36 protein-coding genes are annotated in these 45,600 nt (G+C 60.3%); 13 read left to right on the forward strand and 23 right to left on the reverse strand.

What is annotated here, in order from left to right:
* Positions 1-142, forward strand: a 142-nt coding sequence (locus D6877_RS29540) for an ATP-binding protein (protein WP_347233396.1), incomplete at its 5' end; no start/stop codon positions are given.
* A 97-nt stretch (positions 143-239) separates the two neighbouring features.
* Here the strand turns inward: D6877_RS29540 and D6877_RS03615 are convergent.
* The 3 genes from D6877_RS03615 to D6877_RS03625 form a co-directional block, all read right to left on the reverse strand.
* A complete protein-coding gene (locus D6877_RS03615; RefSeq protein ID WP_024013627.1) occupies positions 240-1,484 on the reverse strand; it encodes a lipoprotein-releasing ABC transporter permease subunit in 1,245 nt (414 codons plus the stop codon).
* 63 nt (positions 1,485-1,547) lie between these two features.
* Positions 1,548-2,231 (reverse strand): lipoprotein-releasing ABC transporter ATP-binding protein LolD, encoded by a 684-nt coding sequence (lolD, locus tag D6877_RS03620; RefSeq protein WP_016775477.1) that lies wholly within the window; start codon positions 2,229-2,231, stop codon positions 1,548-1,550.
* 7 nt (positions 2,232-2,238) lie between these two features.
* Positions 2,239-3,489, reverse strand: a complete 1,251-nt coding sequence (locus D6877_RS03625; protein WP_130909886.1) for a lipoprotein-releasing ABC transporter permease subunit — start codon at positions 3,487-3,489, stop codon at positions 2,239-2,241.
* Positions 3,490-3,583: 94 nt separating this feature from the next.
* Here D6877_RS03625 and D6877_RS03630 point away from each other — a divergent pair, with 94 nt between their 5' ends.
* On the forward strand, positions 3,584-4,165 hold the full coding sequence (locus tag D6877_RS03630; RefSeq protein WP_130909887.1) for a PilZ domain-containing protein: 582 nt from the start codon (positions 3,584-3,586) through the stop codon (positions 4,163-4,165).
* A gap of 14 nt (positions 4,166-4,179) precedes the next feature.
* Positions 4,180-4,902 (forward strand): glycerophosphodiester phosphodiesterase family protein, encoded by a 723-nt coding sequence (locus D6877_RS03635; protein WP_008087738.1) that lies wholly within the window; start codon positions 4,180-4,182, stop codon positions 4,900-4,902.
* 42 nt (positions 4,903-4,944) lie between these two features.
* On the opposite strand, the gene sthA is transcribed toward D6877_RS03635, so the two are convergent.
* Positions 4,945-6,339: a Si-specific NAD(P)(+) transhydrogenase gene (gene sthA / locus D6877_RS03640; RefSeq protein ID WP_039760770.1), complete on the reverse strand. Its 1,395-nt coding sequence runs from the start codon at positions 6,337-6,339 to the stop codon at positions 4,945-4,947.
* A gap of 201 nt (positions 6,340-6,540) precedes the next feature.
* The gene (locus tag D6877_RS03645) at positions 6,541-7,602 is read right to left on the reverse strand and encodes an FAD:protein FMN transferase (protein WP_130909888.1); all 1,062 of its coding nucleotides are present in this window, start codon (positions 7,600-7,602) and stop codon (positions 6,541-6,543) included.
* 75 nt (positions 7,603-7,677) lie between these two features.
* Between D6877_RS03645 and D6877_RS03650 the strand changes: the two genes are divergently transcribed.
* Positions 7,678-8,976, forward strand: coding sequence for an MFS transporter (locus tag D6877_RS03650; protein ID WP_130909889.1), 1,299 nt, complete (start codon positions 7,678-7,680; stop codon positions 8,974-8,976).
* A 172-nt stretch (positions 8,977-9,148) separates the two neighbouring features.
* Here D6877_RS03650 and D6877_RS03655 read toward each other — a convergent pair whose 3' ends face one another.
* On the reverse strand, positions 9,149-10,612 hold the full coding sequence (locus D6877_RS03655) for a glyceraldehyde-3-phosphate dehydrogenase (RefSeq protein ID WP_130909890.1): 1,464 nt from the start codon (positions 10,610-10,612) through the stop codon (positions 9,149-9,151).
* Between the two features lie 354 nt (positions 10,613-10,966).
* Here D6877_RS03655 and mfd point away from each other — a divergent pair, with 354 nt between their 5' ends.
* The 3 genes from mfd to D6877_RS03670 are packed head-to-tail and all read left to right on the forward strand — an operon-like array spanning position 10,967 to position 17,695.
* A complete protein-coding gene (mfd, locus tag D6877_RS03660) occupies positions 10,967-14,416 on the forward strand; it encodes a transcription-repair coupling factor (RefSeq protein WP_130909891.1) in 3,450 nt (1,149 codons plus the stop codon).
* Between the two features lie 10 nt (positions 14,417-14,426).
* Positions 14,427-14,993 carry a CsiV family protein gene (locus tag D6877_RS03665; protein WP_071173055.1) on the forward strand — a complete coding sequence of 189 codons (567 nt, stop codon included), beginning with the start codon at positions 14,427-14,429 and terminating at the stop codon, positions 14,991-14,993.
* 11 nt (positions 14,994-15,004) lie between these two features.
* Entirely contained in the window at positions 15,005-17,695 is a 2,691-nt protein-coding gene (locus D6877_RS03670) for a DEAD/DEAH box helicase (protein WP_130909892.1), read from the forward strand.
* A 122-nt stretch (positions 17,696-17,817) separates the two neighbouring features.
* Here the strand turns inward: D6877_RS03670 and D6877_RS03675 are convergent, their stop codons facing one another.
* The 4 genes from D6877_RS03675 to D6877_RS03690 all read right to left on the reverse strand — a co-directional run bounded on the left by D6877_RS03675 (position 17,818) and on the right by D6877_RS03690 (position 23,747).
* A complete protein-coding gene (locus tag D6877_RS03675) occupies positions 17,818-21,111 on the reverse strand; it encodes a DEAD/DEAH box helicase (protein WP_130909893.1) in 3,294 nt (1,097 codons plus the stop codon).
* A 9-nt stretch (positions 21,112-21,120) separates the two neighbouring features.
* The gene (locus tag D6877_RS03680) at positions 21,121-21,858 is read right to left on the reverse strand and encodes an S-methyl-5'-thioinosine phosphorylase (RefSeq protein WP_056791517.1); all 738 of its coding nucleotides are present in this window, start codon (positions 21,856-21,858) and stop codon (positions 21,121-21,123) included.
* Positions 21,859-21,870: 12 nt separating this feature from the next.
* Positions 21,871-22,881 (reverse strand): beta-N-acetylhexosaminidase, encoded by a 1,011-nt coding sequence (gene nagZ / locus D6877_RS03685; RefSeq protein WP_130909894.1) that lies wholly within the window; start codon positions 22,879-22,881, stop codon positions 21,871-21,873.
* A gap of 158 nt (positions 22,882-23,039) precedes the next feature.
* Positions 23,040-23,747, reverse strand: coding sequence for a TetR/AcrR family transcriptional regulator (locus D6877_RS03690; protein ID WP_130909895.1), 708 nt, complete (start codon positions 23,745-23,747; stop codon positions 23,040-23,042).
* Positions 23,748-23,976: 229 nt separating this feature from the next.
* Between D6877_RS03690 and lexA the strand changes: the two genes are divergently transcribed.
* Both lexA and sulA read left to right on the forward strand, forming a co-directional pair.
* Positions 23,977-24,585 carry a transcriptional repressor LexA gene (lexA, locus tag D6877_RS03695; RefSeq protein WP_016775490.1) on the forward strand — a complete coding sequence of 203 codons (609 nt, stop codon included), beginning with the start codon at positions 23,977-23,979 and terminating at the stop codon, positions 24,583-24,585.
* Between the two features lie 10 nt (positions 24,586-24,595).
* Positions 24,596-25,069 (forward strand): SOS-induced cell division inhibitor SulA, encoded by a 474-nt coding sequence (gene sulA / locus D6877_RS03700; RefSeq protein ID WP_041477346.1) that lies wholly within the window; start codon positions 24,596-24,598, stop codon positions 25,067-25,069.
* A 96-nt stretch (positions 25,070-25,165) separates the two neighbouring features.
* Here the strand turns inward: sulA and D6877_RS03705 are convergent, their stop codons facing one another.
* The 7 genes from D6877_RS03705 to D6877_RS03735 form a co-directional block, all read right to left on the reverse strand.
* Positions 25,166-25,399 (reverse strand): hypothetical protein, encoded by a 234-nt coding sequence (locus tag D6877_RS03705; protein WP_007953047.1) that lies wholly within the window; start codon positions 25,397-25,399, stop codon positions 25,166-25,168.
* A gap of 106 nt (positions 25,400-25,505) precedes the next feature.
* Positions 25,506-26,030, reverse strand: a complete 525-nt coding sequence (locus D6877_RS03710; RefSeq protein ID WP_130909896.1) for a DUF6586 family protein — start codon at positions 26,028-26,030, stop codon at positions 25,506-25,508.
* Positions 26,031-26,174: 144 nt separating this feature from the next.
* The gene (gene topA / locus D6877_RS03715) at positions 26,175-28,808 is read right to left on the reverse strand and encodes a type I DNA topoisomerase (RefSeq protein ID WP_130909897.1); all 2,634 of its coding nucleotides are present in this window, start codon (positions 28,806-28,808) and stop codon (positions 26,175-26,177) included.
* Positions 28,809-28,922: 114 nt separating this feature from the next.
* The gene (locus D6877_RS03720) at positions 28,923-29,159 is read right to left on the reverse strand and encodes a DUF1653 domain-containing protein (RefSeq protein WP_016775494.1); all 237 of its coding nucleotides are present in this window, start codon (positions 29,157-29,159) and stop codon (positions 28,923-28,925) included.
* 93 nt (positions 29,160-29,252) lie between these two features.
* Positions 29,253-30,428, reverse strand: coding sequence for an acetyl-CoA C-acyltransferase FadA (gene fadA, locus D6877_RS03725; RefSeq protein ID WP_016775495.1), 1,176 nt, complete (start codon positions 30,426-30,428; stop codon positions 29,253-29,255).
* 29 nt (positions 30,429-30,457) lie between these two features.
* Positions 30,458-32,605, reverse strand: a complete 2,148-nt coding sequence (gene fadB / locus D6877_RS03730) for a fatty acid oxidation complex subunit alpha FadB (RefSeq protein ID WP_130909898.1) — start codon at positions 32,603-32,605, stop codon at positions 30,458-30,460.
* Positions 32,606-33,131: 526 nt separating this feature from the next.
* The gene (locus D6877_RS03735; RefSeq protein ID WP_024013641.1) at positions 33,132-33,569 is read right to left on the reverse strand and encodes a hypothetical protein; all 438 of its coding nucleotides are present in this window, start codon (positions 33,567-33,569) and stop codon (positions 33,132-33,134) included.
* 103 nt (positions 33,570-33,672) lie between these two features.
* Here D6877_RS03735 and D6877_RS03740 point away from each other — a divergent pair, with 103 nt between their 5' ends.
* Positions 33,673-34,110 carry a universal stress protein gene (locus D6877_RS03740; RefSeq protein ID WP_016775498.1) on the forward strand — a complete coding sequence of 146 codons (438 nt, stop codon included), beginning with the start codon at positions 33,673-33,675 and terminating at the stop codon, positions 34,108-34,110.
* A gap of 192 nt (positions 34,111-34,302) precedes the next feature.
* Here D6877_RS03740 and D6877_RS03745 read toward each other — a convergent pair whose 3' ends face one another.
* Positions 34,303-36,225 (reverse strand): ATP-binding cassette domain-containing protein, encoded by a 1,923-nt coding sequence (locus tag D6877_RS03745; protein ID WP_125918334.1) that lies wholly within the window; start codon positions 36,223-36,225, stop codon positions 34,303-34,305.
* A gap of 214 nt (positions 36,226-36,439) precedes the next feature.
* On the opposite strand from D6877_RS03745, the gene D6877_RS03750 reads away from it, so the two are divergent.
* The gene (locus D6877_RS03750; RefSeq protein ID WP_130909899.1) at positions 36,440-38,368 is read left to right on the forward strand and encodes a transglycosylase SLT domain-containing protein; all 1,929 of its coding nucleotides are present in this window, start codon (positions 36,440-36,442) and stop codon (positions 38,366-38,368) included.
* 105 nt (positions 38,369-38,473) lie between these two features.
* On the opposite strand, the gene D6877_RS03755 is transcribed toward D6877_RS03750, so the two are convergent.
* Both D6877_RS03755 and D6877_RS03760 read right to left on the reverse strand, forming a co-directional pair.
* The gene (locus tag D6877_RS03755) at positions 38,474-39,490 is read right to left on the reverse strand and encodes a Fic family protein (RefSeq protein ID WP_130909905.1); all 1,017 of its coding nucleotides are present in this window, start codon (positions 39,488-39,490) and stop codon (positions 38,474-38,476) included.
* A 56-nt stretch (positions 39,491-39,546) separates the two neighbouring features.
* Positions 39,547-41,331, reverse strand: a complete 1,785-nt coding sequence (locus D6877_RS03760; protein ID WP_178083625.1) for an ABC transporter transmembrane domain-containing protein — start codon at positions 41,329-41,331, stop codon at positions 39,547-39,549.
* Between the two features lie 258 nt (positions 41,332-41,589).
* On the opposite strand from D6877_RS03760, the gene D6877_RS03765 reads away from it, so the two are divergent.
* On the forward strand, positions 41,590-41,769 hold the full coding sequence (locus D6877_RS03765; protein WP_130909900.1) for a PA1571 family protein: 180 nt from the start codon (positions 41,590-41,592) through the stop codon (positions 41,767-41,769).
* 154 nt (positions 41,770-41,923) lie between these two features.
* On the opposite strand, the gene pdxB is transcribed toward D6877_RS03765, so the two are convergent.
* Positions 41,924-43,069, reverse strand: a complete 1,146-nt coding sequence (gene pdxB / locus D6877_RS03770) for a 4-phosphoerythronate dehydrogenase PdxB (RefSeq protein ID WP_130909901.1) — start codon at positions 43,067-43,069, stop codon at positions 41,924-41,926.
* 160 nt (positions 43,070-43,229) lie between these two features.
* On the opposite strand from pdxB, the gene D6877_RS03775 reads away from it, so the two are divergent.
* Entirely contained in the window at positions 43,230-44,639 is a 1,410-nt protein-coding gene (locus D6877_RS03775; RefSeq protein WP_038862250.1) for an MATE family efflux transporter, read from the forward strand.
* 134 nt (positions 44,640-44,773) lie between these two features.
* On the opposite strand, the gene tusA is transcribed toward D6877_RS03775, so the two are convergent.
* Together tusA and rlmM are read right to left on the reverse strand one after the other, a co-directional pair.
* Entirely contained in the window at positions 44,774-45,013 is a 240-nt protein-coding gene (gene tusA / locus D6877_RS03780; protein WP_178083627.1) for a sulfurtransferase TusA, read from the reverse strand.
* A 156-nt stretch (positions 45,014-45,169) separates the two neighbouring features.
* Positions 45,170-45,600: 23S rRNA (cytidine(2498)-2'-O)-methyltransferase RlmM (rlmM, locus tag D6877_RS03785; protein ID WP_130909907.1), on the reverse strand; the 431-nt coding region annotated here is incomplete at its 5' end.

Below are 45,600 nucleotides of genomic sequence, written 5' to 3' on the forward strand. Positions count from 1 at the left end.
GCGGCAGGAAGGCAGCAGTGAGCATGCGGGGTTGGGGCTGGCGATCACCCAGTCGGTCGTGCGTGCCCATGGTGGGACGATTCATTGCGAATCGGAGGTGGGGTTTACGCGGTTTGTGATCCAGTTACCGAAGCAGAACTGAGGCCAGCAGGTCCGGCCCCTTCGCGAGCAGGCTCGCTCCCACAGGGAAATGCATTCCAACCGTGGGAGCGAGCCTGCTCGCGAAGGCGGTCTAAAGGTTACGAGTATCTCAACGCATGCGCCGGTTCGATCTTCGCCGCCCGCCACGCTGGATACACCGTGGCCAGGAAGCTCAAAATGAATCCCGCCGAGCAGATCAACAGCACATCCCCACCCTGCAGTTCCGAAGGCAGGTTGCTGACGAAATACACGTCCGAACTGAAGATATGCTGGCCGGTCACGCGCTCGACCCAGCCGACCAGTTCGCTGACATTGAGCGCCGCAATCACGCCCAGCACGCCGCCAATGATGGTGCCGACAATACCGATCACCGTGCCCTGGACCATGAAGATCGCCATGATCTGCCGGGGCGTAGCGCCGATCGTGCGCAGGATGGCGATGTCGGCGCCCTTGTCGTTCACCACCATGATCAGCGTCGCGATGATGTTGAACGCCGCCACCGCGACGATCATCAGCAACAGCAGGCCGATCATGGTTTTTTCCATCTTCATCGCGCTGAACAGGCTGCCCTGGGTGTGGGTCCAGTCGTCAGCCTTGAAGTCAGCGCCGAGGCCACCGGCGATGTCCGCAGACACCTTCGGCGCCGCGTACAGATCCTTGACCGCCAGACGCACGCTCTGCACCTGATTCGGTTGCCAGTGCTGCATGGTCGCGGCATCGGCGACGTGGATCAGGCCCATCGAGCCGTCCAGCTCGGCGCCGACCTTGAACACGCCCACCACATTCAGGCGCTGCATGCGCGGGGTGATACCGCCCGGTGCGGTGCTGACTTCCGGGACGATCAGGGTGATCTTGTCGCCGACATTAAGGCGGAAACGCCGCGCGGTGATCTCACCGATCACCACACCGAATTCGCCCGGTTTCAAGGCATCAAGACGCCCCTGCACGATGTGCTGGGCAACGATCGACACCTTGCCTTCCTGGGCCGGATCAACGCCGCTGATCTGGATCGGCTGCATCGAACCCTTGTAGGACAGCATGCCTTCCATCTCGGTGAACGGCACGGCGGCAGTCACTTCAGGATTTTTCATCGCGGCGGCGGCCACCGGCTGCCAGTCATCGATCGGCTTGACGCCAACGATGGTGGCATGGGGCACCATGCCGAGGATGCGCGAGCTCATCTCGCGCTGAAAGCCGTTCATCACCGACAGCACCACGATCATCGCCAGCACGCCGAGGGCGAGGCCGATCATCGAGGTCATCGAAATGAACGAAACAAAGCGATTGCGGCGCTTGGCGCGGGTATAGCGCGTGCCGATAAAGATCGATAACGGTCTGAACATTCGCTGGGGCACCGTATAGAAATAAAAGACCCGGCGCCGTTACGGGCGCCGGGTTTCAGCCAGTCAGATGGGAGTGAGGCAACCTTCCTGCAACTGCAGGACGCGGTCCATCTGGCGAGCCAGGTTCATGTCGTGCGTCACCACCAGGAACGCCGTGCGCATCGAAGTGCTCAGCTCCAGCATCAGGTCCTGGATGCCTTCGGCGGTGTGCAGGTCAAGGTTGCCGGTCGGCTCATCGAGCATCACCAGCCCCGGGTTGTTGACCAGGGCACGAGCGATGGCCACGCGCTGACGCTCGCCGCCGGAGAGTTCCGCCGGTTTATGTTCCAGACGATGGCCCAGACCGACACGTTCCAGCAATGCCGTGGCACGCTGACGCGCCTCCGGAATGGCGGTCTTGCCGATCAACAGCGGCATGCAGACGTTCTCCAGCGCGGTGAATTCAGGCAGCAGGTGGTGAAACTGATAAACGAAGCCAAGCGCGCGATTGCGCAGCAGGCCACGCTTTTTCTCGCTCAACGCAGACAGTTCTTCACCGTCGAGCCAGACGCTGCCCTTGCTTGGCGTATCGAGACCGCCGAGCAGGTTGAGCAAGGTACTCTTGCCGGAACCGGATTTGCCCACGATCGCTACACGTTCGCCCGGGTGCAGCTCCAGTTGCAGGCCGGCCAGCACTTGTACCGACTCCGGACCCTCCTCGTAGGATTTGCCCAGGTTACGGCAGCTCAGAATTGCTTGTTCACTCATGCCCGACTCACTCATAACGTAACGCCTCCGCCGGCTGGGTGCGCGCGGCACGCCAGGCGGGATACAGGGTGGCGAGGAAACTCAGGACCAACGCAGCGGCGCAGACCATGACGACGTCCTGGCTCTGGACCTGCGAAGGAAGATAATCAATGAAATACACGTCAGCATTAAGGAACTTGTGGCCGATCAGCCCTTCAAGCGCCGAAATGGCCGCACTGACATTCAGCGCCGCAAGGATCCCGACCACCGCGCCAATGGCCGTGCCGACCACGCCGATTACCGTGCCCTGAACCATGAACGTGCGCATGATCGTGCCCGGAGTGGCGCCGAGGGTACGCAGAATGGCGATGTCGCCCTTCTTGTCGTTCACCACCATCACCAGCGTGGAAATAATGTTGAACGCGGCGACGGCGACGATCAGCAGCAACAGCAGCCCGATCATGGCTTTTTCCATGCGGATCGCTTGATACAGGTTGCCGTGGGTGCGGGTCCAGTCGCGGGCGTAGTAACGATCTTCGCCGAGCTGCTGGGCAATGTTCCACGCCTCACGCGGTGCCTGGAACAGGTCGTCGAACTTCAGCCGCAGGCCCTGCACCTGATCGGCTTTCCAGCGATGCATTTTCGCCAGATCCTGCAGATTGGTCACGCCGAGGTAGCCGTCGAGCTCACCGGCGCCGACATGGAAAATCCCGACCACGGTGAAGCGCTTCATGCGCGGGAACATCCCGGCCGGGGTCACGCTGACCTCCGGTGCGACGAAAGTAACCTTGTCGCCAATGCCGACGCCGAGCTTGGTCGCCGCCTTGTCGCCGATGACGATGCCGAAGCTGCCCGGTGTCAGGTCGTCGAGTCTGCCCTGCTTCATGAAGTTGTCGATGATCGACACATTGCGCTCGAGCGCAGGATCAATGGCATTGAGCAACACCTTGGAAACCTGACCGTTGTTGGTCAGCAGGCCCTGCATCTGGGTGAACGGCGCCACCGCCGTCACCTGCCGGTTCTGCTTGACCTTGTCGGCAAGGCTTTGCCAGTCATTGATCGGCTCGCCGGTCTCGAGAGTAGCGTGGGGCACCATGCCCAGCACGCGGGTGCGCATCTCATGGTCGAAGCCGTTCATCACCGACAGCACGACGATCATCACGACCACGCCAAGGGCGAGCCCGATCATCGAAGTCAGGGAAATGAATGACACAAAATGATTGCGACGCTTTGCACGGGTATAACGCGTGCCGATAAATACGAAGAGAGGTCTGAACATGTCGGGGCTTGTTCGGAGGGAAAAGGAACGTCCTTGTGGCGGGGGTCGAAAACCAGCTTTACACTCAGACCACCGCCGCTACCATGGGTTCGCCATGTCGACATTAGATGAAGAAGATCGCCGCGAATACTACCGTATCGAGGACACGATCGCACTGGAAATTCGGCCCCTGTCCGCTCCCGAAGCCGCAGGCCAGGAAGTGTTGCAGGATGCTTCCCCACTCTTCAACCTGCTCAGCGAACTGCACCTGAGCGAATTCGAGTCGCAGCACCTGTTGCGGCAGATCAGCGAGCGCGACCGCGCCATCGCCGCGTTCCTCAAATCGCAGAACAAACGCATCGACCTGCTCAGCCAGGTCATTGCCCTGACCGTGCTCGGCCACATCGGCGAGCCGCAGCCGGTGATCATCTCCGAGGGCGGGATCGACTTTCAGTACCCGACCCCGATTGCCACTGGCGCACACCTGTCGGTGAAACTGGTGCTGATGCCGCAGGCACTCGGCCTGCTGCTGCGTGCCCGGGTCACCCATTGCGACCCGAAGGGCGATGGCTTTGACGTCGGCACCGAATTCGAGCGCCCGACCGATGCCCAGCGCCAATTGCTCGCGCGCTACATCTTGCAAAAGCAGGCTCAGGAACGCCGTCTGGCCCGCGAACAGAACGAATCTGGCATTTAACTTAAGGAAGCACCGTGACCCTCATCTACGGCCACCGCGGCGCCAAGGGCGAAGCACCGGAAAACACCCTGAGCAGCTTTCAGGAATGCCTCAAGCACGGCGTACGCCGCTGCGAACTGGATCTGCACCTGTCCAAGGACGGCGAGCTGATGGTCATTCATGACCCGACCCTCAAGCGCACCACCGACCGTCGCGGCAAAGTCGTCGAGCACACCGCTGCCGAATTGGTCACCTACGACGCGCGCAAGGGGGGCCCGGGCTGGATCAAGCCGTGCCCGATTCCAACGCTGGAAGAGTTGTTCGAGCAATGTGATTTCGAGCACTGGCAGCTGGAAGTCAAAAGCGCATCACGCACCCGCGCGGCGACTACCGTGCTGGCGATTCGGGAAATGGCTCAGCGCCACGGCCTGCTCGACAAGGTGACGATCACTTCGAGTTCGCGGGAAGTCTTGAAGGCAGCGCTGGATCTGGTACCCGACGTATCCCGTGGCCTGGTGGCCGAATACGCCTGGCTCGATCCGCTGAAGGTTGCGGCCAGCTACGGCTGTGAAATTCTCGCCTTGAACTGGACGCTGTGTACGCCGGAACGCCTGCAGAAGGCGCAGCGTCAGGGCCTGCATGTGTCGGTGTGGACCGTCAACGAGCCTGCGCTGATGCGCAGACTCGCCGACTTCGGCGTTGACAGCCTGATTACAGACTTTCCCGGTTTGGCCACTGCCACCCTTGAGAATTGCTGAAATCGGTCTCCCCGGCCGGCTCAGGCCACCGGCCGGAGCCCGTCAAAAAAGCCGGTTGAGGCCGTCGTACGCCGCTACCCGATAGGCTTCGGCCATGGTCGGGTAGTTGAACGTGGTGTTGACGAAATACTTCAGCGTATTCAGCTCGCCCGGCTGGTTCATGATCGCCTGACCGATGTGAACGATCTCCGACGCCTGATAACCGAAGCAGTGCACGCCAAGCACTTCCAGCGTTTCGCGGTGGAAGAGGATCTTCAGCATGCCCTGCGGCTCACCGGCAATCTGCGCCCGCGCCATGCTCTTGAAAAATGCCTTGCCGACTTCGTACGGCACTTTCGCCTGGGTCAGCTCCTGCTCGTTCTTGCCGATCGAGCTGATCTCCGGAATGGTGTAGATGCCGGTCGGCACGTCATTGACGAAACGCCAGCTGCCATTGTCGACGATGCTGCCAGCAGCCGAACGCCCCTGGTCGTGGGCGGCACTGGCCAGGCTTGGCCAGCCGATCACGTCACCGGCGCCGTAGATGTTCTCTATGCAGGTGCGGTAGTTCTGGTCGACTTCGATCTGGCCACGGCTGTTGACCTTGACCCCGATGTTTTCCAGACCCAGCGTGTCGGTGTTGCCGGTACGGCCGTTGCACCAGAGCAAGGCGTCGGCCTTGATCTTCTTGCCGGATTTCAGGTGCAGGATCACGCCGTTGTCCACGCCTTCGACGCGGTCGTACTCTTCGTTGTGACGCACGGTGATGTTGTTGTTGCTGAAGTGGTAGCTCAGCGCCTGGGAAATTTCCGAGTCGAGGAAGCTCAGCAACTGGCCACGGTTGTCGACCAGCTCGACCAGCACACCCAGACCACTGAAGATCGACGCGTATTCGCAACCGATCACACCAGCGCCGTAAACGATCAGTTTGCGCGGGGTGTGGCCGAGGCTGAGGATGGTGTCGCTATCGTAGATGCGCGGGTGGTGGAAATCGATGTCCGCCGGGCGATACGGACGCGAACCGGTGGCGATGATGATGTGCTTGGCCACCAGCTTCTCGACCACGCCGTTGCCGCAGACCACTTCGATGGTTTGCTCGTCGGCGAAGCTGCCGGTGCCGAAGAACACGTCGACACGGTTACGGGCGTAGTAGCCGGTGCGCGATGCGACTTGTTTGGAAATGACTTTTTCGGCGCTTTTCAACACGTCCGGGAAGGAGAACCAGCGTGGCTCGCCGATCGCGCGGAACATCGGGTTGGTGTTGAACTGCATGATCTGCCGCACCGAGTGACGCAGTGCCTTGGACGGAATGGTGCCGAGGTGGGTGCAGTTGCCGCCGACCTGGCGACGGCTGTCGACCATCGCGACCTTGCGCCCCGCTTTGGCGGCGTTCATTGCCGCGCCTTCTCCCGCCGGGCCGGAACCCAGTACCACCACGTCGTAGTTGTAGACAGCCATGCGTACTCCTCAGAACAGGCCGCGGTGCCAGCAGCACCGGCGGCTAAATCACGCCGAACGGCGGCGCGAAGGAACAATTGGGGGCCAGTGAAGAACCCGGACACAGTCTATAGAAGCGTCAACGCCGCGCACATTAACCCTTGGTCGCGTCGTAGGCTACTTTTGCCTGCACTACAACGCCAGCTTTCGTCTTGTCTTCGGTCAGTTTTTTTCACCGACAAGCTGCGTAAATGCCTGACTGCTGCGGGTGACGAAACCTGTATCGGCACGCAGGACAAAGAATGCAGCAATGTCATGCTCTTGGGCATAGTCCCGCGCCCTTTCCGGCCCGAGAATCAGCAACAGCGTCGATAGTCCATCGGCCATCAACGCTGAAGGATGAATCACCGTGACTGACGCCAGGTCGTGTAGGACCGGTCGCCCGCTGCGGGCATCGAAGGTGTGGGAATAACGCCGACCGTCCTGCAGAAAATAGTGGCGGTAGTCACCGGAGGTGGACACGCCGTAGCCATCGACATCGATAATCCGCTCCGCCACTTGCTGGTCATCGCGAGGCTCTTCGAGAGCGATGCGCCACGCTGAACCATCCGGCTTCTTGCCCCGGGCTTTGAGTTCGCCCGTGGCTTCGACCAGATAATTGTCGATGCCCATGCCCTGCAATCTGGCAGCAATGATATCCACGGCGTAACCGGCGGCAATACTGTTGAAGTCGACTTCGACGGCGGCGTCCTTGCACAACCGCTCGCCGTCGATGCGCAGATGCTGATGACCGACCCGCTGCATGACCTCGGCCACAGCGGCCGCATCAGGGACCTTTTCTTCGCGTCCTTGCGGGCCGAATCCCCAGAGGTCCAGCAGCGGTTCCACGGTCAGGTCGTAGGAGCCTTCGCTTTGCGTTGAAAGCTGTTCGCCGATGCGGACCAATTCGAGCACTGCTGCCGGCATGGCTTGGCAGCTATCGGCGGGCAAGGCGTTGAAACGTTCGATGGCGGAGTCACTTCGGTAAGTCGACAGCTGTTGATCGACTTCACCGAGGATGGCCTGCACTTCGCCGCGCACCATTGAAGGATCGGCGACCCCGGCGTGGCGCACGTACTTGACCGACCAGGTGCTGCCCATGGTCGAACCGCCAACCTGTTCCAGGGAATCGCCGCTGCCGCAGCCGCCGCTGCCGCAGCCGCCGATTGCCACCGCCAACACCACAGGCCCCAACCAGCGTCCAGTTAACAATTCTTCATCTCCCCGCAAAACCACGGCGGCCATTATGAACTACAAGCGCCCGCTCGCTTCCCCATGGCTGCAACGCCTTTATACAAAATTGAACAGTGAGTACCTCCCATGTCCTCCACCACGGGCAAAGGCAAAGCGATCTTTCGCGTTGTCAGCGGCAACTTCCTCGAAATGTTCGACTTCATGGTCTACGGCTTCTACGCCACGGCCATCGCCAAAACCTTCTTCCCCACCGACAGCGCGTTCGCTTCGCTGATGCTGTCGCTGGCGACCTTCGGTGCCGGCTTCCTGATGCGCCCGTTGGGGGCGATTTTCCTCGGTGCCTATATCGACCGTCACGGACGGCGCAAAGGGCTGATCATCACTTTAGCGATGATGGCCGCCGGTACAGTGCTGATTGCCTGCGTGCCCGGCTACGCGACGCTCGGCGTCGCCGCGCCGCTGCTGGTGTTGTTCGGCCGTTTGCTGCAAGGCTTCTCGGCGGGCGTGGAACTGGGTGGCGTGTCGGTGTATCTGGCGGAAATTTCTACGCCGGGGCGTAAAGGCTTTTTCGTCAGTTGGCAGTCGGCCAGCCAACAGGCAGCCGTGGTGTTCGCCGGTCTGCTCGGCGTCGGCCTCAACCACTGGCTGAGTCCGGAGCAGATGGGCGAATGGGGCTGGCGCGTGCCGTTTCTGATCGGCTGCATGATCGTGCCGGTGATTTTCTTCATCCGTCGCTCGCTGGAAGAAACTCCGGAATTCCAGGCGCGCACCCACCGCCCTACCCTCGGCGAAATCGTCCGCTCGATCGGCCAGAACTTCGGCGTCGTCATTGCCGGCATGGCGCTGGTGGTGATGACCACGGTTTCGTTCTACCTGATCACTGCGTACACGCCGACGTTTGGCAAGGCCGAGCTGCATCTGTCGGACCTCGACGCCTTGCTGGTGACGGTGTGCATCGGCTTGTCGAACTTCTTCTGGCTACCGGTGATGGGCGCTGTGTCCGACAAGATCGGCCGAAAACCCCTACTGCTGGCAGCGACGATTCTGGCGATCCTGACGGCATATCCGGCGCTGTCGTGGCTGGTGGCGAACCCGAGCTTCAGCCATTTGCTGATTGTCGAACTGTGGCTGTCGTTCCTTTATGGCTCGTACAACGGCGCAATGGTGGTGGCACTGACCGAGATCATGCCGGTGGAAGTGCGCACGACCGGTTTCTCGCTGGCGTACAGCCTGGCGACGGCTACATTCGGCGGCTTTACGCCGGCGGCGTGTACCTACCTGATCCACGTGCTGGACAACAAGGCAGCACCGGGGATATGGCTCAGTGGCGCGGCGGTGTTGGGGCTGATTGCGACACTGGTGCTGTTCCGTGGCAATCGGCATGAGTTGCGCACGGCGCAGGCTTCGGTAGCCAGCGGCGCCTGACAGAATGCTTTCGCGAGCAGGCTCGCTCCCACAGAAGATTGTGAACGACACTGATCCAGTGTGGGAGCGAGCCTGCTCGCGAAGAGGCCGGCAAGGACGCCGAAGATCCAACAGGCCCATAAACAAAAACGCCCCGACAAAATGCCGGGGCGTTTTCATTCAAGCCTGAGGCTTAGCGCGGGAACGCTGGCGGATTCACATCAGCCATGTCTTCCATCACGCGTACCACCTGGCAGCTGTAGCCGAACTCGTTGTCGTACCAGACGTACAGAACAACACGGTTGTCCTGCACGATGGTCGCTTCAGCATCGACCACACCGGCGTGACGCGAGCCAACGAAGTCGGTCGACACCACTTCCTGCGAATTGACGAAGTCGATCTGCTTGTGCAGCTCGGAGTGCAGCGCCATGTAGCGCAGGTACTCGTTCATCTCTTCACGGGTGGCGGCTTTCTCTAGGTTGAGGTTGAGAATGGCCATCGACACGTTCGGCGTCGGCACGCGAATCGCGTTACCGGTCAGCTTGCCGGCCAGCTCAGGCAGAGCCTTGGCAGCCGCGGTAGCGGCGCCGGTCTCGGTGATCACCATGTTCAGCGCGGCGCTGCGGCCACGGCGATCGCCCTTGTGGAAGTTGTCGATCAGGTTCTGGTCGTTGGTGTACGAGTGAACGGTTTCGACGTGACCGTTGATGATGCCGAACTTGTCATTGACCGCTTTGAGCACCGGCACGATGGCGTTGGTGGTGCAGGAAGCAGCCGAGACGATCTTGTCGTCAGCGGTGATTTCACCGTGGTTGATGCCATGAACGATGTTCTTCAGCTTGCCCTTGCCAGGCGCGGTCAGAACAACGCGGTCGATACCCGGGCAGGCCAGGTGCTGACCCAGGCCATCGGCGTCACGCCAGACACCGGTGTTGTCCACCAGCAGCGCGTCTTTGATGCCGTACTGGGTGTAATCCACCTCGGTCGGGTTCTTCGCGTAGATCACCTGGATCAGGTTACCGTTGGCGGTGATGGTGTTGTTTTCTTCATCGATGGTAATGGTGCCGTTGAACGAACCGTGTACCGAATCGCGACGCAGCAGGCTGGCGCGTTTGGTCAGGTCGTTCTCGGCGCCTTTGCGCACGACGATGGCGCGCAGACGCAGGCCGTCGCCACCACCGGTTTTCTCGATCAGGATGCGCGCCAGCAGACGGCCGATACGACCGAAGCCGTAAAGAACAACGTCGGTGCCTTTGCGGGCCGAGGCGTTCTGCTGGCCAACCACGTCAGCCATCTCTTCACGCACGAACTGCTCGGCGCTGCGGCCGTTGCCTTCATTGCGGAATTTGAACGCCAGCTTGCCCAGATCCACCGACGCCGCGCCGAGCTTGAGCTCGCTCATGGCCTTGAGCAGTGGGAATGTTTCGTGGACGGAGAGTTCGCTGTCGTCCGTAGAACGGTGGCGAGCAAAGCGGTGGGCTTTGAGAATCGCGATGACAGACTGGTTGATCAGGCTGCGGCCATAGATCGAGCTAACCACGTTGTTATTGCGGTAGAGCTGACCGATAAGCGGGATCATCGCTTCTGCGAGTGCTTCACGGTCGATCCATTCACCAAGACACTGGTCGGGCTTCTGAGTCACGGTAACCTTCCACATGTAGGGGCAGAAAAAAGGGGCTACATTATGCCGCCGACAAGCCCTTTCAGCAATGCGCGCTTGTCGCGCAATCGGTAACAAAATCCCGTTCAAAAAATTTACGCCCTTCTCCAGCCCAATAAAACCGGGGCTTTCAGCGCAGTCAATTTTTCGACGACTGTTAGACGATGTCTGTAACCCTCCGTAACACCACCCGGTTTCGGCACTACATAACCATGAAAAAAGTGCTCGTTTTTATGGTTACCACTACATTTCGTCCAAACCATGAAGATAGACGCAGTCTGCAACTGACAGGCGGCACCGGAGGCCGCTACAATTACCGACTTTGTCGCAACGCCTGGAGCTCAACCTTCCGTGCCTGTTCTGCGTCTACCGCTACTCCCTGCCGAAGCAGGTAAACAGCACTGGGGCAATCTGCCCGGTGCCGCCCTCAGCCTGGCGATTGCCGAGGCTGCCAGCGCTGCCAAGCGCTTTACCCTGCTGCTGACCGCCGACAGCCAAAGTGCCGAACGGCTGGAACAGGAGCTGAGTTTCTTCGCCCCGGATTTGCCCGTACTGCATTTCCCCGACTGGGAAACCCTGCCCTACGACCTGTTCTCGCCGCACCAGGACATCATCTCCCAGCGCATCGCCAGTCTGTATCGCCTGCCGGAACTGGCCCACGGCGTGCTGGTGGTACCGATCACCACCGCTTTGCATCGCTTGGCGCCGACCAAATTCCTGCTCGGCAGCAGCCTGGTGCTGGACATCGGCCAGAAGCTCGACGTCGAACAGATGCGCGCGCGGCTCGAAGCCAGCGGCTATCGCTATGTCGACACGGTGTACGAGCACGGCGAGTTCACCGTACGCGGCGCGCTGATCGACCTGTTCCCGATGGGCAGCAAACTGCCGTATCGCATCGACCTGTTCGATGACGAAATCGAAACCCTGCGCACCTTTGATCCGGAAACCCAGCGCTCGATCGACAAGGTCGAGTCGGTCAAGCTGCTGCCGGCCCGCGAGTTTCCGTTGCAGAAAGATGCAGTCACCCGCTTCAAGGCGCGCTTTCGCGAGCGCTTCGACGTCGACTTCCGCCGCTGCCCGATATTTCAGGATTTGAGCAGTGGTATCACCCCGGCCGGCATCGAGTACTACCTGCCGCTGTTCTTCGACGAAACCTCGACGCTGTTCGACTACCTGCCTCAGGACACCCAAGTGTTCTCGCTGCCGGGCATCGAGCAGGCGGCGGAAAACTTCTGGAACGACGTGCGCAATCGTTACGAAGAACGCCGTGTCGATCCTTCGCGTCCTTTATTGCCACCGGCCGAACTGTTCCTGCCAGTGGAAGACTGCTTCGCGCGCCTGAAGAACTGGCCACGCGTCGTCGCCAGTCAGCAGGACGTCGAAAGCGGTGTCGGCCGTGAACGCTTCCCGGCCCATGCGCTGCCGGATCTGGCCATCGAAGGCAAGGCCACGCAACCGCTGGCGGCGCTGGCCGGCTTCCTCGAAGAATTCCCCGGTCGCGTGCTGTTCACCGCCGAATCGGCGGGTCGTCGCGAAGTCCTGCTGGAGCTGTTGGAACGCCTGAAGTTGCGGCCGAAAACCGTCGACAGCTGGCCGGACTTCGTCGCCAGCAAGGATCGTCTGGCGATCACCATCGCCCCGCTCGACGAAGGTCTGCTGCTCGACGACCCGGCGCTGGCGCTGGTGGCGGAAAGCCCGCTGTTCGGCCAACGAGTCATGCAACGTCGTCGTCGCGAGAAGCGCAGCGACGTCAGCAACGATGCGGTGATCAAGAACCTCACCGAGCTGCGCGAAGGCGCGCCGGTGGTGCACATCGATCACGGTGTCGGCCGCTATCTGGGCCTGACGATTCTGGAAATCGACAATCAGGCCGCCGAATTCCTCACCCTCGAATACGCCGAGAACGCCAAGCTTTACGTGCCGGTGGCCAACCTGCACCTGATCGCACGTTACACCGGCAGCGACGATTCGCTCGCGCCGCTGCATCGCCTCGGTTCGGAGACCTGGCAGAAAGCCAAGCGCAAGGCCGCCGAGCAGGTGCGTGACGTCGCCGCCGAATTGCTCGACATTTATGCCCGTCGCGCCGCCCGCGAAGGTTATGCCTTCGCCGACCCGAAGGCCGATTACGCCACCTTCAGCGCCGGTTTCCCGTTCGAAGAAACACCCGATCAGCAAGCCACCATCGAGGCCGTGCGCGAAGACATGCTCGCGCCGAAACCGATGGATCGTCTGGTCTGCGGCGACGTTGGCTTCGGCAAGACTGAAGTGGCCATGCGCGCCGCGTTCATTGCCGTACACGGCGGTCGTCAGGTGGCGATTCTGGTGCCGACCACCCTGCTCGCCCAGCAGCACTACAACAGCTTCCGCGACCGCTTCGCCGACTGGCCGGTAACGGTGGAAGTGATGAGCCGCTTCAAGTCGGCCAAGGAAGTCAACGCGGCGATCGCCGATCTGGCGGAAGGCAAGATCGACATCGTCATCGGCACGCACAAGCTGCTGTCCGATGATGTGAAGATCAAAAACCTCGGGCTGGTGATCATCGACGAAGAACACCGTTTTGGCGTACGCCAGAAAGAACAGCTCAAGGCCCTGCGCAGCGAAGTCGACATTCTGACCCTGACCGCGACGCCGATTCCGCGCACGCTGAACATGGCGGTATCGGGCATGCGCGACCTGTCGATCATCGCCACGCCGCCGGCGCGACGCCTGTCGGTGCGCACCTTCGTCATGGAACAGAACAAGAGCACGGTCAAAGAGGCCCTGCTGCGTGAACTGCTGCGTGGCGGTCAGGTTTACTACCTGCACAACGATGTGAAGACCATCGAGAAATGCGCCGCCGACCTCGCCGAACTGGTGCCGGAAGCGCGCATCGGTATCGGCCACGGGCAGATGCGCGAACGTGAACTCGAACAGGTGATGAGCGACTTCTACCACAAGCGCTTCAACGTGCTGATCGCCTCGACCATCATCGAGACCGGCATCGACGTGCCGAGCGCCAACACCATCATCATCGAACGCGCTGACAAGTTCGGCCTGGCCCAGCTGCACCAGTTGCGTGGTCGTGTCGGCCGCAGTCACCACCAGGCCTACGCCTACCTGCTGACGCCGCCGCGCCAGCAGATCACTTCCGACGCGGAAAAGCGTCTGGAGGCGATCGCCAATACCCAGGACCTCGGCGCCGGTTTCGTCCTGGCCACCAACGACCTGGAAATCCGTGGCGCCGGCGAACTGCTCGGCGATGGCCAGAGCGGGCAGATTCAGGCCGTCGGCTTCACCCTGTACATGGAAATGCTCGAGCGCGCGGTGAAGTCGATCCGCAAGGGCGAGCAGCCGAACCTCGATCAACCGCTTGGTGGCGGGCCGGAAGTCAATCTGCGGGTGCCGGCGCTGATTCCGGAAGATTATCTGCCGGATGTGCATGCGCGGTTGATTCTGTATAAACGCATCGCCTCGGCCACCGACGAGGAAGGTCTCAAGGATCTGCAGGTGGAGATGATCGACCGCTTCGGCCTGTTGCCGGAGCCGACCAAGAACCTGGTGCGGATCACCGCGCTGAAATTGCAGGCGGAAAAGCTTGGCATCAAGAAAGTCGACGGTGGACCGCAAGGCGGACGCATCGAGTTCGAAGCGCAGACACCGGTTGACCCGATGACCCTGATCAAGCTGATCCAGACGCAGCCCAAGCGCTACAAGTTCGAAGGCGCGACGATGTTTAAATTCCAGGTGCCGATGGAGCGCCCGGAAGAACGTTTCAATACTGTCGAGGCGCTGTTTGAGCGTCTCATCCCGAAATCCGCTTGAAGGACGCCCGATGCGCCTGTTCCGCTCTCTGACTTTGTTGCTTGCACTTGCAGCACCGACGGCGTTTGCCGATGACACGTATCAGGTCGAAATGATCCTGGTGCGCCAGAATGCCGTCCCGGCCATCGTCAGCCGCGCCGCCCCGGAAGACTGGGCCGCAGGCGCCCAGCGTCTGGGTAGCGACAGCCAGCGCACCCCGGCGTTGAATGATGTAGTGAGCAAACTCACCGCCAGCGGCGAGTACACCGTGCTGATGCACAAAGCCTGGCAGCAGAGCCTCGGCGAAGCGCCGGCGAAAGTCGCAGTCAGCGAAGGTCAGGAGCAGTTCGGCCAGTTCCCCATCGAGGGCACGCTGGAAATGAAACTCGGCCGCTTCACCGACGTGACTGCCGATTTCTGGGTCAATCAGATCGACGCCAATGGCTTGGTCACTGCCAGTGAGCGCCTGCGTCAGGACAGCCACACCAAGAACGGCCAGCTCAATTACCTCGACAACGGTCATCTGGCCCTGCTGATCAAGATCACTTCCCTGACCGCGCCAGCGCCTCGCGAAGCGCCTGAAGTCGTGCCGGACTGATCGAAGTCCTTATGCCGCCGCCCCTGAGCAAACCGCTGGCCCCGTCGTGGGTCAGCCGATTCAAAGAACAGAGTCTGGAGCGCGGCCGCCGCTACGCTTTGGAGAATCGAGTGCGCATCGCCCAGGTCGGCGATGCGACCATCACCGCCAGTTGCGAAGGCTCCGGCGGCAGTGTTTACCGGCAAACCATCCATCTGCGTGAGTCAGCCAAAGCGACGCTGTTGCTGGTCGACGCCACCTGCACCTGCCCGGTGCGCAGCAATTGCAAACATTGCGCGGCGGTGCTGCTGAAAATCCAGGAAACCCTCGACTACCCCGCCGCCGCTAAAGATGCCGAGCTGCTGGAGAAGCTCCAGGCCGTGCTGGAAAACCGTAGCCCGAAAGCGCCGCCGCAAGTGCTGGTGGACAACGTGCAACCGGTGCCACGCCTGTGGCTGGCCAGTGTCGAGTTCAGCGCCTTCGAGCCGCGCAACGGCAAGATGCAGCGCTACATTCAGCATCGCGCGGCACTGTCGTTCAGCTATCTGGACGAATACGTCAGCGGGCAAAAACACAGCGATATCCTGATCCGTCAGGAAGCCCAGACCCTGCGAATAAAACGTCACCCGGACGTCGAACAGTCCTACCGCGAACAGTTACGCATCCTCGGTTTCCGCATCGCCACAAGGCAGAGCAAAGCGCTGCCGGAAAGCGCCGGCGAGCTCTACGAGATGGTCAACGACAGCGCCTGGCTGACCTTCACGCTGAATGACCTGCCAAAGTTGCGCAGCCAGGGCTGGGAGTTGCAGATCGATGAGGAATTCGGCTTCGACCTGACCGCCGTCGACGACTGGTACGCCACCGTCGAACAGGCGCCGGAGCGCGACTGGTTCGATCTGGAACTGGGCATCATCGTCAACGGCGAGCGCCTGAGCCTGCTGCCGATTCTGCTGAATCTGATGCGCTCGCACACCGAGATCCTCAACCCGGAACGCCTCGCCCGCCGTCGCGATGACGAGTTGATTCTGGTCAACATTCCGCAACGCAGCAGCGAGCATGGGCCGTTGCAAGTGGCGCTGCCGCTCGGTCGCTTGAAGCCGGTATTGATGACGCTGGGTGAGTTCTATTTACAGGAGCCGGGCGAAACCACCCTGCGCCTGAGCAAGGCTGACGCCACCCGGCTCAATTCGCTGGAAGGCCTGCCGCTGTTGTGGGAAGGCGGCGAGCAGATCCGCACCTTCGCCCAGCGCCTGCGCGACATCCGCGATTTCACGGCCGAAGCGCCGCAAGGTCTGAATGCAACGCTGCGCCCGTATCAGCTCGAAGGTTTGAGCTGGATGCAATCGCTGCGGCAACTGGAAGTCGGCGGGATTCTTGCGGATGACATGGGCCTGGGCAAAACCCTACAGACCCTGGCGCATATTCTCAGCGAGAAGAACGCCGGACGCCTCGATCGCCCGTGCATGGTGGTGATGCCGACCAGCCTGATTCCGAACTGGCTCGATGAGGCGGCGCACTTCACTCCGCAGCTGAAAGTGCTCGCCCTGTATGGCGCCACGCGCAAGAAACACTTCGACAATCTGGCCGACTTCGACCTGATCCTCACCACTTACGCCCTGCTGCCCAAGGACGCTGAGCGTCTCGCCAAACAGCCGCTGCATGTTTTGGTGCTGGACGAAGCGCAATACATCAAGAACCCCAACAGCAAAGCCGCCCAGGCCGCGCGCGAGCTGAATGCGCGCCAGCGCCTGTGCCTCAGCGGCACGCCGCTGGAGAACCACTTGGGCGAACTCTGGTCGCTATTCCACTTCCTGTTGCCGGGCTGGCTCGGCGACGTGAAAAGCTTCAATGCCGATTACCGTGTGCCGATCGAAAAGCGCGGCAGTGAAGTCAGACTGCAACACCTTAACGGTCGGATAAAACCGTTTCTGCTGCGCCGCACCAAAGAGCAGGTCGCCACGGAGCTGCCGCCGAAAACCGAAATCATCCATTGGGTCGAACTCAACGAAGCGCAGCGCGACGTGTACGAGACCATGCGCCTGGCGATGGACAAGAAAGTCCGTGACGAGATCACTCGCAAAGGCGTGGCACGCAGTCAGATCATCATTCTCGAAGCATTGCTCAAGCTGCGCCAGGTCTGCTGCGATCTGCGCCTGGTCAACGACGCCACCCTGCCCGCACGCGGCAGCACCTCGGGCAAGCTCGACAGCCTGATGGAAATGCTTGAGGAATTGTTCGAGGAAGGTCGGCGGATTCTGCTGTTCTCGCAATTCACTTCGATGCTGTCATTGATCGAAGAGGAATTGAAAAAACGCAAGATCGCTTACGCCCTCCTCACTGGCCAGACCCGTGACCGGCGCACCCCGGTGAAGGAATTCCAGAGCGGCACGCGTCAGATCTTTCTGATCAGCCTGAAGGCCGGTGGCGTCGGTTTGAACCTGACCGAAGCCGATACGGTGATTCACTACGACCCGTGGTGGAACCCGGCAACCGAGAATCAGGCGACGGACCGGGCCTATCGCATTGGCCAGGAAAAACCGGTGTTCGTCTACAAGATGATTGCCCGGGGCACGGTGGAAGAGAAGATTCAGCACCTGCAGAAGGAAAAGTCTGACCTGGCCGCGGGCGTGCTCGATGGGCGCAAGGCCGGGGACTGGAAGTTGCAGAGCGATGATATTGAAGCGCTGTTTGCGCCGTTGCCGGACAAGATCGACAAGCGCTGAAATCGGCGTCGCTGATCAGATAGCTATCGCGAGCAGGCTCGCTCCCACACGATCCAGATTCACTGAAGATCAAATGTGGGAGCGAGCCTGCTCGCGAATGGCCACACCGCGATTTAAACCCTTCAACCTCTGGAAACCGGCAACGGCGCAAACAACGCCTCGATATCACTCTGTTCCAGTTTGAATCCGCCCGTCGTGCCACCCTCAAGCACCGCCCCGGCCAGCGCCGCTTTCTCCTGCTGCAACGCCTGGATCTTTTCTTCGACGGTGCCTTTGGCAATCAACTTGTAGACGAACACCGGATTGTTCTGGCCGATGCGATACGCCCGATCAGTCGCCTGATTCTCCACCGCCGGGTTCCACCAAGGATCGAAGTGAATCACCGTGTCCGCCGCCGTCAGGTTCAGACCGGTACCGCCAGCCTTGAGGCTGATCAGGAACAACGGCACCTTGCCGCCCTGGAAGTTCTTGACCGGCGTGCGCCGGTCGGTGGTGTCGCCGGTCAGCAGCGAATAGCCGAGCCCGCGCTGCTGCAACTCCTGCTCGATCAGCGCGAGCATCGAGGTGAACTGCGAGAACAGCAGAATGCGCCGCCCTTCGCCGAGCAATTCTTCAAGCATCTCCATCAGGCTGATCAGCTTGCCGCTGCCCGAGCGCAACGCTTTCGCCGTGAGCGGCATATTGACCAAGCGTAGATCGCAGCAGACCTGGCGCAGCTTGAGCAGCGCATCGAGGATGATGATCTGACTGCGCGCCACACCGCTGCGGGCGATTTCGTCGCGGACCTTTTTGTCCATCGCCACACGCACCGTCTCATAGACGTCGCGCTGACCATCGCTGAGTTCGACCCAATGAATGATCTCGGTTTTCGGTGGCAACTCGGTAGCGACCTGATCTTTCTTGCGCCGCAGCAAAAACGGCTTGATGCGTGCGGTCAGGTGCTGCATGCGCTGGACATTGCCGTGCTTCTCGATCGGCGTGCGGTAATCGCGGTTAAAGGATTTGCTGTCGCCGAGCCAGCCGGGCATGAGGAAATGGAACTGCGACCACAGCTCGCCGAGGTGGTTTTCCAGTGGCGTTCCGCTCAGACACAAGCGCTGGCGAGCCTGCAGGTCACGGGCCGCCTGCGCAGCTTTGCTCAGGGGGTTCTTGATGTTCTGCGCCTCGTCGAGAATCAGCACGCTCCACGACTGCGGCTGCAAGATTTCCAGATCCCTGGGCAGCAATGCGTAAGTGGTCAGCACCAAGTCGTATTCGCCCAGATTGGCAAAGTCCTTTTGCCGCCCGGTGCCGTGCAGCGCCAGCACTTTCAACTGCGGCGTGAAGCGCTCGGCTTCGTCGAGCCAGTTGGGTATCAGGCTGGTGGGCATCACCGCCAGTGCCGGACAGTCCAGACGCCCGGCGTGTTTTTCCGTAAGCAGATGCGCCAGGGTCTGCAAGGTTTTGCCCAGGCCCATGTCATCGCCCAGAATGCCGCCGACCTCCAGCTCGCGCAGGGTCTGCATCCAGTTCAGGCCTTCGAGCTGATACGGGCGCAGCTGCGCGTTGAGGCCGGCCGGCGCAGCAACCTGGGCGTGGCTGGAATTCTGCAGACGCTTGGCAAAAGTGCGCAGACGTTCGTCGCCCTGCCAGTCCAGCGGCACGCCATCGAGCATACTCAGACGCGCGGCGTCTGGAGCGGTCAAGCGCAGCGCATCACCCTGATGGCCGCCCAGGTACAGCTCGCCCAGCGTCGCCATCAGCGGTTTGACCCGGCTCAGCGGCAACGCGACCTTGGCGCCCGCCGGTTCGCCAAAACCGCTGGGCTTGAGCTCGATCAGGAGTTTTTCATCATCGCTGCGCTGCGCCAGATTGACCGGGTCGAGCAAGCGCGGCTGGGTCCGCAACAGGTGCAGAAGGATCGGCAGCAAGCTGTAGCGTTCGCCGTTGACGACGATACCCAACTGCAAATCAAACCACTGATGCGTGGCCTCTTCTTCGACCTCGGCGTACCACTGTTCAACCGGTTGTACATCGAAATGGAAACCGGGACTGATCTCGATTTTCCAATCTGCGGCGCGCAGCGTGGCCAGCCCTTCGTGCATGAAGCCAAGCCAGGCGGAATCATCCGGCAAGGTAAACATCTCGCCAGGACGATCCATTGCACTCTTGCGCGTGGCTTTCTTGAAGCCATGTTTTTGCAGGTTCTGGCGCAGCTTCTTTTCCAGCGCAGGTTGACGCTGAATGCGCTGGGTTTCGCTGCCGTTGAGGATCATCACTTCCGGGTTGCGGTCCACCGCTGGATGACCGTTGTAGGTAAACAGCAGAGCGGCGCGGTGTTCCAGCACATATTCCCAGCGCGAGCGTTCTCGGCCGCTGACCAGGGTCAGTTGCGGCTGCGGCAGCACGTCATCGATGATCCGTTCGGTGAGCTTGTGTGGTGGCGCAATTTGGGTCGCCGCGCTCATGCGATGGCTGAACTGCATGGCCTGACGCGCCGGAACGTCTGGCGCCAGGGTCAAATGGCAGGCGAGCTTTTCTTCCAGCTCAGTGAACAGCGGGCCAACCTGGCGCTGCTCGCGATCAAGATAATAAAGCGGCTCCAGCGCCAGCACGGCTTCTTGCGCGGCTTCGGCACTGCTCCATTGCGCGCGGAATCCGCCGTCAGCCTGCTCGGCCCAAGAGAACTGACCGACGCGTTTCGCCCCCGGTGTCAGCGCTCGCAGGTCTTCGAAGTCGAGGAACAGCCGCGAAGTGCGCAGGAGCATTTCCAGCAGTTCGGCGCCACTGCTGCCTTCCAGCGGATAGCCGCTGTAATAGGCGTGATGGGAATGCATGGCGACCAACAGCCGGGCGATGCGCTGATCCAGCTCGGACAGGTAGCCGGGCTGGCGCATGAGCATTTCCGCGAGCGAGTACATCGGTTTGACTTCGCGTAACTCGCCGCTCTTGAGCTGGTAGACCTTGAAAATATCCAGCAGCCACTTGCCGTTCGCAGACGTCGGTTTGAGCTTGTAAAACAGACGCGTGCCTGCGGTTTGCGCACTTTCTTCAGCGGGCTTGGCCGGCACGGGAATTGTCGAAAGCCAATGCTCCAGCGCTCGTCCCAACGGGGTCTGCGCGTCACTTCCAGACGCATCCTCGCCAGTGCCCAGCAGGTGATAGAGCACCGCTGCGCTGTGCTTGCAGTCGATTGCAACAGGACAGCTGCACAGGCAACGCAGGTTTACCGACCCCAGCCGATCTTCGGACAGGTAAATGCTTTGCTCATACGCCTGAAGTTGCGAGCCGACGCAGAACGCCTCTATCTTCCTGTCATCGATCTCGAGGACCTCGACCCGGTCATCGGCGGCATAAGCCCGGGCCTTGGCCAACGCCTTGCTACTGAATGCGTGGGTCCATGTCAGCCCTTTGAGCCGCTCGATGAAAATGCTCATGGACAGTCCTTAGCTGGCCAGCACTCGGGCCAACGTTGATTTCACCTTGCCCATGCCGTCGTGCAGGGCCTGCTCGATTTCGGCCATGGTGATGACTTCGGTGGTCTTGCCGGCTGCCGGATTCACCACCAGCGCCAGACAGGCGTAATCCAGATCCAGCTCACGGGCCAGCGCCGCTTCCGGCATGCCGGTCATGCCGACGATGTCGCAGCCGTCACGTTCCAGTCGCACGATCTCGGCGACCGTTTCCAGACGCGGTCCCTGGGTGCAGGCGTACACACCTTGATCGCTGTATTCGCAGCCTTCGGCGGCGACTGCGGCAATCAATTGCTGACGCAACGGCTCGCTGTAGGGAAAGCTGAAATCGATGTGGGTGACGTGCTCCAGATCATCAGCGAAATAGGTGTGCTCGCGCCCGCTGGTGTAGTCGACGATCTGGTGCGGCACACAGAAATGCCCGGTGCCCATGGCCGGATGAATCCCGCCAACGGCATTCACCGCGATGATCGCTTCGGCACCCGCCTGCTTCAACGCCCAGAGGTTGGCGCGGTAGTTGACCTTGTGCGGCGGGAAACGATGCGGGTGACCGTGACGGGCGAGGAACAGCACTTCCTTGCCAGCGTATTCACCAATCTGCACCTCGGCCGAAGGCGCGCCGTACGGGGTGTCGACTGCCAGCGACTGGCGAATGATCAGGCCTTCGAGCTGAGTCAGGCCAGTGCCACCGATGATTGCGTAAACGGTCATAACGAAAAATCCTTAATCGATCAGTTGAGCGTCTTTGAGCGCGCCGAGGGCGGTGAGCCAACGCGGGTCCTGACGATAATCGGTGCTGGCGAAGGCCTGCCCGCGCATCTTCGCGATGCGCGCGGAAGGCTTGACCTTCATGCGCTGCGCCGCGCTGAGCGCCAGTTCGGCAGCGGCGCGGTCGTTGCATACCAGACCCATGTCGCAACCGGCACTCAGCGCGGCTTCGATGCGGCTGGCAGCGTCGCCGACCACGTGGGCGCCGGCCATCGACAGATCATCGCTGAAGATCACGCCGTCGAACTGCAACTCGCCGCGCAGGATGTCCTGCAGCCAGCGTCGGGAAAAACCGGCGGGCTGTGCATCGACTTGCGGATAGATGACGTGGGCTGGCATCACGGCGGCCAGTTGTTTGCTGAGTTTGGCGAAGGGCACCAGATCATTGGCGCGGATCTCGTCGAGGCTGCGCTCGTCGTTCGGAATCGCCACATGGGAGTCGGCTTCGGCCCAGCCGTGGCCCGGGAAATGTTTGCCGGTAGCGGCCATGCCGGCGCTGTTCATGCCGCGAATGAATGCACCGGCGAGCAAGGCAGCGCGCTCGGGATCCCCTTCGAATGAACGGGTACCGACCACAGCGCTGCGCTGATAGTCCAGGTCCAATACAGGGGCGAAACTCAAGTCGAGCCCGACCGCCAGCACTTCGGTGGCCATGATCCAGCCGCATTGCTCGGCGAGATACTCTGCATTCGGGTTATCGGCGATGGCGCGCATCGCTGGCAGACGGACGAAACCCTGACGCAGACGCTGCACGCGCCCGCCCTCTTGATCCACCGCCAGCAGCAGATCCGGGCGAATCGCGCGGATCGCGGCGCTTAGTTCGCGCACTTGGCGAGGATGCTCGATGTTGCGGGCGAAAATGATCAGGCCGCCCACTTCGGGCTGACGCAACAATTGGCGATCTTCGGCCGTCAGCCAGGTACCGGCGACGTCCACCATCAACGAGCCTTGCAGGCCAGCAGTCATAGAGATTCCTTGAAAACGAAAAACCCGATCTGCTTGCATTCGCTACCGTGGGCATTGCCCGGACGGTCAGCAGAATTCATGCAGATCGGGTTCAGTACGAGAGTCGGCATGGCCGGCTAGCTTAGCGGATACCAGCTGCCGCGCCCACCCGTGCGCGGTCAAACCTTGGCGGCGACCGGCATGGATTTACTGCGCGGACGCAATTGCGCACTGGCCATGGCTGTATCGGTGACGCCGGTTTCGGCGCGCATGCCGGCAGCGAGAAACGGCACCATCAGGCGCATCACTTGTTCGATGGAAGTATTGACGCCGAAATCGGTCTCGGCGATCGCGCGCAAGGCCTTGATCCCGGACATGCTGAACGCTGCGGCGCCAAGCATGAAGTGCACGCGCCAGAACAGTTCGATCGGTGGAATGCGTGGCGCCGCTTCATTGACCAGCAGCATGTAGCGGCGGAACACCTTGCCGTACATGTCTTCCAGATAACGCCGCAAGTGGCCCTGGCTTTGACTGAACGCGAGGCCGAGCAAGCGCATGAAGATCGACAGGTCATTACCGCTGCGAGGCTGCACGACGAGCGCTTGCTCGACAAGAATCTCCAGCAGCTCCTCGAGGGTCGGCTTGTTGTCCGGCTTGGCCTGCCGGCGCTCCAGCTCTTTATCGAGACTGGCGCAGAACGGACCGAGGAAGCGCGAGAACACCGCCTGGATCAGCGCCTTTTTCGAGCCGAAGTGATAATTCACCGCAGCCAGATTGACGCCAGCCTTGCTGGTGATCAAACGCAATGAGGTTTCAGCGAATCCTTTCTCCGCGAACAACTGCTCGGCAGCATCAAGAATGCGTTCAACGGTTTCCGACTGGGCCATGGCTACTCCGCCTGACAAACACTTGTTTGAAACATACGTTTCAGCCTGTGCCTTGTCAAGCCTGCCGGTTCGTTTTGGGAATGGTCGGTCAGCTATTTAACCACACAAGGCACCAGCATTAATAAGCGCCCTTCGCGACCGCTCGGCGGGCGGCAAAAAAACGCCCATTGCCAAGACCGCTTCACTGTATATAATCCCAGTCACTGTATAAAAAGACAGAGCGATCAATATGCTAAAGCTGACGCCACGCCAAGCCGAGATTCTGGCCTTTATCAAACGTTGCCTCGAAGACAACGGCTATCCGCCCACCCGTGCGGAAATCGCTCAGGAACTGGGTTTCAAATCGCCAAATGCGGCGGAGGAACATCTCAAGGCCCTGGCCCGCAAGGGCGCGATCGAGATGACCCCGGGCGCTTCCCGCGGCATCCGTATTCCCGGCTTTGAAGCCAAGGCCGACGACTCCACCCTGCCGATCATTGGCCGAGTGGCTGCCGGCGCGCCGATCCTCGCCCAGCAGCACATCGAAGAATCGTGCAACATCAACCCGACCTTCTTCCATCCTCGCGCCGACTACCTGTTGCGTGTGCACGGCATGAGCATGAAGGACATCGGCATCTTCGACGGCGACCTGCTGGCAGTGCACACCACCCGCGAAGCGCGTAACGGCCAGGTTGTGGTTGCCCGTATCGGCGACGAAGTGACGGTCAAACGCTTCAAGCGTGAAGGCAGCAAAGTCTGGCTGATCGCCGAAAACCCCGAGTTCGCCCCTATCGAAGTCGACCTGAAAGATCAGGAACTGGTGATCGAAGGCTTGAGTGTCGGCGTCATTCGCCGCTAAAGGAGGCTTTATGCAGTTCCCACACACACCGCAGCAAACCCAACTGCCTTTATTCGAAGCGTTTCTGGCGCAGCCTATCGCGCCGATCCTCAAAGACGTGGTCGAGCGCGACTGGAATGCCAAGCCTGACGCTTTCAGTGAGCTGTCATTGCGCGGTGCGGCCGGGAATTGCCTGAACCTGCTCGCCCCGATCCTTCGCGAACTCAGTGAAGACCAGGATGCACGCTGGCTCACATTGATCGCTCCGCCCGCCAGCCTGACGCAAACCTGGCTGCGCGATGCTGGCCTGAACCGCGAACGCATTCTTCTGCTGCAACCGCGCGGCACTCAGAGTGCTCAGCAACTGGCGTGCGAAGCGTTGCGACTGGGTCGCAGCCACACCGTGGTGACCTGGCTAAACCCGTTGAATGCCAATTCCCGGCAACAACTGATCAGCGCCGCGCGTACGGGCGAAGCTCAGAGCCTGAACATTCGTTTGGGTTGATTGATGGTAGTGCGCGCTGTGTGAAGCGCAGGGCTTCTCCAAGGACAGAGAAGCCGATCTGAAGCGCAAGCGACCGAGCAAAGGCCAAAGCGTGAATCAATGAAGAACCCGCGGCCCCTCATCCTTATCAAACTCGCCTTCAACCATGCGACCTGCCATCTGCACGCCAACGCTCAACATCGCTTTGGCGATTTCAACGTGCTGGCCTTGCAGGAACGCCTTGGCATCCTCGGAGAAATCCAGCGTCACCAGAGAACCTTCGTCCTCAGCCCTGCGCAGTTCGATTCGGCCGTCTGGTAACTCGACAATTTCTAGAAAGGACGTTGGCATATAGGTCTGTTCTCCACGAAAGGCAGCGATTATATAGACATCATTCGAGCTTCGCTCAGGATCTTGACCAGCAGCATGTTTCAGATTGCCACTGCGCCAAACTACCTCAGCACTCGTTCAAGCCTTCCCGGAAACGCAGGGCCAGACCTTTCAGGTTCTGCCGCCAGCTCTCCAGCTCATCTCGACTCAACTCTTCTGGCGCCTCTTCTTCATCAAGATTTACCGCTTGAATCAGCGGCTGCGTCACGTCGCCTTTCGGCTTGCGTGGCGCCCTCGGTGGCTGAAACAGTGCTGCGTGTGCCGCCAGCAGCTTGGCCAGCCAGGTTTCCGGATTACCGGCCAGCTCGACCATTTCCGCCAGCTCCGGGATCGCGATGGACTCCAGCACTTCGCGCTTAAGCAACTCCTCCGCCCTCGGCGAATTGGCCTGCGGCAGACGATAAAAGCCGGCGATCTCATGACACAAACCCAGCAGTGCGCCGTAGAGGTGAAACAGCGCCGACTCGCGCCCGGCCTGGATCAGCGCCAGGGAATTCATCGCCCGCCCCTCTTCAGCACGAGCCAGAGCCTCGAGTGACAGGCCGGCGAAATAGATCTTCTGGTTGGTGCGGGTATAGAGTTCGTGGGCCATGACGGCAGCCTCCACAACGAAATAATTGCTTCACACAGGTCGGACAGTGTCGTGGATCAGCCGATGCCACCGCAAGCACAAAACAAAAAGGCCGCATGAAACCCTCAAGGTTTCATGCGGCCTTTTCGCTGTTCAGACTAACGCTTACTCAGCCTTGGCCTTTGCGCTGCGCTTGTCTTCAACAGTCCACTTGCCACCGTCGTAATACGCCTTCCAGCCTGTCGGTTTGCCATCGACTTCGGTCTGTACGTATTGCTCCTTGGTCTTGCGGCTGTAGCGGATGACCGCTGGCAGACCGTCAGGATCCTTTTGCGGAGCCTCGCACAGGAAGTGGTACTTCGGATCGATCTCGTCCTTGTGCGGCAGAATCTCAATCACCAGCGGAGCGCGAGTCTCGCGGTTTTTCGGGAACTGACTGGCGGCCAGGAACAGACCGGACGCACCATCGCGCAGGATGTAGGTGTCGTTGACCTTTTCGCATTTCAGCTCAGGCATCTTCACCGGATCCATCTTCGGCGGCGCCGCATCACCGCTCTTCAGCAGCTTGCGGGTGTTCTTGCACTCCGGGTTGGTGCAACCGAAGAACTTGCCGAAACGGCCGGTCTTGAGCTGCATCTCGCTGCCGCACTTGTCGCATTCCAGACTCGGACCTTCATAGCCCTTGATGCGATAGCTGCCTTCTTCGATTTCGTAACCGGCGCAATCCGGGTTGTTGCCGCAGATGTGCAACTTGCGCTTTTCGTCCAGCAGGTAGGCGTCCATCGCCGTGCTGCAGATCGGACAGCGATGCTTGCCACGCAGGACCAGCGATTCCGATTCGCCCTCGTCGTCTGCGGCGATTTCATCGCCCGGCACCAGGTTGACGGTAGCCTTGCAGCGCTCCTTCGGCGGCAGGCTGTAGCCCGAGCAGCCGAGGAACACGCCAGTCGATGCGGTACGAATCTGCATCGGACGACCGCACGTGGTGCACGGAATGTCAGTCATGACCGGCTGGTTGGCACGCATGCCGCTTTCCGGGTTTTCCGCTACTTCGAGCTTCTTCTTGAAGTCGCCGTAAAACTCGTCCAGCACATTTTTCCAGTCGCGCTCGCCCTGCGCCACGTCATCGAGGTTCTCTTCCATGCCGGCGGTGAAGCCGTAGTCCATGAGATTGGAGAAGCTCTCGGACAGACGCTCGGTGACGATGTCACCCATCTTTTCCGAGTAGAAACGACGGTTGTGCAGGGTCACATAACCGCGATCCTGAATGGTCGAAATGATCGCAGCGTAGGTCGAAGGACGACCGATGCCGCGTTTTTCCATTTCCTTGACCAGACTGGCCTCGGAGTAACGCGCCGGTGGTTTGGTGAAATGCTGCGACGGATCGAGCTTGATCAGCTTCATCACATCGCCCTGCGCCATGTCCGGCAGCACGTCATCATCGCCAGGCTTGGCAATCTGCGGCATCACCCGGGTGTAACCGTCGAACTTGAGGATACGGCCCTTGGCGCGCAGTTCGAAGTCGCCAGCGCCGACGCTGACGGTGGTCGACAGGTATTGCGCTGGCAGCATCTGGCAGGCGAGGAACTGGCGCCAGATCAGCTCGTACAGACGCTCGGCATCACGCTCCATGCCCGCCAGCTTGCTTGGCGTAGTGTTGGCGTCGGACGGACGAATCGCTTCGTGAGCCTCTTGCGCGCCTTCCTTGCTGCTGTAGACGTTCGGCGTTTCCGGCAGGTACTTCTTGCCGAACTCGTCTTCGATGTAAGTGCGCGCCATCGCCACGGCGTCGGCCGAGAGATTGGTCGAGTCGGTACGCATGTAAGTGATGTAGCCGGCTTCGTACAGACGCTGGGCCATCATCATGGTTTTCTTCACGCCGAAACCGAGGCGGTTGCTCGCAGCCTGCTGCAAGGTCGACGTGATGAACGGCGCCGATGGCTTGCTGCTGGTCGGTTTGTCTTCGCGCTTGACGATGCTGTAGCTGGAGGACTTGAGCTTCTCCAGCGCAGCCATGGCCTGGGCTTCGTTCAGCGGCTTGAAGGCTTCGCCTTTTTCGCGAGCCACTTCGAAACGCACGGCCGAGCCTTTGGCAGTGCCGAGATCGGCATGCACTTCCCAGTATTCTTCGGGATTGAACGCACGGATTTCGCGCTCACGCTCGACCACCAGTTTCACGGCAACCGATTGCACGCGCCCGGCAGACAGACCACGGGCGATCTTGGCCCACAGCAGCGGCGATACCATGTAGCCGACGACGCGGTCGAGGAAACGACGCGCCTGCTGGGCGTTGACACGATCAATGTCCAGCTCGCCCGGCTCGGAGAAGGCTTCCTGAATCGCCTTCTTGGTGATCTCGTTGAACACCACGCGCTTGTAACGGCTGTCATCACCACCGATGGCTTCGCGCAGGTGCCAGGCAATGGCTTCCCCCTCGCGATCCAAGTCGGTTGCGAGATAGATGGTGTCAGCATCCTTGGCGAGCCGGCGCAGCTCTTCGATGACCTTCTCTTTGCCAGGAAGGATCTCGTACTGGGCTTTCCAGCCGTGCTCCGGATCGACGCCCATGCGCGAGACCAGCTGCTTGCGCGCCTTCTCTTTCGGCGAGAGCACCGGACCTTCGCCCGCAGCCGCCTTGCCGCGCTTGGCGGCTGGCTCTTTGCTGGCGCTAGCCGAACCGCTGGTGGGCAGGTCTCGGATATGGCCGATACTCGACTTCACCACGTATTGGTTACCCAGATACTTGTTGATGGTCTTGGCCTTAGCCGGGGATTCCACAATGACCAGCGATTTGCCCATGGATCAGAAAATTCCTGAATTCTAGAAGTGAAAGGCGGTTGGCGCCTGACGCGGCACCGCTATATATAGTTGATACAAGGTGAGGTCAAGCACAGGGTTGTCTGCGCAGTCGCCTCATGCCTTGTCAAAAAGGCTCGGTTCGGCTTGCACCAAAGCAAAGCGCGGCACCTGCTCGCCGTCAACTTCGACCGACTCGACGAACATGCTCAGCGGGCGCACCCAAAAGCCGTAATCGCCATACAGGGCTTGGTAAAAGACCACTTCTTCTTCGGTTTCGGAATGCCGCGCAACACTGAATACACGGTATTGCGGACCTTTGTAATGTTGGTAGAGCCCAGGTTGTATCGGCATGCTTCGGCCCTCACTGAAATCTTTTCAAAAATAAATAAAAAACCCAAAAACAAAAACCGGGGCACTGGGCCCCGGCTTCCATCGACGAGACGCTTAAACGCGTTCGAAGACGGTGGAGATGCCTTGGCCGAGACCAATGCACATAGTGGCCACCCCGAAGGTGCCGCTATTCTGCTTCATCACGTTCAACAGGGTGCCGGAAATACGTGCACCGGAGCAACCGAACGGGTGACCCAGGGCGATCGCGCCGCCGTGCAGGTTAACCTTCTCGTTCATCTTGTCGAGCACTTTCAGATCTTTCAGCACTGGCAAGGCCTGTGCGGCGAAAGCTTCGTTGAGCTCGAAGAAGTCGATATCGTTGATGCCAAGGCCCGCACGCTTCAGGGCTTTTTGTGTCGCCGGCACTGGACCATAGCCCATGATCGCCGGGTCCACACCCGCTACTGCCATCGAACGGATCACCGCCATCGGCTGGATACCCAGGTCCTGGGCACGCTGCGCCGACATCACGATCATGCACGAAGCACCGTCAGTGATCTGCGACGAAGTACCGGCAGTCACGGTGCCGCCCTTCGGATTGAATGCCGGCTTGAGCGCCGCCAGACTTTCCAGGGTGGTTTCCGGACGAATGGTTTCGTCGTAGTCGTACAGTTTCAGGAAACCGTTCTCGTCATAACCCTGCATCGGGATGATTTCGTCCTTGAACTTGCCTTCCACGGTTGCCTTGTGGGCCAACTGGTGGGAACGCACGCCAAAGGCATCCTGCTGCTCACGAGTGATGCCGTGCATCTTGCCAAGCATTTCAGCGGTCAGGCCCATCATGCCCGAGGCTTTCGCCGCGTACAGCGACATGTGCGGGTTCGGATCGACACCGTGCATCATGCTCACGTGGCCCATGTGCTCGACGCCGCCGACCACGAACACGTCACCGTTGCCGGTCATGATCGCTTGCGCAGCGGTGTGCAGCGCGCTCATCGACGAACCGCACAGGCGACTGACGGTCTGGCCGGCCGAGGTGTGCGGGATCTGGGTCATCAGCGACGCCATGCGCGCGATGTTCCAGCCCTGTTCCAGGGTCTGGTTGACGCAGCCCCAGATCACGTCCTCGACTTCCGCCGGGTCGACCTTGCTGTTGCGTTCCAGCAGTTTGCTGATCAGGTGCGCCGACATATCTTCGGCGCGGGTGTTGCGGTGCATGCCGCCCTTGGAGCGGCCCATCGGAGTACGACCGAAGTCGACAATCACGACGTCTCTAGGATTCAAGCTCATAAGTTCACTCTCACTCTAGTTGGGGGCGCTTAACCGAAGAAGCTCTGGCCGTTCTTGGCCATTTCGCGCAGCTTCGCGGTCGGGTGGTACAGCGCGCCCAAATCAGCGTACTGGTCAGCCAGGGCAACGAACTCGGCAACACCGATCGAATCGATGTAGCGCAGCGCGCCGCCACGGAATGGAGGGAAACCGATACCGTAGACCAGACCCATGTCGGCTTCGGCGGCGGTTTCAACGATGCCGTCTTCCAGGCAGCGCACGGTTTCCAGGCACAGCGGGATCATCATCCAGTTGATGATGTCTTCGTCGGTGACTTCGCGCTGCTCGTAAACGATCGGCTTGAGCACTTCGAGTACCGACGGATCGGCGACTTTCTTCTGCTTGCCTTTCTTGTCGGCCTCGTAGGCGTAGAAGCCCTTGCCGTTCTTCTGGCCCAGGCGCTTGGCTTCGTACAGCACGTCGATGGCCGAACGACGGTCATCCTTCATGCGGTCCGGGAAACCTTCAGCCATCACGTCACGACCGTGGTGACCGGTGTCGATGCCGACCACGTCCATCAGGTATGCCGGGCCCATTGGCCAGCCGAATTTTTCCATGACCTTGTCGATGCGGACGAAGTCGACACCGGCGCTGACCAGCTTGGCGAAACCGCCGAAATACGGGAACAGCACGCGGTTGACCAAGAAGCCCGGGCAGTCATTGACCACGATCGGGTTCTTGCCCATTTTCTTCGCGTAGGCAACGGTGGTGGCGATCGCCAGTTCGCTGGACTTCTCGCCCCGGATGACTTCCACCAGCGGCATCATGTGCACCGGGTTGAAGAAGTGCATGCCGACGAAGTTTTCCGGACGCTTGAGGGCCTTGGCCAGCAGGCTGATGGAAATGGTCGAGGTGTTGGACGCGAGGATGGTGTCCTCTTTGACCTTGTCTTCGACTTCAGCCAGTACCGCTTGCTTGACCTTCGGGTTCTCGACCACAGCTTCGACAACCAGATCGACGTGACCGAAGTCGCCGTAGGACAGGGTCGGACGAATGCCGTTGAGCACTTCAGCCATCTTCGCAGCGGTCATGCGACCCTTGTCAACGCGGCCGACCAGCAGCTTGGCGGCTTCGGCCAGACCCTGCTCGATACCGTGCTCGTTGATGTCCTTCATCAGGATCGGCGTGCCTTTGGAGGCCGACTGATAGGCGATACCGCCACCCATGATGCCGGCGCCCAGTACGGCAGCCTGCTTCACGTCTTTGGCGATTTCGTCGTAGGCCTTGGCCTTTTTCTTCAGTTCCTGATCGTTGAGGAACAGGCCGATCAGGCTCTGCGCAGCAGAGGTCTTGGCCAGTTTGACGAAGCCTGCAGCTTCCACTTCCAGTGCTTTGTCGCGACCAAAGTTCGCGGCTTTCTGGATGGTCTTGATCGCTTCAACCGGCGCCGGGTAGTTCGGGCCGGCCTGGCCAGCCACGAAACCTTTGGCGGTTTCGAAAGCCATCATTTGCTCAATGGCGTTCAACTTGAGTTTTTCAAGTTTCGGCTGACGCTTGGCCTTGTAATCGAACTCGCCGGAGATGGCGCGCTTGATCAGCTCGAGGGCAGCTTCCTGCAAATTTTCAGGGGCGACTACGGCGTCGACGGCGCTGACTTTCAGGGCGTCTTCAGGGCGGTTTTCCTTGCCAGCGGCAATCCACTCGATGGCGTTGTCGACACCGATCAGGCGTGGCAGACGCACAGTGCCGCCGAAGCCTGGGTAGATGCCCAGTTTGACTTCCGGCAGACCGATCTTGGCCTTGGTGGACATGACGCGATAGTCAGCCGCCAGGCACATTTCCAGACCGCCACCGAGGGCGATGCCGTTGATGGCTGCGACGGTTGGCACGTTGAGGTCTTCGAAATCGCTGAAGATCTTGTTGGCTTCGAGATTGCCAGCAACCAGCTCGGCATCCGGCAGCTTGAAGTTGTCGACAAATTCGGTGATGTCGGCGCCGACGATGAATACGTCCTTGCCGCTGCTGACGATCACGCCCTTGATCGAAGCATCTGCCTTGATGGTGTCTACGGCCTGACGCAGTTCGTTCAGGGTTAGACGGTTGAACTTGTTGACGGACTCACCCTTGAGGTCGAATTTCAATTCGACGATGCCACTTTCAAGAGCTTTAACCGTGATGGCTTTACCTTCGTAAATCATCAACTGATCTCCACGATATGGAAGCTGAACAGTACACGTCGGACGCAGGGTTATGGCTCAGAAGGACGCTTTGCTCGTCGATACTGACACCGTCTGCCTGGCACACCCGCCAACGCGATAGTCGGGATTCTGTAGGAGCAGTCTGTAAGACAAACGCTCAATTCATACGCCCGTTTGATTCGGGTACGTCACCTTCACGGAATTTCTGACAATTGTCAATCGCCCTAAATTCGGGCTGAAATGCGACTTTGCAGTCATTTCTGCACCATGATGAGCAGCAACACCCGTCTCGATGTTGAGCCATTCATAGAATCAATAGTTAGAAAAGTCGCCCTAATTTCCGCCGAGCCCTGTTCAGAAGGCTACGCTGGGGGGACTGCGAGGAAATTTGCCGGGGCGATCAAAGCGCCTGCCGCAAAAAAAGATTACCGGCCTGCCTGGCCAACCCGCCCGACGAATCATGTCGGGCTTTTTATTGCGCGTCTGCCGGACGTTTCACACCGTTGCAGTGAGAAAAGTCCGCGCATCACGCCAGTGCTTTCAGCGTCGCGTCGATATCCTGCAGAACCGTCGCCTCGCCCTTCTCACCCCAGTACAAGGCGATCATCTGCTTGTCCGCTTCGATCTTGAAAACATTCCCCGGCAATTTTTCGAAATAATCGAGCAGGGTCCGGTCACTGCAGACTTCCTGCCATTGGTTGACCCACACGCCCGGGGTTTTCTGCCAGTAGGTCCAGCACGCCGGTTGACTGCCACGCCGCGGCCGGTGGTATTGGGCGCAGGGATTCGGCGGCTCCGGCAGCAGCCAGTGCGGCCACTCCTGCGGCGCCAGCTGCATGGCCAGGCCGATGCGTCGCGCTTCCATGCGCAGGGCCATGCGCCCGCTCTGCGTGCGCGACGGGCGCAACCATGCCAGCGGACTTAAAACTACCAGCAGGATTGACACCACCAGCCAGACCGTCATATCTGTACTCCCGATTTTTGATGAGCCCATTGTGTCACTAGCGAACCAATGCGCTTGAAACCAGCCATACTTACCAATATCGAACCCTCAGGAGGAGCACCTCATGCCCTACCACCACATACTGGTCGCCGTAGATCTGACCGAAGAGTGCGACCCTGTGATCCACCGCGCCCGCGAGCTGTCGGTGAGCAACGCTGCCAAGTTGTCGCTGGTGCATATCGTTGAACCTATGGCCATGGCCTTCGGTGGCGACGTGCCAATGGACCTGTCACAACTGCAACAACAACAGTTTGATCAGGCCAAGGAGCGTCTTGAAAAACTCAAATCGAAGTACCCCGAGCTCGAAGGCGCCAATTGCCATCTGACCTACGGCCAGCCACGCCAGGAAATCCATCATTTCGCCAAGGAACAAGCGTGCGATCTGATCGTGGTCGGCAGTCACGGCCGTCATGGCCTGGCACTGCTGCTCGGCTCGACCGCGAATGATGTGCTGCACGGTGCGCCATGCGATGTACTGGCGGTGCACCTGGTCAAACGCTGATCTGTCTTGCAGTTTGTGGGAGCGAGCCTGCTCGCGAATACGTCGGCACATTCAATATGAGTGCTGCCTGACACACCGCTTTCGCGAGCAGGCTCGCTCCCACAGGTGACCTGTTCCAGCCTGTAGATCGCGTTACATATGAAAAGCCCGGCGCTCATCACTGAGCGCCGGGCTTTTTCACATCAGGAGCATTCAGGCATCCAGCTCGGCCCAACGCTCCACCAACGCATCCAGCTCGGCCTGCAATTGCTCCAACGAAGCAATCACTTTGGCCGTTTCCGCCGGCGGACGCTGGTAAAAACCGGCTTCAGCCATTTCCGCTTCAACCGCGGCGATCTGCTGCTCCTTGGCGTCGATGTCGCCCGGCAAGGCTTCCAGCTCACGCTGCAGCTTGTAGCTGAGTTTCTTCTTGGCAACCGGAGCAGCAGCGGCAAGCGCAGCCACCGGAGCCGGCTCAGCGGTAACCACCGCCGAATTCAGGTCAGCCTTGCCCGACTTGCTTTCAGTCACACCCAACAGACGCGGCGAGCCGCCCTGACGGATCCAGTCCTGATAGCCGCCGACATATTCACGAACCTTGCCTTCGCCTTCGAAGACCAGGGTGCTGGTCACCACGTTATCGAGGAATGCCCGGTCGTGGCTGACCATCAACACGGTGCCGTTGAAAGTCAGCAGCACTTCTTCGAGCAGCTCGAGGGTTTCCACATCGAGGTCGTTGGTCGGTTCGTCGAGTACCAGCAGGTTCGCCGGTTTACTGAACAGCTTCGCCAGCAACAGACGCGCACGCTCGCCACCGGACAACGCCTTGACCGGCGTACGCGCACGCTGCGGGCTGAACAGGAAATCACCGAGATAGCTCAGCACATGGCGGCTCTGACCGTCGATATCGATAAAGTCGCGACCTTCGGCGACGTTGTCGATCACGGTTTTTTCCAGATCCAGCTGATGGCGCAACTGGTCGAAGTACGCCACGTCGATGCGTGTGCCCTCTTCCACTTTACCGCTGGTCGGTTGCAGACCGCTGAGCATCAGTTTCAACAGGGTGGTCTTGCCGGTACCGTTGGCGCCGAGCAGACCGATACGGTCGCCGCGCTGCAGGACCATGGAGAAATCCTTGATCAGGAACGGCCCGCCCGGATGCGCGAAGCTCACGTTCTCGAGGACCATCACCTGTTTGCCGGATTTGTCGGCGGTTTCGAGCTGGATGTTGGCCTTGCCGGTACGCTCGCGACGCTCACTGCGCTCAACGCGCAGGGCTTTCAGCGCGCGCACGCGACCTTCGTTACGGGTACGCCGGGCCTTGATACCCTGACGGATCCACACTTCTTCCTGAGCAAGTCGCTTGTCGAACAGCGCGTTGGCGGTTTCTTCAGCGGCCAGCGCAGCTTCTTTGTGCACGAGGAAACTGGCGTAGTCGCCGTTCCAGTCGATCAGGCCGCCGCGATCCAGTTCGAGGATGCGCGTGGCGAGGTTTTGCAGGAAGGAACGGTCGTGCGTGATGAACAGCACGGCGCCCTGGAAATCTTTCAGCGCCTCTTCGAGCCAGGCAATCGCACCGATGTCCAGGTGGTTGGTCGGTTCGTCGAGCAGCAGCAGGTCCGGTTCGGACACCAGCGCCTGCGCCAGCAGCACGCGACGACGCCAGCCGCCGGAGAGTTCGGCGAGGGTCTTGTCGGCCGGCAGTTGCAGGCGGCTCAGGGTGCTGTCGACCAGCGTCTGCAAGCGCCAGCCGTCACGGGCTTCGAGGTCGTGCTGAACGTGCATCAGTTTGTCCAGATCGGCGTCGGTGACGATGTTCTGGCTCAGGTGATGGTATTCGGCGAGCAAGGCGCCAACACCGTCCAGGCCTTCGGCAACCACGTCGAAGACCGTCCGGTCGTCGGCCACTGGCAATTCTTGCGGCAATTCGCCGATTTTCAGACCGGGGGCACGCCACACCGAGCCGTCATCGGGCTTCTGGTCGCCCTTGACCAGTTTCATCATGCTGGACTTGCCAGTGCCGTTGCGGCCGATGATGCACACCCGCTCACCACGGGCGATCTGCCAGGACACCTTGTCCAACAACGGCATAGCGCCGAACGCAAGGGACACATCGCTGAATTTGAGCAGGGTCATGAGCTTCTCCAAAAACCGGGCGCGCATTCTACCTGACTTGAGGCTTCAGCAGGCCGGCAATTTGTCTGTCGAAGCACTCTGCACAACATTTGTTGCGAACTTGTGCAGCGAGGCGCGCAAAGCTTTCGCCGCTTGCTGGCAAAAGGCTAAGCTACAGGCAATTCAGTGCGGATTCCGATCGGCACTTGTCATGATTTCTCTGCCCGGATGTCTCATGCGCAGTCGCCTTTTCAGTGTTTTGTCCTGCTTGTTTCTTACCGCCGCTGCCGCTCAATCCGTCCAGGCGGTGGATTTGTCCACCCAACGCCAGTATTACGATGAAGCCAAACGCGCACTGGCCAAGGGCGATACCGGCCCGTATTTCCGTTACAGCCAGGCGTTGGCCGATTATCCGCTGGAGCCGTACCTGGCCTACGACGAGCTGACCGCGCGCCTGAAGACCGCGAGCAACGCGGAAATCGAGAAATTCCTCGCCGAACACGGTGACCTGCCGCAAGCCAACTGGATGAAACTGCGCTGGTTGCGCTGGCTGGCCGATCGCGGCGACTGGGCGACGTTCGTCAAGTATTACGATCCAAAGCTGAATTTCACCGAACTCGACTGCCTCAACGCGCAGTACCAGATCAGCCACGACAAGAAAGCCGAAGGCTATGCCAATGCGGAAAAACTCTGGCTGACCGGCAAATCGCAACCGGCCGCCTGTGACGCGCTGTTCGGTATCTGGGCTGCCGACGGCCAGCTCACCGAGCAGAAACGCTGGGAGCGCACCAAACTTGCCGCGCAGGCGCGCAACTATCCGCTGGCCAACAGCCTGATAAACGGCCTGACCACCCTCGCCCCGCGCGGTCGCTTGCTGGTCGACGTGGCGCAGAAACCCGAACTGCTCAATCAGCCGTCGCGCTTCACCCCGGCCGACGAGCCGATGTCCGACGTCGTTAGCCTCGGCCTGCGCCGCCTTGCTCGGCAGGACCCGGACAAGGCCATGGCCCTGCTCGACGGTTACGCCAGCAGCATGCATTTCTCACGCGATGAAAAGGTCGCGATCGCCCGCGAGATCGGCCTGACCCTCGCGCGCCGCTTCGACAGCCGCGCGCTGGACGTCATGACCAAATACGATCCGGAGCTGCGCGACAACACCGTCTCGGAATGGCGCCTGCGCCTGCTCTTGCGTCTGGCACGCTGGAACGATGCCTACGAGCTGACCAAACGTCTGCCGCAAGACCTGGCCACCACCAACCGTTGGCGCTACTGGCAGGCGCGCAGCCTGGAACTGGCCGAGCCACAAAACCCGCAAGCGCTGACCTTGTACAAGAATCTGGCGCGGGAACGCGACTTCTACGGCTTCCTCGCCGCAGACCGTTCACAATCGCCTTACTCGCTGAACAACAAACCGCTGGTGCTCAGCCAGGCGCTGATCAACAAAGTGCGAAATACCCCCGGGGTTCGCCGCGCGCTGGAGTTCCATGCACGCGGGCAGATCGTCGACGGGCGCCGCGAGTGGTATCACGTCAGCCGGCATTTCAACCGCGATGAAATGGTCGCCCAAGCCAAACTGGCCTACGACCTGAAATGGTACTTTCCGGCGATTCGCACCATCAGTCAGGCACAGTACTGGGACGATCTGGACATCCGCTTCCCGATGGCGCACCGCGATACCCTCGTGCGTGAAGCCAAGGTTCGCGGCCTGCATTCGAGCTGGGTGTTCGCCATCACCCGGCAGGAAAGCGCCTTCATGGACGACGCCCGCTCCGGCGTCGGCGCCAGCGGTCTGATGCAATTGATGCCCGGCACGGCCAAGGAAACCGCGCGCAAGTTCAGCATCCCACTGGCCTCGCCCCAGCAAGTACTCGATCCGGATAAGAACATCCAGCTCGGCGCCGCTTACCTCAGCCAGGTACACAGCCAGTTCAACGGCAACCGCGTGCTCGCCTCCGCCGCCTACAACGCCGGCCCCGGCCGCGTGCGCCAGTGGCTGCGCGGCGCTGATCACCTGAGTTTCGACGTCTGGGTGGAAAGCATCCCCTTCGACGAAACCCGGCAATACGTGCAGAACGTGCTGTCGTACTCGGTAATCTACGGCCAGAAGCTCAACTCGCCGCAGCCGCTGGTGGATTGGCATGAGCGATATTTTGATGATCAGTAACCGGTAATGCCGGTTACGTAGGAGCTGCCGAAGGCTGCGATCTTTTGATCTGGCTTAACAAAAATGCCCGCACTGGAATGCGGGCATTTTTTAAGTGCAGCAGATCTATCTCTTCTCCTGCGCGACCTTGAGCTTGCCTGCCTCGGTGAGCAGGTATTTCTGAACAGGACTGTTCGGACTCTGAGGGTCCGTCATTTGTACAAATCCCGCTGCCAGCGCGGGTTTAAGGTAGTTGGACCTGAATGTCGCTTTATGTCTAAGGCCCAACTCGCCCATTAACTCGCTGGTTTTCAGCGCCCGGTTATCCAACGTTTGCAACAGCTTCCTTACTGGGTCGGTTACTGGGTCGGCCGCTTGCTCACTTTCAACGGCCTCGCGCAGTGCAAGACTCAACGCCTGAAGCATGTATTCAACAAACGGCGTCGATTCTGCCATCCGCTCCGCTGTCGAGAGCGCAGCGTAATAGGCATCCTGCTGATCCCGGATAACCGCCTCAACTGGCAAGTAGGCAAGCACCGGTCGCCACTGACTTAGAATCAGCGTTTGCCAGAGACGCCCCATCCTCCCATTTCCATCCGCGAAAGGATGAATGAACTCGAATTCGTAATGGAAGACACAGCTGATGATCAGCGGATGCCAATCGGATGAGCCAAGCCATGCCAAGAGGTCATCGATCAAATGCGCAATCCGACTCGGCGGCGGCGCCATATGCACCAACTGATCGCCTCGATAGATGCCAACGCCCGTACGGCGCAGTTGCCCGCAATCCTCGATCAAACCTTTCATCAATAGCTCGTGGGCCCGCAAAAGATCAGCCTTGCTGGCCGGATCCCAAGCGGCCATCGACTCATAAGCCTCGAAAGCGTTATGGACTTCCTGTATCTCTTTGGGCAGCCCCAAGACACGCCGCCCGGCAATGACCGCAGTGACCTGTTCAACACTCAATGTATTGTTTTCGATAGCCAGCGAAGCCTGAATCGTACGGATTCGATTGCTTCGACGCAGCTGAGGCGTCTGCCTACTATCGTCCACAGCCAGGAGTTGACCTATCTGTTCGCTGATTTCGGCGATCAGCGTAATCATTCGTGCAGTCAGGGTCAGCGGCGGCTGATAACGACTCATATCCTCATCCTGGAAATCATGCAGTTCGTAATGATGCCCGATGTTGGCGCCATGCATCAGTTCTGTTTAGTCGCCTCATAACCATCATTAAACTGCAACGCCGCCAGCCGTGCGTACAGCGGATTGCTGGCGATCAATTGCTGATGTGTCCCCACCGCTACCAGCTTGCCTTGATCCATCACTGCAATCCGATCAGCGTTCTTCACCGTGGCCAGTCGGTGCGCGATGACCAACGTGGTGCGGTTTTCCATCAGCGTTGGCAGGGCTTGCTGGATCAGATGCTCGCTCTGGGCGTCGAGGGCACTGGTGGCTTCGTCCAAGAGCAGGATCGGCGCGTCTACCAGCAAGGCGCGGGCGATGGCCAGACGTTGGCGCTGACCGCCGGACAACCCGAGGCCGCCGTCGCCGAGATGAGTCTGATAGCCGTCCGGCATTTGTTCGATGAAGTCGTGGGCGTGGGCAATTCGCGCAGCTTCCTTGACCTGTTCAAGCGTGGCCGTCGGGCAGCCGTAGCGGATGTTGTCCTCCACACTGCCGAAGAACAACGCAGGGGTTTGCGAGACCAGGGCGAAACAGCGGCGCAGATCCAGCGGGTCAAGGCTGGTCAGCGGCACGCCATCGAGGAGAATCTGCCCCTCGCGCGGATCGTAGAAGCGCAGTAACAAGTCGTAGACCGTGGATTTTCCCGCGCCCGACGGCCCCACCAGTGCCAGGGTTTCGCCCGCCCTCACTGTCAGACTCAAGCCATCAACTGCGAAGCTTTGCGGACGCGACGGGTAGGAAAAACGCACGTCGCGCAGTTCAAGTTCGCCTTTGACTCGCGCTGGCAAAGTGACCAGTCCGGTCGACGGTGGCTGGATGATGTTTTCCGAGCGCAGCAATTCCGCGATGCGTTCAGCAGCACCCGCAGCGCGTTGCAGCTCTCCGATCACTTCGCTCAGCGTACCGAACGCACTGCCGACAATCAGGCTGTAGAAAACGAATGCCGCCAATTCCCCGGCCGAGATACGCCCGGCCATAACGTCCATGCCGCCGACCCACAACATCACCGCCACCGCGCCAAGCACCAGCACGATCACCAGCGTGATCAGCCACGCCCGCTGGAAGATCCGTTTGCGCGCGGTTTCGAACGCCTGCTCGACGGTCGAGGCGAAACGCTGCTCGTCCTGCACCTGGTGGTTGTAGGCCTGCACGGTTTTGATCTGGCCGAGGGTTTCCGACACATAACTGCCGATATCGGCGATGCGATCCTGGCTCTGGCGCGACAGATTGCGCACGCGGCGGCCGAAAATCAGGATCGGCGCGATCACCAGCGGCAGTGCAATCACGACAATGCTGGTCAACTTCGGATTGGTAATGAACAGCAGCACTACACCACCGATCACCATCAGCAGATTGCGCAGGAACAGCGAGAGCGACGAACCGATCACCGATTGCAGCAAGGTCGTGTCAGCGGTCAGGCGCGACTGGATTTCCGAGCTGCGGTTGTCCTCATAAAAGCCCGGATGCAGATACACCAAGTGATTGAACACCTGACGGCGAATGTCGGCGACCACGCGCTCGCCTATCCACGACACCAGATAGAAACGGGCAAAGGTGCCAAGGGCCAGCCCGAGCACCAGCAGCATGAAAATCCCGATGGACTGATTGAGCAGATGCGGCGATCGGGTCATGAAGCCCTGATCGACCAACAGTTTGATGCCCTGCCCCATCGACAGGGTGATGCCAGCGGTGACGATCAGCGCGAGCAATGCGCCGAAGGCATGCCAGCGGTACGGCAGGAGAAAATGACTGGTCAGGCGCAGGGCGCGCCGGTGCCGGGAAGAAAGCATGGAGATCATGGAGTTCACGTCTGTGCAGATGGATCGGGCCAGCCTACAGACTCAGATGGGGTGGAACTCTGTAAATCACAATGAGTCAGGTTAAATATGCCCGGGATGTCCGGATGCTAGAAACGATTGGTCTAAGGTTGCGGTTGAGACGAGCGGTCATTTCTGTTTGAGTAGAGATGCCGCCCGCCGACAGACCGCAGGGAGTTGTCACAGCCTGGTCACGTGGCGGTTTTAACTTAGGCACACAACCTGATGAGGAGACAGGCCATGTCCTTGCAACACAGCAGCGAAGACAAGATTGAAGTGATCCGCACCAAACCCGACCAGTCTCTGGGTTGCTCGATTATCGATGAGCAGGGCCGCGAAGTACCGATCACTGAAGACATGATCCAGGACGCTTGCCGCGAACTGGAGAAGCGATTGGTCAAGCCTGTCGAACAAGAGTGATACAGCCAACGCCTTCCTGACCCGGCCCTGATTGGCCGGGTTTTTTATATCTGTAATTTAGCTGCGAATCGTGTAGGAGCTGCCGAAGGCCGCGATCTTTTGATCTCCAAAAAGCAAGATCAAGAGATCGCAGCCTCGTTTCACTCGACAGCTCCTACAGGACACGGGTTGCCCCCAGCGCCTCAACAATCTGCCGCAACCCCGGCGCATCACCTTCGATTCGCACCTTCAGCCCTTCGATCTCGCGTCGCACCGGATACTGCTTGCGCAACGCGTCAAACGCCGCACGCTGCTCAGCGACATTTCCCACTAGACTGCGGCGGAAATCCGCATCATCGCGGCGCGGGTCGTACACGCCCCGGCACAACATCGCCAGCGCCCACGCCGGGTCGCTGTCACAGTGCAGGGATACCTCCGACAACCATGCCGCTGGCAACAGATCACTCAACTGGATAACTGCAGGTTGGCCGCTGAAAGCGCAGTAGGCTTGATAGATTTGCGCGGTCCCGCGTTGCTTGCCGTCGAGGCTGTAACCGGCAATATGTGGCGTGGCCAATAAGCAGAGCTCGGCCAGCGCAGGGTCGACTTCCGGCTCCTTCTCCCAGACGTCGAGCACCGCTTGCAGGTCCTCGCGCTCCAGCAGCACCTCACGTAGCGCAACGTTATCCACCACAGGGCCGCGCGCCGCGTTGATCAACCATGCACCCTGCTTGAGTTGCTGCAAACGCTGTTGATCGAACAGGTGCCAGGTTGCAGAGTCGCCGCTGCGGGTCAAAGGCGTATGCAGGCTGATCACGTCGCACTGTTCGATGATCTGCTCGAGGCTGACATAATCGCCGCCCTCGGCAGCCTGACGTGGCGGATCGCAAACCTTGACGTTCCAACCCAGGCCCTTCAGGACCTTGATCAAGCGCCCCCCCACTTCACCGGCGCCGACAACGCCGTAAGTACGCTGCGTCAGATCAGCCCCTTCGATTTCGGCCAGCGTCATCAGACTGCCCAGTACGTAATCGACCACACCCCGAGCATTACAACCCGGCGCGCTCGACCAGCAGATGCCGGCCTCATTGAAGTAATCCAGATCCAGATGATCGGTGCCAATGGTGCAGGTGCCGACAAAGCGCACCTTGCTGCCCTCGAGCAGCGCACGGTTGACGTTGGTCACCGAGCGCACCAGCAACACATCGGCCTGCGCGACCGTCGCGCGGTCAATGGAGCGGCCCGGCACTCGGCGGATGTCGCCGAAACCGGCAAAAAAGGCATCGAGCAGCGGGATATTTTCGTCGGCAACAATCAGCATGGCGGGCTCCTTGGGCGGATCGGCAGTTTAGGTGCTGACGCGTCGATCAGCCAGCAGGGTTTGCGCTTACAAATACGCAACAGAGGATATTTCCTGACCGAGGCGTCAGCGGCGTAGAATGCGCCGCTCTGCGCATCAATACTTTCTGGACGCTTTGCCTGTGAACCCTGTAACTGACCAACCTGTCGCCGTCTCGCTGAGCCGCCCTGCGCGGATTCGCCTGGAGTTGAAAAACCTGCTCGCCCTGGCCCTGCCGATCATCATCGCGCAACTGGCGACCACGGCCATGGGCTTCGTCGATGCGGTGATGGCCGGGCGCGTCGGGCCCAAGGATCTGGCGGCGGTGGCGCTGGGCAACTCGATCTGGGTTCCGGTATTTCTGTTGATGACCGGCACCCTGCTGGCCACCACGCCAAAGGTCGCGCAGCGTTTCGGCGCCGGCAAGCACAGCGAGATCGGCCCGATCGTGCGTCAGGCGTTGTGGCTGGCACTGGTAGTCGGATTGATCGCTACCTCGATGCTGGTCGCTGCCGAACCGGTGCTGCACTTGATGAAGGTCGATCCCGAGTTGATCGGCCCGTGCATGCAATATCTGCACGGCATCGCCAGCGGCTTGCCGGCGGTGGCCTTCTATCACGTACTGCGCTGCACCAGCGACGGCATCGGCCGCACCCGCCCGGCGATGGTGTTGGGCCTGTGCGGTCTGGCGCTGAACATTCCGCTGAACTACATCTTCATTTATGGCCACTTCGGCGTGCCGGCCATGGGCGGCGTTGGCTGCGGCTGGGCCACGGCAATCGTGATGTGGGTGATGGCGCTGGGCCTGGCCGGGTACGAACGCTGGGCACCGGCCTATCGCTCAAGCGAACTGTTCAGCCGTTTCGACTGGCCGCAGTGGGCGGTGATCAAACGTCTGCTGTCGATCGGTTTGCCGATCGGCATCGCGGTGTTTGCCGAGTCGAGCATCTTCGCCGTGATCGCCCTGCTGATCGGCAGCCTCGGCGCGACGGTGGTGGCCGGGCATCAGATCGCGCTGAACGTCAGCTCCCTGGTGTTCATGATTCCCTATTCGCTGGGCATGGCGGTCACCGTGCGTGTCGGCCAGGCGCTGGGCCGCGAGGAACCGCGTGAGGCACGTTTTGCCGCTGGAGTCGGCATGGGCACGGCGCTGGCCTACGCCTGCCTGTCGGCGAGCCTGATGCTGGCGCTGCGCGAGCCGATTGCGGCGATCTATACCGCTGATCCAACGGTGATTCACATTGCCGCGATGCTGATTGTCTACTCGGCGCTGTTCCAGTTTTCCGATGCGATCCAGGTGACTGCCGCCGGCGCACTGCGTGGCTATCAGGACACTCGGGTGACGATGATCCTGACTCTGTTCGCCTACTGGGGGATTGGTTTGCCGGTGGGTTACGCGCTGGGCCTGACCGATTGGCTCGGCGAGCCACGTGGGCCGAGCGGCTTGTGGCAGGGTTTGATCGTCGGCTTGAGCTGCGCTGCACTGATGCTGTCGATCCGGCTGACACGCAGCGCGCGCAAGCGGATTCGGATCAGTCGTTCGGCGGGTTGAGCCTTTACGCAAGGCAAAAAAATGTGGGAGCGAGCCTGCTCGCGAATGCGGTGAATCAGTCGCCATCAATAGTGACTGAGATACCGTTTTCGCGAGCAGGCTCGCTCCCACAGTTGTTCTATGTGTAGCCGCTGTTAAGCGTCTTTCTTGCGAATCCAGTACAGATAGGTGCCGGCCTCTTCGTGCTGGCTGACCAGTTCATGGTCAAGAAACACGCAGAACTTGGGGATATCACGCTTGGTCGAGGGATCGGTGGCGATCACCTTGAGCAGGCCGCCGGGTACCAGATCGCGAATGTGCTGGTGCAACATCATCACCGGTTCCGGGCAATTCAGGCCGGTGGCGTCGAGGGTGCCGTCGACCGCGGTATCGATCATTTCACTCATGGTTCACTCCAGAAACTGGTCGGCATTGTCGCGCATTGCTTGGGATATCGTCCAACCCATGTGGGAGCGAGCCTGCTCGCGAAGGCAATCCGTCAGCCCCACCGCTTTCGCGAGCAGGCTCGCTCCCACAGGTTCAGTGTTGTGTCAGCGCGATTTGGGTTTTCTGGTGTCGTGCCGGCGCAGATGACAAGTCACTTCCTCGCGGTCGTGATACAGCTGCTTGCAACCGATATCAACCTTGATCCCACGCGCCTTGAAACCGTCGGCAATGCGCTCGAGCAGACGTTTCACTTCGGCATAACGCTGCTTCATTGGCAGCTTCAGGTTGACCACTGCTTCGCGGCAATGTCCTTCGCCGATCCACTCTTCCAGCATCGCCGCGTTACGCGCCGGTTTCTCGATGATGTCGCAAACCATCCAGTCCACCGGCTGCTTCGGCTTGAAGGTAAAACCGTCCGCCATCAGATGCTGGACCAGTCCGGTTTCCATCAGGCTTTCAGCCATCGGGCCGTTGTCGATGGCCGTCACCAGCATGCCACGGTTGACCAGTTGCCAGGTCCAGCCGCCCGGCGCGG

The sequence above is a fragment of the Pseudomonas sp. Sample_9 genome (genome assembly GCF_004307535.1).
In the GTDB taxonomy this organism is placed as follows: Bacteria; Pseudomonadota; Gammaproteobacteria; order Pseudomonadales; family Pseudomonadaceae; genus Aquipseudomonas; species Aquipseudomonas mercuritolerans.

Excerpts from the sequence above, each read along its gene's own strand:
- D6877_RS03665 (WP_071173055.1), top strand. The coding sequence starts at position 14,427 with ATGCGCCTGTTCCGCTCTCTGACTTTGTTGCTTGCACTTGCAGCACCG.
- D6877_RS03655 (WP_130909890.1), bottom strand. The coding sequence starts at position 10,612 with ATGTGGAAGGTTACCGTGACTCAGAAGCCCGACCAGTGTCTTGGTGAA.
- D6877_RS03680 (WP_056791517.1), bottom strand. The coding sequence starts at position 21,858 with ATGACCGTTTACGCAATCATCGGTGGCACTGGCCTGACTCAGCTCGAA.
- D6877_RS03625 (WP_130909886.1), bottom strand. The coding sequence starts at position 3,489 with ATGTTCAGACCTCTCTTCGTATTTATCGGCACGCGTTATACCCGTGCA.
- lolD (WP_016775477.1), bottom strand. The coding sequence starts at position 2,231 with ATGAGTGAACAAGCAATTCTGAGCTGCCGTAACCTGGGCAAATCCTAC.
- D6877_RS03710 (WP_130909896.1), bottom strand. The coding sequence starts at position 26,030 with ATGGCCCACGAACTCTATACCCGCACCAACCAGAAGATCTATTTCGCC.
- D6877_RS03690 (WP_130909895.1), bottom strand. The coding sequence starts at position 23,747 with ATGGCCCAGTCGGAAACCGTTGAACGCATTCTTGATGCTGCCGAGCAG.
- D6877_RS03670 (WP_130909892.1), top strand. The coding sequence starts at position 15,005 with ATGCCGCCGCCCCTGAGCAAACCGCTGGCCCCGTCGTGGGTCAGCCGA.
- nagZ (WP_130909894.1), bottom strand. The coding sequence starts at position 22,881 with ATGACTGCTGGCCTGCAAGGCTCGTTGATGGTGGACGTCGCCGGTACC.
- D6877_RS03645 (WP_130909888.1), bottom strand. The coding sequence starts at position 7,602 with ATGGCCGCCGTGGTTTTGCGGGGAGATGAAGAATTGTTAACTGGACGC.
- D6877_RS03630 (WP_130909887.1), top strand. The coding sequence starts at position 3,584 with ATGTCGACATTAGATGAAGAAGATCGCCGCGAATACTACCGTATCGAG.
- D6877_RS03765 (WP_130909900.1), top strand. The coding sequence starts at position 41,590 with ATGTCCTTGCAACACAGCAGCGAAGACAAGATTGAAGTGATCCGCACC.
- pdxB (WP_130909901.1), bottom strand. The coding sequence starts at position 43,069 with ATGCTGATTGTTGCCGACGAAAATATCCCGCTGCTCGATGCCTTTTTT.
- D6877_RS03675 (WP_130909893.1), bottom strand. The coding sequence starts at position 21,111 with ATGAGCATTTTCATCGAGCGGCTCAAAGGGCTGACATGGACCCACGCA.
- fadA (WP_016775495.1), bottom strand. The coding sequence starts at position 30,428 with ATGAGCTTGAATCCTAGAGACGTCGTGATTGTCGACTTCGGTCGTACT.
- topA (WP_130909897.1), bottom strand. The coding sequence starts at position 28,808 with ATGGGCAAATCGCTGGTCATTGTGGAATCCCCGGCTAAGGCCAAGACC.
- D6877_RS03720 (WP_016775494.1), bottom strand. The coding sequence starts at position 29,159 with ATGCCGATACAACCTGGGCTCTACCAACATTACAAAGGTCCGCAATAC.
- D6877_RS03755 (WP_130909905.1), bottom strand. The coding sequence starts at position 39,490 with ATGAGTCGTTATCAGCCGCCGCTGACCCTGACTGCACGAATGATTACG.
- D6877_RS03745 (WP_125918334.1), bottom strand. The coding sequence starts at position 36,225 with ATGACCCTGCTCAAATTCAGCGATGTGTCCCTTGCGTTCGGCGCTATG.
- sthA (WP_039760770.1), bottom strand. The coding sequence starts at position 6,339 with ATGGCTGTCTACAACTACGACGTGGTGGTACTGGGTTCCGGCCCGGCG.
- D6877_RS03740 (WP_016775498.1), top strand. The coding sequence starts at position 33,673 with ATGCCCTACCACCACATACTGGTCGCCGTAGATCTGACCGAAGAGTGC.
- D6877_RS03735 (WP_024013641.1), bottom strand. The coding sequence starts at position 33,569 with ATGACGGTCTGGCTGGTGGTGTCAATCCTGCTGGTAGTTTTAAGTCCG.
- D6877_RS03750 (WP_130909899.1), top strand. The coding sequence starts at position 36,440 with ATGCGCAGTCGCCTTTTCAGTGTTTTGTCCTGCTTGTTTCTTACCGCC.
- lexA (WP_016775490.1), top strand. The coding sequence starts at position 23,977 with ATGCTAAAGCTGACGCCACGCCAAGCCGAGATTCTGGCCTTTATCAAA.
- fadB (WP_130909898.1), bottom strand. The coding sequence starts at position 32,605 with ATGATTTACGAAGGTAAAGCCATCACGGTTAAAGCTCTTGAAAGTGGC.
- D6877_RS03705 (WP_007953047.1), bottom strand. The coding sequence starts at position 25,399 with ATGCCAACGTCCTTTCTAGAAATTGTCGAGTTACCAGACGGCCGAATC.
- D6877_RS03760 (WP_178083625.1), bottom strand. The coding sequence starts at position 41,331 with ATGATCTCCATGCTTTCTTCCCGGCACCGGCGCGCCCTGCGCCTGACC.
- D6877_RS03650 (WP_130909889.1), top strand. The coding sequence starts at position 7,678 with ATGTCCTCCACCACGGGCAAAGGCAAAGCGATCTTTCGCGTTGTCAGC.
- D6877_RS03615 (WP_024013627.1), bottom strand. The coding sequence starts at position 1,484 with ATGTTCAGACCGTTATCGATCTTTATCGGCACGCGCTATACCCGCGCC.
- sulA (WP_041477346.1), top strand. The coding sequence starts at position 24,596 with ATGCAGTTCCCACACACACCGCAGCAAACCCAACTGCCTTTATTCGAA.